Origin of the sequence: Campylobacter sp. BCW_6466 (genome assembly GCF_001762835.1) — a bacterium.
Lineage (GTDB): Bacteria > Campylobacterota > Campylobacteria > Campylobacterales > Campylobacteraceae > Campylobacter_D > Campylobacter_D jejuni.
Map to the genome: position 1 here is coordinate 1 of NZ_MJXO01000031.1, position 57671 is coordinate 57671.

Annotated in this window: 57 protein-coding genes and 2 pseudogenes (1 of these 59 running past the window's edge); 18 read left to right on the top strand and 41 right to left on the bottom strand. The window is 29.5% G+C overall.

Annotated features, from left to right (window positions below):
* Positions 1 to 123: 123 nt before the first annotated feature.
* Genes AJ887_RS02930 through secA form a run of 3 tightly spaced genes read right to left on the bottom strand, consistent with a single transcriptional unit; the run spans position 124 to position 4722 of the window.
* Positions 124 to 909 (bottom strand): amino acid ABC transporter permease, encoded by a 786-nt coding sequence (locus AJ887_RS02930; protein ID WP_044794404.1) that lies wholly within the window; start codon positions 907 to 909, stop codon positions 124 to 126.
* A 22-nt stretch (positions 910 to 931) separates the two neighbouring features.
* A complete protein-coding gene (locus AJ887_RS02935) occupies positions 932 to 2137 on the bottom strand; it encodes an ABC transporter permease (RefSeq protein WP_070284783.1) in 1206 nt (401 codons plus the stop codon).
* Positions 2134 to 4722: a preprotein translocase subunit SecA gene (secA, locus tag AJ887_RS02940; RefSeq protein WP_070284785.1), complete on the bottom strand. Its 2589-nt coding sequence runs from the start codon at positions 4720 to 4722 to the stop codon at positions 2134 to 2136. Before secA ends, AJ887_RS02935 begins: the two co-directional genes overlap by 4 nt.
* A gap of 100 nt (positions 4723 to 4822) precedes the next feature.
* Between secA and lolA the strand changes: the two genes are divergently transcribed.
* Complete coding sequence (lolA, locus tag AJ887_RS02945) at positions 4823 to 5332, top strand: LolA-like outer membrane lipoprotein chaperone (protein WP_002871477.1); 510 nt, start codon at positions 4823 to 4825, stop codon at positions 5330 to 5332.
* Here lolA and AJ887_RS02950 read toward each other — a convergent pair.
* Positions 5329 to 6063, bottom strand: coding sequence for a hypothetical protein (locus AJ887_RS02950; protein WP_070284787.1), 735 nt, complete (start codon positions 6061 to 6063; stop codon positions 5329 to 5331). The genes lolA and AJ887_RS02950 overlap by 4 nt on opposite strands.
* Positions 6064 to 6072: 9 nt before the next feature.
* Entirely contained in the window at positions 6073 to 7416 is a 1344-nt protein-coding gene (gene pif1, locus AJ887_RS02955; protein ID WP_070284788.1) for an ATP-dependent DNA helicase Pif1, read from the bottom strand.
* 48 nt (positions 7417 to 7464) lie between these two features.
* Between pif1 and AJ887_RS02960 the strand changes: the two genes are divergently transcribed.
* A complete protein-coding gene (locus AJ887_RS02960) occupies positions 7465 to 8811 on the top strand; it encodes an SH3 domain-containing C40 family peptidase (RefSeq protein ID WP_070284789.1) in 1347 nt (448 codons plus the stop codon).
* Between the two features lie 11 nt (positions 8812 to 8822).
* Here AJ887_RS02960 and AJ887_RS02965 read toward each other — a convergent pair whose 3' ends face one another.
* From AJ887_RS02965 to rpmH, 14 genes are all read right to left on the bottom strand, one after another.
* On the bottom strand, positions 8823 to 9695 hold the full coding sequence (locus AJ887_RS02965; protein WP_002871473.1) for an N-carbamoylputrescine amidohydrolase: 873 nt from the start codon (positions 9693 to 9695) through the stop codon (positions 8823 to 8825).
* On the bottom strand, positions 9692 to 10579 hold the full coding sequence (locus tag AJ887_RS02970) for a cation diffusion facilitator family transporter (protein ID WP_070284791.1): 888 nt from the start codon (positions 10577 to 10579) through the stop codon (positions 9692 to 9694). Before AJ887_RS02970 ends, AJ887_RS02965 begins: the two co-directional genes overlap by 4 nt.
* A complete protein-coding gene (locus AJ887_RS02975; RefSeq protein WP_070247953.1) occupies positions 10576 to 11553 on the bottom strand; it encodes an agmatine deiminase family protein in 978 nt (325 codons plus the stop codon). The genes AJ887_RS02970 and AJ887_RS02975 overlap by 4 nt, the downstream gene beginning before the upstream one ends.
* A 98-nt stretch (positions 11554 to 11651) precedes the next feature.
* Complete coding sequence (locus tag AJ887_RS02980; protein ID WP_002871471.1) at positions 11652 to 12086, bottom strand: META domain-containing protein; 435 nt, start codon at positions 12084 to 12086, stop codon at positions 11652 to 11654.
* Positions 12087 to 12095: 9 nt separating this feature from the next.
* The gene (locus AJ887_RS02985) at positions 12096 to 13688 is read right to left on the bottom strand and encodes a methyl-accepting chemotaxis protein (RefSeq protein WP_070284793.1); all 1593 of its coding nucleotides are present in this window, start codon (positions 13686 to 13688) and stop codon (positions 12096 to 12098) included.
* A 98-nt stretch (positions 13689 to 13786) separates the two neighbouring features.
* Positions 13787 to 15319 carry a bifunctional phosphoribosylaminoimidazolecarboxamide formyltransferase/IMP cyclohydrolase gene (purH, locus tag AJ887_RS02990; protein ID WP_070284795.1) on the bottom strand — a complete coding sequence of 511 codons (1533 nt, stop codon included), beginning with the start codon at positions 15317 to 15319 and terminating at the stop codon, positions 13787 to 13789.
* A 2-nt stretch (positions 15320 to 15321) separates the two neighbouring features.
* Positions 15322 to 16092: a DnaJ domain-containing protein gene (locus AJ887_RS02995; protein WP_044779493.1), complete on the bottom strand. Its 771-nt coding sequence runs from the start codon at positions 16090 to 16092 to the stop codon at positions 15322 to 15324.
* Entirely contained in the window at positions 16089 to 18275 is a 2187-nt protein-coding gene (gene purL / locus AJ887_RS03000) for a phosphoribosylformylglycinamidine synthase subunit PurL (protein ID WP_070274723.1), read from the bottom strand. The genes AJ887_RS02995 and purL overlap by 4 nt, the downstream gene beginning before the upstream one ends.
* A 10-nt stretch (positions 18276 to 18285) precedes the next feature.
* A complete protein-coding gene (gene mnmE / locus AJ887_RS03005; protein WP_044779495.1) occupies positions 18286 to 19614 on the bottom strand; it encodes a tRNA uridine-5-carboxymethylaminomethyl(34) synthesis GTPase MnmE in 1329 nt (442 codons plus the stop codon).
* Positions 19607 to 20425: a Jag N-terminal domain-containing protein gene (locus AJ887_RS03010; RefSeq protein ID WP_070284797.1), complete on the bottom strand. Its 819-nt coding sequence runs from the start codon at positions 20423 to 20425 to the stop codon at positions 19607 to 19609. Before AJ887_RS03010 ends, mnmE begins: the two co-directional genes overlap by 8 nt.
* 3 nt (positions 20426 to 20428) lie before the next feature.
* Positions 20429 to 22015, bottom strand: coding sequence for a membrane protein insertase YidC (gene yidC, locus AJ887_RS03015; protein WP_070247938.1), 1587 nt, complete (start codon positions 22013 to 22015; stop codon positions 20429 to 20431).
* On the bottom strand, positions 22012 to 22353 hold the full coding sequence (gene yidD, locus AJ887_RS03020) for a membrane protein insertion efficiency factor YidD (protein ID WP_002861708.1): 342 nt from the start codon (positions 22351 to 22353) through the stop codon (positions 22012 to 22014). Before yidD ends, yidC begins: the two co-directional genes overlap by 4 nt.
* Entirely contained in the window at positions 22350 to 22676 is a 327-nt protein-coding gene (rnpA, locus tag AJ887_RS03025) for a ribonuclease P protein component (RefSeq protein ID WP_002881666.1), read from the bottom strand. The genes yidD and rnpA overlap by 4 nt, the downstream gene beginning before the upstream one ends.
* Positions 22673 to 22807 (bottom strand): 50S ribosomal protein L34, encoded by a 135-nt coding sequence (rpmH, locus tag AJ887_RS03030; protein ID WP_002776864.1) that lies wholly within the window; start codon positions 22805 to 22807, stop codon positions 22673 to 22675. The genes rnpA and rpmH overlap by 4 nt, the downstream gene beginning before the upstream one ends.
* 130 nt (positions 22808 to 22937) lie before the next feature.
* Here rpmH and AJ887_RS03035 point away from each other — a divergent pair, with 130 nt between their 5' ends.
* The 3 genes from AJ887_RS03035 to AJ887_RS03045 are packed head-to-tail and all read left to right on the top strand — an operon-like array spanning position 22938 to position 25209.
* Positions 22938 to 23417 carry a GNAT family N-acetyltransferase gene (locus tag AJ887_RS03035; protein WP_002881667.1) on the top strand — a complete coding sequence of 160 codons (480 nt, stop codon included), beginning with the start codon at positions 22938 to 22940 and terminating at the stop codon, positions 23415 to 23417.
* Complete coding sequence (locus AJ887_RS10170; RefSeq protein WP_002881669.1) at positions 23414 to 24022, top strand: uracil-DNA glycosylase family protein; 609 nt, start codon at positions 23414 to 23416, stop codon at positions 24020 to 24022. The genes AJ887_RS03035 and AJ887_RS10170 overlap by 4 nt, the downstream gene beginning before the upstream one ends.
* Positions 24019 to 25209 (top strand): hypothetical protein, encoded by a 1191-nt coding sequence (locus AJ887_RS03045; protein WP_002881670.1) that lies wholly within the window; start codon positions 24019 to 24021, stop codon positions 25207 to 25209. Before AJ887_RS10170 ends, AJ887_RS03045 begins: the two co-directional genes overlap by 4 nt.
* Here the strand turns inward: AJ887_RS03045 and AJ887_RS03050 are convergent.
* On the bottom strand, positions 25201 to 25575 hold the full coding sequence (locus AJ887_RS03050; RefSeq protein ID WP_002871461.1) for a YbgC/FadM family acyl-CoA thioesterase: 375 nt from the start codon (positions 25573 to 25575) through the stop codon (positions 25201 to 25203). The genes AJ887_RS03045 and AJ887_RS03050 overlap by 9 nt on opposite strands.
* A 343-nt stretch (positions 25576 to 25918) precedes the next feature.
* Here AJ887_RS03050 and AJ887_RS10360 point away from each other — a divergent pair.
* From AJ887_RS10360 to AJ887_RS03070, 4 genes and pseudogenes are all read left to right on the top strand, one after another.
* Positions 25919 to 26449: pseudogene (locus AJ887_RS10360) on the top strand (hypothetical protein); the annotation flags it as partial.
* Between the two features lie 10 nt (positions 26450 to 26459).
* Positions 26460 to 26959: pseudogene (locus AJ887_RS03060) on the top strand (ShlB/FhaC/HecB family hemolysin secretion/activation protein); the annotation flags it as partial.
* Positions 26960 to 27032: 73 nt separating this feature from the next.
* On the top strand, positions 27033 to 27923 hold the full coding sequence (gene cmoB, locus AJ887_RS03065) for a tRNA 5-methoxyuridine(34)/uridine 5-oxyacetic acid(34) synthase CmoB (protein WP_074497658.1): 891 nt from the start codon (positions 27033 to 27035) through the stop codon (positions 27921 to 27923).
* A gap of 71 nt (positions 27924 to 27994) precedes the next feature.
* The gene (locus tag AJ887_RS03070) at positions 27995 to 28573 is read left to right on the top strand and encodes a hypothetical protein (protein WP_002861715.1); all 579 of its coding nucleotides are present in this window, start codon (positions 27995 to 27997) and stop codon (positions 28571 to 28573) included.
* On the opposite strand, the gene AJ887_RS03075 is transcribed toward AJ887_RS03070, so the two are convergent.
* Positions 28574 to 28747, bottom strand: coding sequence for a hypothetical protein (locus AJ887_RS03075; RefSeq protein WP_002861716.1), 174 nt, complete (start codon positions 28745 to 28747; stop codon positions 28574 to 28576).
* Between the two features lie 8 nt (positions 28748 to 28755).
* On the bottom strand, positions 28756 to 29283 hold the full coding sequence (locus AJ887_RS03080; protein WP_002861717.1) for a thermonuclease family protein: 528 nt from the start codon (positions 29281 to 29283) through the stop codon (positions 28756 to 28758).
* A gap of 67 nt (positions 29284 to 29350) precedes the next feature.
* On the opposite strand from AJ887_RS03080, the gene AJ887_RS03085 reads away from it, so the two are divergent.
* On the top strand, positions 29351 to 30619 hold the full coding sequence (locus tag AJ887_RS03085) for a M20/M25/M40 family metallo-hydrolase (RefSeq protein ID WP_070210832.1): 1269 nt from the start codon (positions 29351 to 29353) through the stop codon (positions 30617 to 30619).
* Here AJ887_RS03085 and AJ887_RS03090 read toward each other — a convergent pair.
* Both AJ887_RS03090 and AJ887_RS03095 read right to left on the bottom strand, forming a co-directional pair.
* The gene (locus AJ887_RS03090; protein WP_070284799.1) at positions 30602 to 31849 is read right to left on the bottom strand and encodes an MFS transporter; all 1248 of its coding nucleotides are present in this window, start codon (positions 31847 to 31849) and stop codon (positions 30602 to 30604) included. The two genes, AJ887_RS03085 and AJ887_RS03090, sit on opposite strands and share 18 nt — an antisense overlap.
* 40 nt (positions 31850 to 31889) lie before the next feature.
* Positions 31890 to 32729: a cysteine ABC transporter substrate-binding protein gene (locus AJ887_RS03095; RefSeq protein WP_044779506.1), complete on the bottom strand. Its 840-nt coding sequence runs from the start codon at positions 32727 to 32729 to the stop codon at positions 31890 to 31892.
* A 220-nt stretch (positions 32730 to 32949) separates the two neighbouring features.
* Between AJ887_RS03095 and jlpA the strand changes: the two genes are divergently transcribed.
* Together jlpA and AJ887_RS03105 are read left to right on the top strand one after the other, a co-directional pair.
* Complete coding sequence (gene jlpA / locus AJ887_RS03100) at positions 32950 to 34068, top strand: lipoprotein adhesin JlpA (protein WP_070284800.1); 1119 nt, start codon at positions 32950 to 32952, stop codon at positions 34066 to 34068.
* Positions 34069 to 34158: 90 nt separating this feature from the next.
* Positions 34159 to 34899, top strand: a complete 741-nt coding sequence (locus AJ887_RS03105) for a YaaA family protein (protein WP_004305720.1) — start codon at positions 34159 to 34161, stop codon at positions 34897 to 34899.
* A gap of 3 nt (positions 34900 to 34902) precedes the next feature.
* Here the strand turns inward: AJ887_RS03105 and AJ887_RS03110 are convergent, their stop codons facing one another.
* Together AJ887_RS03110 and AJ887_RS03115 are read right to left on the bottom strand one after the other, a co-directional pair.
* A complete protein-coding gene (locus tag AJ887_RS03110; protein ID WP_044779510.1) occupies positions 34903 to 36054 on the bottom strand; it encodes a M20 aminoacylase family protein in 1152 nt (383 codons plus the stop codon).
* A gap of 1 nt (position 36055) precedes the next feature.
* Positions 36056 to 37276, bottom strand: a complete 1221-nt coding sequence (locus tag AJ887_RS03115) for a CynX/NimT family MFS transporter (RefSeq protein ID WP_070284801.1) — start codon at positions 37274 to 37276, stop codon at positions 36056 to 36058.
* A 233-nt stretch (positions 37277 to 37509) separates the two neighbouring features.
* On the opposite strand from AJ887_RS03115, the gene AJ887_RS03125 reads away from it, so the two are divergent.
* Entirely contained in the window at positions 37510 to 37716 is a 207-nt protein-coding gene (locus AJ887_RS03125) for a membrane protein (protein ID WP_002853356.1), read from the top strand.
* A 2-nt stretch (positions 37717 to 37718) separates the two neighbouring features.
* Here the strand turns inward: AJ887_RS03125 and AJ887_RS03130 are convergent, their stop codons facing one another.
* The 6 genes from AJ887_RS03130 to hemB are packed head-to-tail and all read right to left on the bottom strand — an operon-like array spanning position 37719 to position 43474.
* Complete coding sequence (locus tag AJ887_RS03130; protein ID WP_079860402.1) at positions 37719 to 38480, bottom strand: DUF5416 family protein; 762 nt, start codon at positions 38478 to 38480, stop codon at positions 37719 to 37721.
* A complete protein-coding gene (locus tag AJ887_RS03135; protein ID WP_070277492.1) occupies positions 38477 to 39742 on the bottom strand; it encodes a (Fe-S)-binding protein in 1266 nt (421 codons plus the stop codon). The genes AJ887_RS03130 and AJ887_RS03135 overlap by 4 nt, the downstream gene beginning before the upstream one ends.
* A gap of 1 nt (position 39743) precedes the next feature.
* Positions 39744 to 41099, bottom strand: a complete 1356-nt coding sequence (gene hemN / locus AJ887_RS03140) for an oxygen-independent coproporphyrinogen III oxidase (RefSeq protein ID WP_052857683.1) — start codon at positions 41097 to 41099, stop codon at positions 39744 to 39746.
* The gene (locus AJ887_RS03145) at positions 41086 to 41577 is read right to left on the bottom strand and encodes a DUF2603 domain-containing protein (RefSeq protein WP_070277493.1); all 492 of its coding nucleotides are present in this window, start codon (positions 41575 to 41577) and stop codon (positions 41086 to 41088) included. Before AJ887_RS03145 ends, hemN begins: the two co-directional genes overlap by 14 nt.
* The gene (gene argF / locus AJ887_RS03150; RefSeq protein ID WP_070284803.1) at positions 41574 to 42494 is read right to left on the bottom strand and encodes an ornithine carbamoyltransferase; all 921 of its coding nucleotides are present in this window, start codon (positions 42492 to 42494) and stop codon (positions 41574 to 41576) included. Before argF ends, AJ887_RS03145 begins: the two co-directional genes overlap by 4 nt.
* Positions 42491 to 43474, bottom strand: coding sequence for a porphobilinogen synthase (gene hemB, locus AJ887_RS03155; RefSeq protein ID WP_070284805.1), 984 nt, complete (start codon positions 43472 to 43474; stop codon positions 42491 to 42493). Before hemB ends, argF begins: the two co-directional genes overlap by 4 nt.
* A gap of 57 nt (positions 43475 to 43531) precedes the next feature.
* On the opposite strand from hemB, the gene ribA reads away from it, so the two are divergent.
* The gene (ribA, locus tag AJ887_RS03160) at positions 43532 to 44092 is read left to right on the top strand and encodes a GTP cyclohydrolase II (RefSeq protein ID WP_044780255.1); all 561 of its coding nucleotides are present in this window, start codon (positions 43532 to 43534) and stop codon (positions 44090 to 44092) included.
* A complete protein-coding gene (gene rsmG / locus AJ887_RS03165; RefSeq protein WP_044780254.1) occupies positions 44093 to 44659 on the top strand; it encodes a 16S rRNA (guanine(527)-N(7))-methyltransferase RsmG in 567 nt (188 codons plus the stop codon).
* Positions 44660 to 44674: 15 nt separating this feature from the next.
* Here rsmG and AJ887_RS03170 read toward each other — a convergent pair whose 3' ends face one another.
* Together AJ887_RS03170 and AJ887_RS03175 are read right to left on the bottom strand one after the other, a co-directional pair.
* Positions 44675 to 45247, bottom strand: coding sequence for a hypothetical protein (locus tag AJ887_RS03170; RefSeq protein WP_070277496.1), 573 nt, complete (start codon positions 45245 to 45247; stop codon positions 44675 to 44677).
* A 92-nt stretch (positions 45248 to 45339) separates the two neighbouring features.
* The gene (locus AJ887_RS03175; protein WP_044780252.1) at positions 45340 to 46437 is read right to left on the bottom strand and encodes a YeiH family protein; all 1098 of its coding nucleotides are present in this window, start codon (positions 46435 to 46437) and stop codon (positions 45340 to 45342) included.
* A gap of 112 nt (positions 46438 to 46549) precedes the next feature.
* On the opposite strand from AJ887_RS03175, the gene AJ887_RS03180 reads away from it, so the two are divergent.
* Both AJ887_RS03180 and rpoD read left to right on the top strand, forming a co-directional pair.
* Positions 46550 to 47431, top strand: coding sequence for a LysR family transcriptional regulator (locus AJ887_RS03180; protein ID WP_070284807.1), 882 nt, complete (start codon positions 46550 to 46552; stop codon positions 47429 to 47431).
* A 79-nt stretch (positions 47432 to 47510) separates the two neighbouring features.
* Positions 47511 to 49379: an RNA polymerase sigma factor RpoD gene (rpoD, locus tag AJ887_RS03185; RefSeq protein ID WP_004305698.1), complete on the top strand. Its 1869-nt coding sequence runs from the start codon at positions 47511 to 47513 to the stop codon at positions 49377 to 49379.
* A 14-nt stretch (positions 49380 to 49393) separates the two neighbouring features.
* On the opposite strand, the gene AJ887_RS03190 is transcribed toward rpoD, so the two are convergent.
* Both AJ887_RS03190 and AJ887_RS03195 read right to left on the bottom strand, forming a co-directional pair.
* Complete coding sequence (locus AJ887_RS03190; RefSeq protein ID WP_070240127.1) at positions 49394 to 49906, bottom strand: SixA phosphatase family protein; 513 nt, start codon at positions 49904 to 49906, stop codon at positions 49394 to 49396.
* Positions 49903 to 50421 carry a rhomboid family intramembrane serine protease gene (locus AJ887_RS03195; protein ID WP_052949359.1) on the bottom strand — a complete coding sequence of 173 codons (519 nt, stop codon included), beginning with the start codon at positions 50419 to 50421 and terminating at the stop codon, positions 49903 to 49905. Before AJ887_RS03195 ends, AJ887_RS03190 begins: the two co-directional genes overlap by 4 nt.
* Before the next feature lie 98 nt (positions 50422 to 50519).
* Between AJ887_RS03195 and AJ887_RS03200 the strand changes: the two genes are divergently transcribed.
* The gene (locus tag AJ887_RS03200) at positions 50520 to 50936 is read left to right on the top strand and encodes a PepSY-like domain-containing protein (protein WP_004305692.1); all 417 of its coding nucleotides are present in this window, start codon (positions 50520 to 50522) and stop codon (positions 50934 to 50936) included.
* 7 nt (positions 50937 to 50943) lie between these two features.
* On the opposite strand, the gene AJ887_RS03205 is transcribed toward AJ887_RS03200, so the two are convergent.
* The 5 genes in view from AJ887_RS03205 to AJ887_RS03225 are tightly spaced (at most 45 nt apart) and all read right to left on the bottom strand, a layout consistent with a single transcriptional unit that may run on beyond the window.
* Positions 50944 to 52554 carry an AAA family ATPase gene (locus tag AJ887_RS03205; protein WP_070240129.1) on the bottom strand — a complete coding sequence of 537 codons (1611 nt, stop codon included), beginning with the start codon at positions 52552 to 52554 and terminating at the stop codon, positions 50944 to 50946.
* A 3-nt stretch (positions 52555 to 52557) separates the two neighbouring features.
* Positions 52558 to 53808: a tRNA (N(6)-L-threonylcarbamoyladenosine(37)-C(2))-methylthiotransferase MtaB gene (gene mtaB, locus AJ887_RS03210; RefSeq protein ID WP_070240131.1), complete on the bottom strand. Its 1251-nt coding sequence runs from the start codon at positions 53806 to 53808 to the stop codon at positions 52558 to 52560.
* Positions 53805 to 55376: a mechanosensitive ion channel family protein gene (locus tag AJ887_RS03215; protein WP_070284809.1), complete on the bottom strand. Its 1572-nt coding sequence runs from the start codon at positions 55374 to 55376 to the stop codon at positions 53805 to 53807. The genes mtaB and AJ887_RS03215 overlap by 4 nt, the downstream gene beginning before the upstream one ends.
* Positions 55373 to 56428, bottom strand: coding sequence for a 3-dehydroquinate synthase (gene aroB, locus AJ887_RS03220; protein WP_044779206.1), 1056 nt, complete (start codon positions 56426 to 56428; stop codon positions 55373 to 55375). The genes AJ887_RS03215 and aroB overlap by 4 nt, the downstream gene beginning before the upstream one ends.
* Positions 56429 to 56473: 45 nt before the next feature.
* Positions 56474 to 57671 carry the 3' portion of a COG3400 family protein gene (locus AJ887_RS03225; RefSeq protein WP_002880603.1) on the bottom strand. 203 nt of this gene lie beyond the right edge of the window, so the window shows 1198 of its 1401 coding nt (coding positions 204–1401); the start codon falls outside the window, past its right edge — the gene reads right to left on this strand; its stop codon occupies positions 56474 to 56476.

The following is a 57671-nucleotide window of genomic DNA, read 5'->3' on the forward strand; positions in this document are numbered from 1 at the left end:
GGATTCGAACCAACGGCCCCCTCCTTAAAAGGGAGATGCTCTACCGGCTGAGCTAACGAGACATTTTCTGAAATAAAAATGTGATTATGCCAAAATTAGCTCTATTTGTCAAGCTTTTTTAAATCATTTTTGGCATTTTCTCTCCAAATAACGAGAAAATATACTTATAGGTAAAGTCAAAACAAGATATGTAATAGCCAAAATTACATAAGCTTCAAGAGTAGCAAAAGTATAAGAATTTATCTCTTGTGCACTTTGGGTTAATTCATTTACAGCAATAACGCTTAATAATGAACTATCTTTAATTAAATTTGCAAATTGTCCACTCAGCGGTGCTAAAATATTTTTTAAAGCTTGGGGAAAAATTACATACGCAAAAACCTGCATCTCTTTTAACCCTAAAGCCCTAGCGCTCTCAAGCTGAGATATAGAAATACTTAAAATTCCAGCTCTAAATATTTCAGCTAAGTAAGCAGCAGAAAAACATGATAAAATAATAACTCCAGCCACATATCGATTATCAAGTCCTAAATTATTTGCAACGATATAATATATCAATAATACCTGCACTAGTAAAGGGGTTCCTCTGATAAGCTCTATGTAAAATATAGATAAAAATCTTAAAAAAACAATTGAACTTAAAGAAAAAGCACAAAAAACTCCACCCAAAATTATACTCAGTAATAAAGAAAAAAAACTGATTATTAAGGTATTTAAAAAACCTTGAAGAAATTTTTCTTTATAGGTCGCAATTGCACTAAAATCAAAATGATAAGCACTTATACTAAAACTACAATAACAAAACAATATTAAAAATAAAATCAAAAGAATTAAATTAGTGATTATTTTTGACTTTGATAGAGGTTTTAAAGGTTTAAAATTCTTATTTTTTTGGATAAACAAAGACAATAAAAATCTCCAAAATTACAATTTATTCATTTCTTAAAGTATCTAAAATGTTAATTTGAGTTGCTTTTTTTGCAGGATAAAAAGACGATAAAGCTATGATTATTAAAGCACCTATAATGGTTAAAGAAAAATCCATTAAAGACAAATCAAGTGGTAATTTACTGGTTCCATAAACATCAGCAGGTAAAGTTACAATATCAAAATTTCCTAAAAGCCATAAAGCAAAAAATGCAAGCATCACACCCACTATCATACCACCGCCGCCAATAAGCATGCCTAAGGCAAAAAAACTCTTTTTTACCTCATTTTTGCTTGCACCTAGGGCAAGTAAAAGTGCTATTTCACTGCGACGATTCATTACTATCATCAATAAAGAACTTACTATATTTAAACTTGCAACCAAAATAATAAGCATCAACACTATAAAAAGCGCTCTTTTCTCAAGCTCTAAGGCTGAAAAGAAATTTTTATTTTGTTCCCACCAGCCTACTACAGCATAATCGTCTTTTAAATAAGATTTAATTTTTTCAACATCCTTAAAAGCATTATCACTATATACATGAACTCCATCATAATTTGGATTTTTAGGCATTCCAAGTACTTTTTTCAATACATCAACATCTGTGTACATATAAGCTTTATCATAAAATGCAAGCCCTGAAGTAAAACGCGCTTTAACATCAAAACGTTTAGTTTGTGGTACTAAAGAAAATCCACTAGGATTAAGATTTGAAAAAATAAGTGAAAGTTTGTCATTTTTATGCAAACCAAATTCATCAATAAGTGCTGATCCTACAAGTATATCAAAACCACTTAAATTCTCATCCTTTAAAGCTTTAGCAACCACTTCGTTTATTTTTTTTTCATCATTAAAATTAACGCCAAAAAGCACACCACCTTCAAAACGATTATCTCCCTTTATAACAACTTGAGTACTTATATAAGGGCTAAATAACAAATTTGGAAATGTTTTTCTTAACTCATCTATAAATTCATCATTTACAGGAGCGTAAAATTTAGGCAAAATAGTAATAGGATAATTCATCAGAAAAAAGCGTTTTTCAAATTCTTTATCAAAACCATTCATAATTGCCATAGCTACAAGCAAAACACAAAGTCCTACGCAAACTCCTAAAAAGGCCAAAAGCATAGAAAGATTGATAAAGGGTTGTTCTTTATCAAATCTTAAATATTTAAAAAGTAAATATTTTAAAACGCTTTTATTCAAGCTAAAATTCCTTGCTTAGGACCACTTTTTCCATGGCATTCTTTAAATTTTTTTCCACTTCCGCAAGGACAAGGAGCATTGCGTGGAACTTTTTTAAACTCAGCTTCGCCAAGATTATCTTCGCTTGCACCCATTTCTACTGAGCTTTGAAGTAGCTTTTCATTTTCTTCATTGGCTTTATTTTCTAAATTTTGTACCTCTTCTTGATTAAATTGCACACTAAAAAGTAGTTTAATACTATCAAATTTAATACGATTAACTAGCTCCAAGAAAAGATTATAACTTTCTTTCTTATATTCCACAAGAGGATCTTTTTGATTGTATCCGCGAAGTCCTATTCCTGTTTTTAAAATATCCATTTGATACAAATGCTCTCTCCAAGCATTATCCAAAACTTGCAAATATAAAATACGCTCTATATTACGCAATTCTTTAATCTCAAGTCTTGACATCTTTTCATTATAAGAATTTTCAAGAATTTGACTTAGCTTGTCTTGCATTTCAATGACGCTTAAATTTTCAAAATCTTTTTCACTAATCTGAGTTGAACACTCATATAAAATTTTTGCTTTCAAATTTTCAAAATTTACATTAGAACCGCTTTCATCAAGCATATAATCATTCATTACATTTGTGCTATATTCAGCGATATTTTGAGAAATTTTAGCTCTAATATCATAGTTTTCATCTAAAAGCTCATTACGATAACGATAAATAGTTTTTCTTTGTTCATTTGCTACATCATCATATTCTAACAAATGCTTTCTGCTTTCAAAATGTAAGCTTTCTACTTTTTTTTGCGCATTTTCAACCGCTCTTGTAACGATTCTTGACTCTATGCTTTCGCCCTCTTCTATACCTAAGCGATCCATAATGCTTTTAATACGATCCCCACCAAAAATTCTTAAAAGATTATCTTCTAAACTTAGATAAAAACGACTTATTCCAGGATCGCCCTGCCTTCCTGCACGACCACGAAGTTGATTATCAATACGGCGGCTTTCATGTCTTTCTGTACCTATAATATAAAGCCCACCCAAAGCCCTAATCTCATCATCGATTTTTATATCCACACCACGACCTGCCATATTTGTAGCGATAGTTACAGCACCTTTTTTACCTGCATCTTGGATAATCAAAGCTTCTTGTTCGTGATTTTTAGCATTTAAAACATGATGAGGGATTTTCTCTTTTACAAGCATATTGTGAAAAACTTCACTGCGCTCTATACTTGCGGTTCCTACGAGCACAGGCTGACCTTTAGCATTGGCTTTTTTAATCTCTTCAATTACGGCTTTAAATTTTTCATTTTGAGTTTTATAGATAAGATCATCTTTATCTTGTCTTTTAATAGGAATATTTGTCGGTATAGAAATAACATCTAAACTATAAATTTGAGAAAATTCAGTCGCTTCTGTTTGTGCAGTTCCTGTCATACCTGCAAGTTTATTGTACATTCTAAAATAATTTTGAAAAGTAATATCTGCTAGAGTTTGGCTTTCTTCTTGAATTTTTACATTTTCTTTGGCTTCTAAAGCTTGATGCAATCCTTCGCTAAAACGACGTCCTTCACTTAAACGCCCTGTAAATTCATCAACGATGATAACTTCATTATTTCTTAAAACATAATGCACATCTTTTTCAAAAAGATTATGTGCCTTTAAAGCTTGATCAAGCTGATGTGCTAAGATAGCATTATCAAGACTGTATAAATTTTCTACACCAAAAAGTTTTTCAGCCTTAGCAATACCTGCTTCGGTAATCAAAATACTACGATTTTTCTCATCTACCACAAAATCACCCTCAGGTTTTGCAGGAGGTAAAACTGCTTCGCCTTTTTGCATTTGCTTGGCTACTTCATTGGCTTTAATATAACCATCTAAAGTGCGATTTGTAGGGCCGCTGATGATAAGCGGAGTTCTTGCCTCATCAATTAAAATACTATCTACTTCATCTACAATAACAAAATTATGCCCTCTTTGAACTTTTTCAACTTTTGAAAATTTCATATTATCACGCAAATAATCAAAACCAAACTCATTATTGGTTCCATAAGTAATATCGCAATCATAAGCTTGCTTGTGCTCTATGTCACTATTTTGAGAAGAAAGAATCACGCCTACGCTAAAACCTAAAAAATTATAAATCGCACTCATTTGCTCAGCATCTCTTTTGGCTAGATAATCATTCACTGTAACGACATGTACGCCTTTGCCACTCATGGCATTTAAAACAACAGGCAAGGTCGCTACAAGGGTTTTACCTTCTCCTGTTTTCATTTCTGCGATTTTTCCATCGTGTAAAACCATACCACCGATTAACTGCACATCAAAATGACGCATATTTAAAGTTCTCTTACCTGTCTCTCTGACTATAGCAAAAACATCATTTAAGATATCATTTTCGTTTTTTTCTCCGCTTAAAATTTGCTCTTTAAATTTTGCAAATTCGGCTTTTAATTCATCATCGCTTAAATTTTGATATTTGCCTTCTAAAGCATTGATTTGTGCTACACGCTTGAAGTATTTTTTAACTTCACGATCATTTTTTGTTCCAAAAACGGCTTTTAAGGTATTTAAAAACATTTTTAAACCTTTATAAATTTTTCAAACTATCATTATAACGATTATTTAATTAAAATTAGCTAGAATGATATAAAAAATATAATTTTTTTAAGGAAAATAAATGAAAAAAACATTCTTGATATTTTTTATTTTTATAGGACAACTTTTTGCCCTTGATCTTAATTTTAATACCTTTTCAAGCGATTTTATCCAAATAGTAAAATCCAAAAACTCTACACTTTCTTATTCTGGACATTTTATACTGAGTAAAGATCAAGCATATTGGAGTTATGATACTCCTAGTAAAAAAGAGATTTATATTAACAAAAATCAAGTAACCATAATAGAGCACGATCTAGAGCAAGTCATTTTCTCTCATCTTGATAACATTCCAAATCTTAATGAAATTTTCAAAAAAGCAAGTCTTATAGATAAAGATAAACTTGTAGCAAAATATGATAATATAAATTATACAATTAAACTCAATCAAGAGCAAATTCAAAGCATATCCTATAAAGATGAATTTGAAAATGATGTTATAATCAATCTAAACAATCAAATTAAAAATCCAAAAATTAATTCCGATGTTTTTAAGGCAAAAATTCCGCAAAATTATGACATAGTTCGCTAATTTTGCGTTGTATTTTCATCAAGCTTTATATCATAACCTGTTTGTGGCAAATAATAAGGCTCGCTTGTATTATTTTCTTTAAATATTTGCGGAGGATTGGCGATTAAATCTCTTTTAATTTTTTCTTCTATATCTGGAGTCATTTTAGGTGTATTTAAATTATCTATATTGATTTCTCCATTGTCATTTTTATTTTCTTCATCTGAATCTTTGAAAAGCTGTTCAACTTGTTTGACTTCTAAATTTGGAACACTAGGAGTTGAGATCTTTTCAACACTAGGAACTTGAGTTTTAGGAGCTTCTAAGTTTTCAAGTGCTTTTTTTACCTCGCTGCCCATACCCTTCTCTTTAGCCTCAGTGCTTTCTAAAAAGCGTTTAAACTCCTCTAAATCAAATTTTTCCACTCCGCTTAAAGATATGATATATATATCATCTAATTTAATCTTATATTTCTTATCTAAAAATTTTTCTAAAGTCTTTTTAAAATTATTTTTTCCAATTTCTGTAAAAATATCTTCGTAAAAAAATCCTGAAATTACTGTATTTACAGCATCAATTAACTTATTTTCATTTTCTTTTAAATTATTCCCATCAAATTCCAAAGAAATTTCAACTTTTTTAAGAACATTTGTCCCACTTTTAGAATACAAATCTGTTCTTATGTTATCTATTTCAAGATTTTGAGCATTTAAACTCAAAACCAAAAAAACACTTAAAAATATTTTTTTCATTTAATGCCTTTAAATGATTTGTTCTTGTATTTCAAGATCTAAAAAATTATGTTTTTTATAAAATTCGATCACATTAGAATCTATTTTTAAAATATTAGCAAAATAAAATCCAAAATTTATCTTTTTTGTAGAATAAATTTTTAAAGTATTTGGGTTTGTAGCGCGAGAAAGAGCGACATAAAGCTGTCCATTTTCAAAAATATGATCAATATCACACACTAATTTTTCAATGCTCATACCTTGTGATTTGTGTATAGTAATAGCATAAGCTAATTTAATAGGAAACTGTGTAACACTTGCGAGAATATTAACAACAAAATCTTTACCTGATTGCTCAAGTTCTTCCATGAAAAAAGTATAAGGTTCAAGTAAAATTTTCATCCCATTATTTTTAATAATGCTAATATAAATTTTCTCCTCTTCATAAAGAATATCTTCTATAATGCCTTGCTCTCCATTATAATAATTCTTATCCCAATTATTTACACAAAAAATAATACGAGCGCCTATTTTAATATTTAATTCTTCCAATATATTTAAGCTTCTAATCCAAGAATCAAGCTCTTCATCTTTTATTCTCTTATCTTCTTTTTTAACCTGAGCTTTAAAGCATACAAGCGGGGTCTCAAGTTTGCTTAATTTTTCTTGATTAATATTGTTTACTTTTTTATTGATACCACAAAGTAAAGTATAATCATCTTCTAAATTTTCTAATTCTTTATAATCAATTCGCAAAGATTCAAAAAAGCTTAAAATTTTTTCATCTAAAAAACCTTGTCTAATCAAAGATAAATGGTTATAAAATTCCATATTTTGCGTTCTTTTAGGTTGAGAAAGTTTAACATTCTTAAAATTTAAATCTTGCCAAAAAAATGAAGAAAAAGCATAATAAGAATGGTTAAATAAAGTTTCCTTTTTTTCTTTAACTACGGGAGGCAATTGAAAAAAATCTCCTACAACTAAAATTTTTCCATTAAATTGAGAATTTTTAAGTCTAAAACCTATCATTTCAAAAACACTTGCACTAACCATGGAAATTTCATCGATAATAATAAGCTCAATCGTTTTTAAAAGTTCTTTAAGTTTTGTTAATTTTTCTTTTTGTTTTTGATTGCGATCCAATGCACTTAATTTCATCATATCATCACAATACCCTAAACAAAAAAAGCTGTGTAAAGTAACACTGCCTATATTAAACGCCGATAGAGCACTAGAACCAAGAGCTATGGCTAATTTTTTTTGTTTTCTATAAGATTTGATAAGCTCATTTGTCAAAAAGCTTTTACCAACTCCAGCACCACCACTTAAAAAAACATTATCATAAGCTAAAATTTTTTCTAGTTTATCAAGCATTATATTTCCTTGGCTTTAATTATAACTATTTTTTCTAAAAGGTTGATTATGAAATCTTGTTTATATTTTACTTTTATAGTGCTATTTTTAACAGCTTGTTCAACAAAAAATTTAACTTCACTTCATCATGAAAATTTAGAACAAAAAAATGAAAATCAACATTATGCAAAACTTGAATACGAACAAAATGTAAGCATTTTGCCACAATTTGCTTACGATATTAATTTTGATGCAAAACGATATAAAAAATATTTCTTTAACCCTTGGCATGATTCGTTTAAAAATTACAAAGGACAAAATATTTTTTGGTCCTTTCCTTTATATTTAAATTCAAAAAATACTTATTATTTTTTCAATAAACAAATTATTCCACTTTCATGGTTTAAAAACGCTATAAATAATGCAAATATCCAAGAATTCGGTAAACTTAATCAAAAAGCTTTAATTATCCAAAATACAATCATTAAAAATCTTCCAACCCAAAGAGCTATCTTAAAAAATCCTTTTTTTGAAAATGAAGGAATTCCTTTTGACTATGCAAGCGATGGCATTTTAAATGCTGGAACCCCTGTCTTAATTTCACATTTTAGTAAAGATAAGCGTTATGCTTTTGTTTTAGGTGAAGCTGGATTTGGATTTGTTGAAAGTAAAAATTTGGAATTTTTCTCAAACGATAGAGCGAAAATCTATGAAAATCTCAACTTTATCACACCACTAAAAGAAAAATTTCCTATCTATAGCGAGGATGGTAAATTTTTCTTTGAAAGTAGAATTGGTGCTATTTATCCTTGCTACAAAGAAGATAAAAACTATTTTTATGGAAAAATAGGTTCTAAAAAATATAAAATTTCTAAAAAAGATGTATCTAAATTTCCTTTACAATTCAATGATAAAAATTTAAAAAATCAACTTTCACAAGTTTTAAATTTGCCTTATGGCTGGGGCGGTTATAATTTTGAAAGAGATTGTTCTTTACTAACTCGTGATATCTTTTCAGCTTTTGGACTTTATCTACCAAGAAATTCAGCTGCACAAAAAAATTCTTTTAATCATTTTGATATAAGCACTCTTAGCAATTCTCAAAAAAAAGATTTTTTAAACCGCTTTGGGAAAGCTTATCTTAGTTTACTTTATTTACCTGGACATATTATGCTTTATGCAGGACAAATTACAGATAATAATATTGCCATACATAATATATGGGGCTTAAGAAAAGATGCAACCCAAAGACTTCTCATAAGTTCTAGCGTCATCACTTCTTTAGAAATAGGAAAAAATGAAATTTTAGAAGATAATTTGCTTTTATCAAGACTTAAAGAAATAAGTTTTATAAATTTAAACGAACAAGAAAAAGAGCAAATAAAAAGCTATCTTGAAAATATACAAAACAAATAAGATTTATTGATTTAATCAATAAATCTTTTAGTTAAATCTGCAAAATATTCTATGCGTCTATCTCGCAAAAAAGGCCACCAACGACGCACATTTTCACTTCTTTTTTTATCTATTTCTATGATTTTTACACATTCGTTTTGAGAATCTAAAAGACAAAGTTCTTCACCTTGAGGGCCAAAAACAAAAGAATTTCCCCAAAATCTAATGCCCTCTTCTACCCCACTTACATCTTTTTCAAAACCTACTCTATTGATAGCTACTACATATAAACCATTAGCTATAGCATGTCCTTTTTGAACACCAAGCCAAGCATTGAGCTGCCTTTGTTTTTCTTCATCTTCATCCTTATCAAACCAACCAATTGCCGTGGGATAAATAAGAATCTCAGCTCCTTTTAAAGCCATAATTCTTGCTGCTTCAGGATACCATTGATCCCAACAAATAAGCACTCCAAGCTTACCTAAACTTGTATTTATAGGTTCAAAACCCAAATCTCCAGGAGTAAAATAAAATTTTTCATAAAAACAAGGATCATCAGGTATGTGCATTTTGCGATATTTGCCTGCTATAGAACCATCTTTTTCAAAAACCACTGCAGTATTATGATAAAGTCCAGCACTTCGTTTTTCAAATAGTGAAGTAATAAGCACTATTTGATTTTTTCTAGCTATATTTGCCCAAAATTTCACATCTTTTTCATAATCATTAGCATAGTCAAAAAAATCCACATTTTCACTTTGACAAAAATACTCACTTTGATGAAGTTCTCCCAAACAAATAAGCTCAGCTCCTTGTTTAGAGGCTTCTTCTATAAATTCGCAAGTTTTTTTTATAGTTTGTTCTTTGTTTGAGTGAAATTTTTGTTGTATTAAAGCGATTTTCATTGTCTTTGCCTTTCTTGTTCTGCATCATCATAAGGATCTAAATGAATTTGTATATCCCATTTTTCATTTTCAAACATCTTACGCACACCTTCTTCTATTTCATCTGAAATTTTATGCGCATTTAAAAGCGAAATTATAGGGCAAAAAACCAAATGCACGCTTAAATAATTACAACTTGGAGTTTTACGCGTCTTTAATTCATGATAGGAAATTATTTCAGGATTATTAGAAATCAAAGTACAAATTTTATCCACTTGTTCCTTGGGCAAAGCCTCATCCATTAAAAAAGCCAAAGCTTTTTTAATGATTTTAAAAGCAGAAAATGCCGTATAAAGACTGATCACTATCCCAAAAATAGCATCAATAATATGTAAATTTGTAAAATAAATCAAAACCAAAGCTCCCAAAGTGCAAACATTGGTTAGACAATCTGTTTTGTAATGCAAAGCATCACTTTCTATAATCAAACTTTTGGTTTTTTTAGCTACATAATTTAAAAAAAGCACAAGAAAAAAAGTCATAATTAAAGCAAAAATCATCACATAGATACTTGAATTTAAATCTTTAATTTCTTCTTTATAATAAATCTTTAAAATACTCTCATAAAAAATAAAAATCCCCACGCCAACTATAAAAACACCTTCTAACAAACCCATTAAAGCTTCAATTTTAGAAAAACCAAAATTATAATTTTCATTCGCCTTTTGTGAGCTTTTTTTAAGAGCTAAAAAATTAAAAGCAGAAATAACAAAATCCATCAAAGAATCAATCGCGCTTGAAAGCACTGCAACAGAACCACTTGTTAAGCCTACTATAAATTTAACCAGGGCTAAAACAATAGCACATAAACTTGCTACAAGAGTTGCTTTTTTTTGCAAACTCATCTTAAACCTTTGAAACGATTTTGACAAGAACAATGCAAAGAACCGTTTTGTCGTAAAAACACTCTTGCATCTACTCCTATAATTTTATGATTGGGTAAAGCTTTAGAAAGTCTTTTAGCTATGATTTCATCATTTTTATCCTTATAAAAAGGCACAATTAAAGCATTATTTATAAAAACAAAATTCGCATAAGTCGCCCCCAATCTTCTTCCTTTATAGTATAAAGGCTTAGGTATAGGAAGTTCTACTAAATCAAAGCCTGTTTTTTTAAGCTCTTCTTTCATTTTTTGCAAAGGCAAATAATGCTCATCCTCTTCATCTTCACAAATACAATGTGCTATGGTATTTTTATCTATAAATCTTGCTAAGGTATCGATATGATGATCTGTATCATCACCTTTTATGAAACCATTTTCTAACCAAATAATTTGCTTTAAACCAAAAAATTCTTTTAATTTTGTATCAATTTGAGTTTTGTTTAGATGAGAATTTCTATTTTCATTTAAAAGACAATGAGAGCTTGTAAGCATCACGCCCTCTCCATTAAAGTCAATGCTTCCTCCTTCTAAAACAAAATCCACCTTTTTAAGCCCCTCTTTAAATTTTTCTTTAAAAAGCTTAGAATTTACAGCATTATCAAGCTCACTTTGAAATTTATTTCCCCAAGCATTAAAAGTAAAATCAAGAGCCTTTAAACGACTATTTTCTACTATATCTATAGCTCCAAAATCACGTATCCAAGTATCATTTGTATCACATTTAAAAAACTCTACATTTTTTATATCTTTAAAATTTTCAAAATCACTCTGTTTAGGAGCTATAAGTAAAACTTTTTGAAATTCACTTACCACTTTTACAAATTCTTTATAACTTTGCAAAATTTCCTCTAAATATGGACTCCAATCGCTTTTTTCATGAGGTAAAGAAAGTATGAGGTATTCTTGCTCACTCCATTCAGGAATTGATTTTATCATTTAACTACCTTTTTTGATAATAAAATTATAATTGTATCATTTTTTAGACTTTTGTCAAATTTAAGAAGATTGCCTCGATATTTCGAGGCTTTAGGGTATTATTTAAAAAAGATTTTCATTTCATCATTGCTTAAAACAAGTTTTCCATTTTCATTTGAAATTTTAAAAGTTCCTTTGAAATTTGAAAGGAAAGAATTTTCAAAATCCATTACATCCATTGGGTGACAAAGCATTTGAGTTGAAGCTACGCGATCACCTTCGATTTGTAAAGTATCCGCCTTAGTTTGGTAAGAACCAAAAAAACGATTGCATCCTGAATAACCATAAAATTTATTATTTTCAAAACTGATATTTGGACTTTCCTCTGCGTTTTTTGGATCAAAAGTTTTACCATTAACTATAATTTTTTCTATTTTGAAAAGCTGATTTTGCACAAGTTCATTATTACCTTTAGAAGTAGATGAAGTAACAGAAGTACTAGCACAACCTGCAAAAAAAGTTGCAGCTAAAGCAATTTGAAGCGTTTTTTTCATTTTATTCCTTTAAATTTGAAATTGGTTAAGTTCGCTTTCGAGATTATGACACACTATTTTTAACTCATCTGCAACTTGAAGCAGAATTTTAGAAATTTCTTCATTCTTTTCACTTACTTCGACATTTTTTTGCATACGAGAAAGTAAATTTTGTATATTCTCTTGGGAAATTTTTATTTTTTCAGTACATTGAGTTACCAAAGCCCTAGCATCTTCGTTGCATAATTTAACCTCATTAGCATCATCAACCAATAAAGTGGTGTCATCATTTAAAGCTTGTATACTTTGAGCATTTTTCTTTAATTCTGCGCTAACCTCATTAATACTTTGCAAAAGCTCTTTTGTAATTTGAGCTACATTTCCTAAAAATTCCTCACTGTTCTGAGCCAATTGCCTAACATCCTCAGCAATTACAGAAAAACCTCGTCCAAATGCACCAGCCCTAGCTGCTTCTATGCCAGCATTTAGAGATAGTAAATTTGTTTTATCTGCGATCTCATCCATCATTTGAGTTGCTTTTTGTATATTACCTGCTTGATTAACCATGTTTTCAACTTTTTTAGCCAATTCATTTTCATTTTGAGATACTGTTGATACTTTATTAGCAACATTAAACAAAGATTTAAGCATTTGCTCTAATAATAAAAAGGATTTTTCATTGGCACTATTTGCCTTATTTGACAAACTAGCAAGTTCCCCAAGTTCATTACCAACATTTGCACCAAGCTTAAAACTTTGATCTATTTGTTTATGACTTTGTGAACTAATTTCACTTAAAGAAATAGCATTTGAATTTAAAAGATTGCTTTGTTTTTCTACATTTTTTGAATTATGACTTGCACCGCTAACTGCCTTGTGAGTTTTTTCGATAAATTGATTGATATATCTACAAGCTAAAGCAATTTCATCTTGACCTTTAACTGAAATACGAGCTTTTAAATTACCACTTCCTTGAGCTAATTCTTTAGCATGATTTAAAAGCTCTAAAACAGGCTTTCCAACAACAACTTTAAGCATTAAGAGAACCACACAAAGGGTAAAAATCAAAGCAATAGTAAATATTATAATATAAGATTGACTGGTTTTACTTATATCTTTTTGAACACCTTCTAAAGAATGCGATATATCCATAACCCCTATCACACTCCCTATATTAGCATTTGCATGACAAGCAACACAACTTTCATCTGCAATCAAAGGGCGTATCAATCTTAAATGCACAACACCATTTACATTTTCTTCTAAAGCTTGAATTTTAGGATTTGAAAATTGTTCTATAATACGCTTATCATTTGAAATTTGAGGGGCTTTCATCTCAAAAAGATCTATAGTATCTTTTGAAGGATAAATTTTAATATCACTAATACCCTCTATACTTTTTGCATCTTCAATAGCTTCTTTAATTTTTTCAGGATCTCCTAAATTCATAGCCATTCTCATTGTTTGAAAAACAGAAGTACTTACGGTATCTAAATTTGCCCTGCTCATTTTATTGGCAGTATTTTTAAAATCCAAATTTAAAATCACTTGCATAACAATAAAACTTATAAGCAACACCACAAAAATTGCAGCAGAAACCTTAAATCCTATAGTTTTAAACATCACAATTTCCTAAAAATAAAATTTTTCAGAAATATTTTACACATAATTTATTTAATTTTTATTGAATTATGTGTAAAAAACATAACATTCCATTAAACTTAATGTAAGAAATGTCTTACGCCTGTGAAATAAAGCGCCATACCATACTCATTGGCTGCTTTTACCACTTCATCATCTCTTATACTTCCGCCTGGTTCTACTATAGCTTTAACCCCTACTTTACTTGCTTCATCCATGCTATCTCTAAAAGGAAAAAAGGCTTCACTTGCTAAAACGCAACCTTGCAAATCAAGCCCCATTTCTTTAGCTTTAGTGATCGCTGCCTTTGCTGCATCGATTCTACTTGTCATACCCATACCTATAGCCACCATAGCACCATTTTTTACATAAACAACATTGTTTGATTTGGTAAATGCTGCTATTTTCATAGCGATTTCAAGATCTTTTAATTCTTCCTTGCTTGCCTCTCTTTGACTCATAAGCTTTGCATTTTTAAGCTCATCTTCGCCCACTTCATCGCTGTTTTGATATACAAAACCCCCATCAATACGTTTAAAATCATATTTATCAAAACTACGGATTAAAAACGGACTTTCTTGAGTGAAAATTTTAATGCGTTTTTTACCTTCAAACACAGCTAAAGCTTTTTCATCTACATTGGCTGCTATAATTACTTCTACATAAATTTCATTGATTTTATTTGCTAAAGCCTCATCAAGAGTTCCATTGATTGCAACCACTCCTCCATAAGCACTGACGCTATCGCATTTTAAAGCATGTATATAGCTTTGTACCAAATTTTCTTTTATAGCAAAACCACAAGGATTTCCATGTTTTACTATAGCAATAGCTGGAGCTTTATCAAAACTACTAGCTAAATTTAAAGCTGCATTAATATCGGTTAGATTATTAAAACTTGCTTCGCCTTTAAGGGCTTTGAAATTTGCACTAAAAAAGGCATCAAACTCGTATAAAGCCCCTTTTTGATGTGGATTTTCTCCATATTTTGTATCAAATACTTTTTGTCCTACTATAAATTTACTCGCTCCAAAACCTCCGTTAAAGCGTTCATTCATATAATTTGCAATATAAGCATCATAATTTGCCGTATGCTCGTAAGCTTTTATCATCAATTTCAAACGAAAATTCTCATCATTTTGACCTTTTTTTAAAGTCTCAATCACTTTTTCATAATCAAGCGGATCACAAAGCACCATCACATCTTTATAGTTCTTTGCCGCACTTCTTATCATCGCAGGCCCACCTATGTCGATATTTTCTATAATTTCATCAAAATCATCACTCATAATAGTGGTTTTTTTAAAAGGATATAAATTTACACAAACTAGATCAATGCCTAAAATTTCATTTTCTTTTGCTTGTTTGATATGATTTTCATCGCTTCTTTTATGCAAAATCCCACCATGAATCTTAGGGTGTAAAGTCTTCACACGCCCTTCAAAAAGCTCAGGACTTTTTGTAAAATCACTCACTTCTATAACTTTTATTCCATTTTCTTTTAAAAGCTTAAAAGTCCCGCCTGTTGAAAGAATCTCAAAGCCTAAATTTCCAAGCTCTTTGCCAAATTCTACTATGCCTTCTTTATCACTCACACTAAGTAATGCTCTCATTTTTACCTTTCTAAATGTTTTTTAACTTTTTCGTAAGCTTCATTGATTTTTTGAAATTTCTCTATACCGATCTTAAGTTCTTCTTCGCTGACATTGTTTGCGTTTAAAATGTCAGGATGATATTTTTTTGCTAAATTGCGGTATTGTTTTTTTACTGCATTTAAATCCGCATTATTTGGAAGTTCTAAAATAGCAAAAGCTTCATCAAGACTTAATTCTTTTTTAGCACTTTTTAAATTTGAAAGACTTGCTATAAAAGCGTCTAGTTCGCTTTTTGCTATATCAAAGGCTTTAGCGATTTGCTCTAAAATTTCACGCTTTTTAGCATTAAAATCTGCATCGATTAAAGCCATAAAAACAAGCACACGCAAGACATTAAAACGCTCATTTTTAGGTAAAGGTACTTCTTTTAAAAAATCTTTTGCCACATAAAAAGCATCGCTTAAATTTTCTTTATGTTCATTAAAACTTGCTTTTAAAAAAGCTCTTTCTTTTTCATCTTTAGCATTTGCATCTAAAAGATCTTTGATCATTTCAGCTTCATTTTCACTTACTCTGCCATCGCTTTTTGCAATTTTTGCCAAAAGTGCGATAACATAGTAATTCATACGCCTTTTAAACTCATCCATTCTTTCTTCCATAACTCCACGAGCAAAACCCTTAGCAAAGCCTTTGGCTCCTCTTGTGGCTGAGTTTAAAAAATCCTGTTTTCCCCAAGTTTTATAATACCAGTAAAACACCAAAACAACGAGTATAATTAAAACTAAAGTCATTGGATTTGCTCTTTAAAACTTTCAAAATAAAACTTATCAAGTTCAGCCTTGCTTAACTCAATGCTATCAAGTTTAAAATATTTTTGGCTTGTACTCACACCTAATTTATAAGCTTTTACTCCAAATTCTTTGGCTAAATTTAAAAAAGCTTCTTCATTTTCTTTGCTAAGCCCTACTATAGCACGACTTGCACTCTCATCAAAAATCATTTTTTCATCATCAAAACCACTTGTTAAATTTGCACCCACACTAGAAATAGCAAACATTTTTGCCAAAGTCATAGCAATACCCCCTATTCCTACGCTATTGGCACACTCAAGTAAAGAATTTTGATTGGCTTTATAAAGCAAATTCCAAAGTGCAAGTTCAGCTTTATAATCAAGCTCTTTAAGGCTTCCTGATACTTTTTTATCTTGGATTTTCATTACCATAGATCCACCAAATTCTCCTAAACTTTTACCCAAAAGATAAACGCTTAAATTTTCTTTTTCAAAACTAGCTTTTAAGGTTTTATTTGCATCTTCTAAAACCCCTACGCTTACTATAGTAGGACTTGGATAAATACTTACACCATTGGTTTCATTATAAAGCGAAACATTGCCGCTTACTACTGGGGTATTTAACTCTTTACAAGCTTCTTTAATACCTTCGCAACCTTGTGCGAATTGCCACATCACTTCAGGATTTTGCGGATTTCCATAATTTAAACAATCGCTTATTGCCAAAGGCTTAGCTCCTGTGCAAGCAACCTTTCTTCCTGCAGAAGCTACTGCTAAAGCTGCTCCTATTTTAGGATTTACATAATTTAAGCGTGAGTTACATTCTACAGCCATAGCCACACTTACACCATTTTCTTTGATACGAATAACACTAGCACCTAATCTTCCATCAGCTTTTATGGTATTGGTTTGCACGCTTGAATCAAATTGATCATAAATAAAAGCTTTATTATTAATATTTTCATTTTGAAGCATTTGTATAAAAAGCTCTTGAATACTTGATTTTAGCTCAAATTTATAGTCTTTAATTTCACTTAAATATTTTGGCTCACTTATAGGACGACTTAAAATCGGCGCTTTTTCACTTAAAGGCTCGATAGGAATAAGCCCTACAAGCTCATCATGCCAAAAAAGCTCCATTTTTCCTGTATTGGTAACTTCACCCATAACCACAGCATCTAAATCCCATTTTTTGAAAATTTCTATAACCTTATCTTCATAGCCTTTTTTTGCACAAATAAGCATTCTTTCTTGAGACTCGCTAAGCATTAACTCATAAGGAGTCATACCGCTTTCACGCATAGGAGTTTTATCTAGGTAAAGTTTCATGCCACTGCCACTTCTTCCTGCCATTTCAAAAGAACTTGAAGTAAGCCCTGCAGCACCCATATCTTGAATACCCACAATATAATCGGTTTTAAAAAGCTCTAAACAAGCCTCCATAAGAAGTTTTTCACTGAAAGGATCGCCAATTTGCACTGTAGGACGCAAAGATTTGCTTTCTTCATTGAAACTATCACTTGCCATAACCGCTCCACCAAGTCCATCACGCCCTGTTTTTGAACCCACATAAATCACAGGATTTCCTACACCTTCAGCCTTAGCATAAAAGATATCTTCACTTTTGCAAACCCCTAAAGCAAAGGCATTAACTAAGATATTTCCATTAAAACACTCATCAAAAGCACATTCTCCACCTATAGTTGGCACACCCATGCAATTTCCATAATGAGAAATTCCATTTACTACACCTTTAACAAGGTATTTTTGATGTTTACCGCATTTTTCATCATAAATATCGCCAAATTTTAAAGAATTTAGCCCCGCAACCACTCTTGCGCCCATAGTAAAAACATCACGTAAAATTCCCCCTACTCCTGTAGCCGCACCCGCAAAAGGTTCTATAAAGCTAGGATGATTGTGACTTTCTACTTTAAAAACTGCTGCCATACCTTGCCCGATATCAATAACCCCTGCGTTTTCTCCTGGGCCTTGAATCACCCAAGGTGCTTTAGTTGGAAAACCATTAAGATATTTTTTGCTGGATTTATAAGAGCAATGCTCACTCCACATCGCAGAAATAACCCCAAGTTCTAACAGATTTGGTTCTCGTCCTAAAATTTCTAAAATTTGTGCATATTCTTCATCGCTGATTTTATGTGCTTTTATGGTTCCTTTATCCATTTTTATCCTTTCATTTTCCTAAACAAAAATTACCAAACATTTCGTCTAAAATTTCATCTCTTTGAAAATCTTTGGTAAATCTTGCAAGTTCATTAATAGCTAAATTAAGTTCAAAAGCAAAAAGTTCTAAAGAACTTTCCTCTAAAAGTCCTTTAGCTCTAAAAATCGCTTCGCTTGAAATTTTACAAGCATTAATAAGATCTAAAGAACTTACCATAATACCTTCGCTATCAAAAGAATTAAGATAATTTTGCAATTCTTCTTTTAACAAAGTGATGTCTTTTTGAGCACTAAGCTTGATAAAATTTTTATTTTGAGTATTTTTGAAAACATTTTCTAAATCACTTTTATTTAAAATCCAAAAGATTTTTTTATCAGTATTTGCTAATAAGTCAAAAATTTTCTCATCTTCTTTATCTCGCACTCTTGAAGCATCAAAGACTGCCAAAATAATATCTGCATCTTCTAAACTTTTTTTACTTAAAGCTACGCCGATTTGTTCTATAGTATCTTTACTTTCTCTAATACCCGCTGTATCTATAATGCGTAATAAATGCGTTCCTAATTTAAAGCTCTCTTCTATAGTATCACGAGTGGTGCCTGCTATATCTGAAACAATAGCTCTTTCATAAGAAAGCAAGGCATTTAAAAGCGAAGATTTGCCTACATTTGGCTTACCTACAATAGCGATTTTAAAACCTTCTATAAGTCCTTTTTTACTTTGGGAAAGTGTATAAATTTCTTTTAAAATTTTAGAATTTTCTTCACACATAGTAGAAATTTGTTCTAATAAATCAGAAGGTAAATCATCATCAGCATAATCAATGCTAGTTTCTACAAAAGCCAAGGTTTTAACCAAATCTGTGCGAATTTTTTCTAAAAGTTCTCCTAAGTTTCCTTGCATGTTGCGTGCTATAATTTTAGCTGCAAGTGCAGATTTTGAAAGTATGAGATCTTGTATATTTAAAGCTTTTAAAGGAGTCATTTTACCATTTAAACACGCTCTTTTGCTAAATTCCCCTGCTAAAGCAAGTCTTGCTCCTAAACTCACAAGTTCTTCGAGTAAAGCTTCACTCACACTAAATCCTCCATGAGTTTGAAACTCTACTATATCTTCCCCTGTAAAACTATAAGGGGCTTTAAAATATATCATTATAGCTTCATCGATAATTTCATTATTTTGATTAAAAAGTTTTGTAAAAGTAGCATGGCGGGGGGTGAGTTTGGTTTTGTGGCTAAGCTTTAAGGCAAATTCTAAAGCCCTTTCACCGCTTAATCTTACAATAGAAATCGAACCCACACCATGAGCTGTGGCAATAGCCGCTATAGTATCACTCATCTTTTTTGAAAAAGTCGTTTATTACAACAAATCTTTGATCATTATTTTGCTTAATTCCTACATACTTATCTGGAAATTCAGCTCTTAACTGCTCTAAAGCGATTTTTATCAAAACCCCATCTAAAGGTTTGGTTTGTCCGCGTCCATGAATTTTAATTTTTTCAATCACGCTTTGTAAATAAAGCTGCATACCTTGAATTTGATTTTCTAAAAATTGAGCGATCTCAAGGCGCACTAAAAGATTATATTTTAAATTGATCCAATTGTGCAAAAGATAAGAAATAGCCTTATAACGATGTGCTTCTTTGCCTATCATCAAAGCAGCATCTTCCCCATCCAATCGAATCAAAACACAATCTTCATCATACATTCTAAGTTCACTAAGCTCTATTTTAAACTGGGAGCTTTCTAAAAGTTTTACAAGCTGAATACGAATCTCATCTAAAATATCCTGAGTATTACGCACTCCTTTGCTTTCTCGATGAAAACTATCAAAAATTTCATCACTTTTTACTGTGTATTTTTCTTTTTGATTTTTATTTTTTTCATTTTTTATTTCAATCTTGTTTTCTTGTTTTGGCTCATGTGTTTCTGGTTTGTGATTTTTTGAACTTGTAAATTCTTTTTTAGGATTTTTTTTCAAAATCCTTTTTTTTGCTTTAGCCTCTATAATTGCCTTTTTTCTTCCAAATCCAAAAAAACCTTTTCTTGGATGCTGAATAATCTCATATTCTAAGTCCATCACAGAACATTCTAAACTTCTTGAAGCTTCTGTTAAGGCACTTTGAAGATCAATGGCTTCGATTTTCATTTTTCATGCTCCACTTGTTTTTTTGTGATGTTCTTTAGCAAATATTTTATTGATAACCCATTGTTGAACCAAAGAACAAAGGTTATTTGCAAACCAATAAAGCGTAAGTCCTGCTGGGAAAGTGATAAAGAAAAAAGTAAAAATCACTGGTAAAAATTTCATAATCTTAGCTTGCATAGGATCTTGTATAGTCATAGGTGTGATAAGTTGTTGTAAAAACATCGTTGCACCCATTAAAATAGGCAAAATAAAATAAGGATCCATTACCGATAAATCATGTATCCAAAACGCCCAAGGAGCTGCTTTTAGCTCAATAGCATTAAGCAAAACGCGATAAATAGCAAAGAAAATAGGAATTTGTAAAAGTATAGGCAAACAACCACTCATAGGATTTGCACCATGTTTTTTATAAAGCTCCATCATGTGCATATTCATTTTTTGTGGATCGCCTTTATAACGCTCTCTAATATCTTTCATTTTAGGAGCAAGATCTTTAAGTTTATTCATAGAAATCATAGATTTATAAGTTAGTGGGAATAAAATAATACGCACAATTAAAGTCATCGCAACGATAGCCCAACCCCAATTTCCTATATACTGATGTAAGAAATTCAAAAACTCAAACATAGGCTTAGCAATAAAAGTAAACCAACCATATTCAACAACTGCTTCAAGGCGTGGATCTATACTTCTTAAAATCACATGTTCTTTAGAACCTATATAACCCCCTGCTTTAAATTCATTATCACTATAAGCAAAAACTATAGGGTTTTTATTAGCATCCTTGCTGATTGCCACATTTAAAGGTTTATCAAAATTATAAAAGAAAGTTGCATAGTATCTATCAAAAGCCGAAGTCATTACGACATTATTAGCACTTTCATCCTTCTCTACATCTCCATCTTTATAAGTTTCGATGGTTTCTTTATTATCCATTACCAAAGCACCATGAACCGTATAACTATCTACGGCAATATTTGGACGATATCCTGGACTTATAAAATAATTTGCATTTTTGCTGAGTTTAACTTCTATCTCATAATTTCCTTTTGGATAAAAAGTAATATCTTTTTCGATTTTCAATCCGGAAAGATTTTGAGTGAGTTTTAAAACTTGACTTCCATTTTCATCAACAAAAAGATTGCTAGAGTTAGCAATATAAGGAAATTTAAAAGCCTCTGAGTTAATACTTGGATCACTAAAACGCATTTCTAAAGGATAAGGACTATTTTCCTTGCTAACAAGATTTATAAATTCCCCTTTCTCATTTTGGTATTTTTTATCTTTTAAATAAAAAGCAGAAATTCTACCAAAAGAGTCAATTTGTGCTTCAAAATGTTTGCTTTGAACCTTAGATATCACACTATCTTGCGAAACTAAAGCCGCACTTGGAGTATTTGTGGTGGTATTTTGTATATTAGGAGTGTTATTTATGCTTGTGTTTTGTTGATTTTGTTGTGTAATGTTTTGTTCTATTTTTAAAGGTTGCTTTGGAATGAAAAAATAATCATAAACAACAAAAAATAAAAAAGAAATCACAACAGCCAAAAGTATACGCTTTTGCTGAAAAATATTATTTGAATTATTCACTGATTTGTCCTTTTAAAGATGATTTTTATAAGATAAAAACTTTTATTTTTATAAGGTATGTATAAAAAACAAAGTTGTTTTTTTGCTAAAAATATAGGCTTAAAACATAAATTCATAGGATAAAAATTTTTAGAAACTCTAGGATAATCAAATCCCCCTTTAAAAAAAGGGTTACATCTTAAAATTCTAAAAAAAGTAGAAAAAAAAGCTAGAAAAAAATTCTTTTTTTGAAACTGCCAAAGTGCATACTCAGAACAATTAGGATAATACCTACAAGCAGCGGGTTTTAAAGGGCTTAAGAATTTCTGATAAAAACGGAGTATTTTTAGGCATATCATTTGAAACATTCTAGTTTTTTCAATCCCCATTTTAGATTTTTTTCTAACCTAGAAAAAGAAAGTTCAGTGATTTCATTTTTAGCTACAAAAATATATTTGCCATCTTGAAGATATCTTTCAAACTTAGCAAACAAAGCCCTTAAAATTCGTTTTGAACGATTTCTAACCACTGCTTTTCCAACTTTTTTACTAGCAACAACTGCTATTTTTTTTTCATAACTATTCAGATAAAAAATGATCACACCTTCGCAATGCCATTTTTTACCTACTTTATATACAGATGAAAATTCCTTGTTTGTGCTAAATTTATCAAAATTTTTCACACAGCAAGTCTTTTTCTACCTTTAGCGCGTCTTGCATTGATCACCTTGCGACCATTTTTAGTTTTCATACGAACACGGAAACCATGAGTGCGTTTTCTTGGAGTGCCATGCGGCTGATAAGTTCTTTTCATTTGATTTTTCCTTAAAAAATTATAAAATAAACTTGTATTTTATCTTAATCTTACTTATAAATTGCTTTTGATTAAGAGTAATTTTTAAATTCTTTTGATAAATTTTGAAATTATTTTTAAAAGGTTAAAAATGTCAGAATTTAAAATTATTGATTTAAGACAAGAAGATTTAGATATTTTACAAGAAATGATCATAGAATTTGCAAAATACGAAGATATGTTAGATTTTCTTCAATGCACGAAAGAAAAACTAAAACATTCTTTACTAAAAAATAAATTTGCTCGTGCTTTTTTGTTAAAAGAAAATGAAAAAACTATAGGCTATATGATTTATTTTTATACTTTTTCATCTTTTTGGGGTAGCGGTGGAATTTATCTTGAAGATATTTATATACGAGAAGATTTTCGTAAAAAAGGTTATGGAAAAGCTGTTTTTAAATTTTTAGGAGAAATTTGCAAAAAAGAAAATTTAAAAAGACTCGACTGGGTTTGCTTAAATGATAATATTTTAGGTATTAATTTTTATGAAAGTTTAAACGCTAAACATCTTAAACAATGGAGAAATTATCGTCTAAGTGGAGAAAATTTAGAAAAATTGTGTGATTTATGATAAGAAGTCTTTATTATTTAAAAGCTATGGGATTTAACTTTGTTGATACACATACAAACCACTTTGAACAAGTACAAAATTTTCAAGAATTAAAACAACTTGTTTCATCTTGCACCTTATGCCAATTTTCCAAAACAAGAAAATTTAGTCTTATGGAGCCTAAGATAAAAAATGCCAAATTGCTAATTCTTGATGTTTTTGGGCAAAAGAGTGAAAATGAAAGCGGAATTTTACTTAATTCAAAAAAAGGTAAAAAATTAAAACACTATATTTATCAAATTTTAGGGCTTTGCGATGAAGATTTTTATTTTTCTTATTTATTTAAATGTTTTTGTAATGGAAAATTTGATGATTTTTCGCTACAATCTTGCTTACCATTTTTCTGGAACGAACTAAAACTGATTCAACCTGCTTTTTTGCTTTGTCTAGGAGAATACACATTTAAAAGCTTGGGATTTAAAGATTATCACATTTTAAAAGGTGAAGTTTTTGCTTATAAAAATTTTTTCATAATGCCAAGTTATGATTTAGATTTTATAGAAAAAAATCCAAGTTATGAAAAAAATTTCATACAAGATTTAAAAAAAATTAAAGGATTTTTATGAAAAAAATATTTTTAATATTTTTCTTATCTTGCTTTTTGCTTAATGCAAAAGAGCAAAAATTAGTCGATGTAAAACCTGTTGAAAATTTTTATCCTAAATTAAGCGTTCAAGAATGCAACACAAATTGTCTTTTTGATCTTTTAGAATCAAGATTGTATCTCAGTTTTTTAAGTGAATTTGCAGACCAAAACGATCAATTTTTATCTAATGTTTATGCAAAATTATTAAATTCCATTACTGATTTTGAAAAAAATGTTCAAAAAATTACTTCTGTTAAACTTGCGATAATTATCCCAGAAAAAACCATAAAAAGCTACTCAAATACTATAATAAATTCAAGCATAGCCTATCTTTTAAGACAAAGAGCTGAAATCAAAGTAAAAGTTTTTTTAACTGGCACAGAAGATAGTGATAAAATTCGAGCCGCGCTTGATGCAGCACAAGCTCAAGGATATCAGTATGCCATAGCTGGATTTACTCTAAAAGGTGCCAATGAGTTGAAAAATTACTCAGGAAATATGAAAATTTTTATACCGACCATCCATAAAAACAACATACAATTTTCAAATCAAAATATTATTTTTGGAAGTATTGACTATGATGCTCAAATTGCCACACTTTTAAGCAAATCAAATGCTAATATCGCAATATTTAGCGATGGCTCTGCCTTATCAAGCAATCTAAATTCAAGAATTCTTGCTCAAAATAATAATGCTAGAATATATACCATAGAAGGCGAGAAGCTTGATTTTAGCAGACTTTTAAGATCACAAGGCGGAGTTAATAATGCCTCAATATTTTTTAACACTCCATTGATCAAAACAGCTCTAGCAAGTTCTCAACTAAGAATTTATAACATTCATCCTTATGTGCTTTTATCCACTCAAATCAACTATAATCCAACATTTTTAAGTTTAACACAACAAGGAGATAGAGAAAATTTCATCATTGCTAATTCTATCAATAACCACGATGATAACTTAATCTATCTTAATGAAATTTTTAATCAAAGTATAGATTATAACTGGATTGCTTATGCCACTAGTATAGGAGTTGATTACTTTTATACCGAATTCTTAAATAAAAAAAGTGAAAGTTTATTTGATGAGAAAATCAAAAATTCTCAAGTTGATTACAAAGTGCGTCTTATGCAAGGCAAACAAGCAAGCTTTGAAGAATTAAAATAATTCTTCAAAGAGCTTTTTTAACTGCATATCCATTCTAGCTGGTTTTTCGTTTTTAATAAAAGCTAAAGTTAATTCCATTTTAAAAAGCAAAATTTCATCTTTATAAATTTCTTGTGAAATTTCCACAGAAGCATTTTTGACTTCTAAAATTTTTGTTTTAATCTCTATTATATCTCCAAGTTTTGCAGGTTTTAAGAAATTGCAATTTGCTTTTGCAAGCAAAAAATGTCCCTTAGACGCATCAAAAATATCTACTTTTTTATTGAAAAAAATTTCACTTCTTGCTCTCTCACAAAATTTTAAATAATTACTATGATACACCACTCCACCCGCATCAGTATCTTCATAATACACACGCATTTTCATCGCTTTACCTTAAAAAATATTTTACATTTAAAAAACATTAGATTATACAACGGAAATTCTTTGATATCGCTTTTTAGCTTATATTAAAAAATTCCGTCCAATATTAATTTAATAAAGCTTTTTAATAATATTAAATATATTATAAAAAATAAAATTAAAAAATAACTTTTTTATTATTAATATTATTTAAATATTTTATTTATAATTAATATACTTAAGAATATTATAATTACGCTTCCTTTTAATAATATTTACAGATATTGTTAAATAGTTAAAATATAATAATCAATATTTAAGGATATCTATGCCAGCCATTAAGCTTTTTAACTTCACGGGGAGGGGTATAGAGAAATTTTGTTTTAAACTTTCTATTGTTACCTTCTTAAGCATCAATGCTTTTAGTCACTCAAGCAAATACTACAGACAATCGAAATTTCAATATTCCAGAGCATTATTTTAATGATAACAAACTTTATGATAAAACCAATTCTACTTATAAAAACCCCAAGGTATAAATTATTATTCTAAGAGTTCTAAACATGATATTAACAATATTACTTTAATTTATAACAATACTAAAGTAAATATTATAAATATAAACGATTTAAATTTTAAACATTATTTACTTACTTCTGATATGAGAGAAGATAAAGTTCTTTCTTTTAATAGTGTCAATACAGCTAATCATAGTAATAAAAACAGTTAGAGCACTTCCTTTTTTAATCATAGCAAAAACCGATTATGCTAATGCAAGTTATAATAAACTTATATTAGAACAAGGAGAACTTAGTTCAGTTTTTTATCTTAAACCTAAAGATACTCATATAAAAATCTTAGCAGTTCTAAAAGCAATCAACGCATGAATTTCTTAATGAGGTATAGAAACAAGCAAAGTAGATGGAGTAGAATTTGAAAATTTTGCTAAACTTAATGTCAATCTTAACAATGCTTATTTCTTTAATGATACCTTTACTCATCTTTTTAGCTTAAATTATCAACAAGTTATTAATGAATCTATTTATACTAGATAATAGTAAAACTATATCTTTAGTAGGTCCTTATGGAGTAAGGGTTTATAATAATGAAGATAGAGATAATGCTGTAGTGGCTAGCTTTGGACTTAGAATGGCTACTCCTTTGAAAGATTTTTATATCACTCCTTTTTATGATATAGGTTATTCTTGGTGTGAGAATGTTTCTAAACTATATAGAGCAAGTGAAACAAACTATATGAATGCCTGTGATTTGCAACTGCTTTATAATAAAACAGGAAATTTTTATGTTAAGCTTGATTTAGCTAAAGCTTTATAAAAATGATGATTATAGTTCTAAAGCTTATGTGAGTTTTGGGAAGTATTTTGAGTTTTTAAAAATTTATTTTTGATCAAATATTTAATACATATGAGATTTATATTGCCATAAAAGCTTTTAATGTTATAATTTAGCATTAAAAGCAAATATCAAGGATAAAAATGCAAGAAAATTTACTCGAAAAACAATTTCTAAATCACCCTTTATACGCTAAAATTCAAGAACTTAAAGCTCTCAATCTTGCTTGTAATTTTTCTTTAGATGATAGTGTAAATTTATCTACAAATTCTCAAGCCAAAGATGAAATCCTAGCTATAACAAAAGAACTTAAACCATGGAGAAAAGGTCCTTTTAAAATAGACGATCTTTTCATCGATACAGAATGGCAAAGTTTTATTAAATTTAATATTTTAAAGCCTTTTATGAACGAAATTTCTCAAAAATGCGTTGCTGATATAGGCTGTAATAATGGTTATTATATGTTTAAAATGCTTGAATTTAATCCTGCAAAACTCATAGGTTTTGATCCTTCTATCAAATACCGTTTGCAATTTGAACTCATTAACGCTTTAGCTAAAACTCCTATAGAATACGAACTTTTAGGCGTAGAAGATCTTCCAAGCTATGGCTTGAAATTTGATGTGATTTTCTGTCTTGGGGTGATTTATCATAGAAGTGATCCTATAAAAATGCTAAAAGATTTAAAAGCAGGACTTAATAAAAATGGAGTTGTTTTTTTAGATACCATGTATATAGAAGATGAGAGAGAAATCGCTCTTGTGCCTAATAAAACTTATTCTAAAATTCCAAATATTTATTTTATACCAAGCATTAGTGCATTAAAAAACTGGTGTGAAAGAGCAGGATTTAAAGAATTTGAAGTTTTGGCTACAAAAAAAACCGATGAAAACGAACAAAGAAAAACAGAATGGATAGACTCTTTTTCGCTGGAAAATTTCTTAGATCCAAAGGATAAAAATCTTACCATTGAAGGCTATGAAGCACCCAAAAGAGTTTATGTGCGTATTGGGATATAAATTCTTTTTGCTTTTTGTCGATCTAGGCTTTAGATATTTTGAAGTAGATAAGTAGAATTTAAAGGTTAGATATGGCAAAAAAAGATAATTTTGAAGAATATGCACAACTTGAAGAATACGCATCTGCAGAAGATATATCTCGTGTTAGAGCAGAATTACTCACTTGTCCTGAATTAAACACTTCGCTTGCTGGAACCATTATAGAAATTGATAAAAACTATGCCAAATCAATTTTAATAACCACAAGCGAAATGGTAGCAGATGATCAAGGATTGATTTTTGATGCCTTTATTTTCGCTGCGGCAAACTATGTAGCACAAGCCTCTATCAATAAAGAATTTTCAGTGATTATTGGATCAAAATGTTTTTTTTATGCTCCGCTTAAATTAGGCGATGTTTTAGAACTTGAAGCTCATGCACTTTTTGACGAAACCTCCAAAAAAAGAGATGTAAAAGTGGTCGGGCATGTTAAAGAAATTAAAATGTTTGAAGGAACGATACAAGTTGTTAGCACTGATGAGCATATATTTAAACTCAAGCGTCCGCCACTTAATACTGTTAAACCTACAGAAAATCAAGAACAAGGTGCCAAAATCAACAATCCAGAAGCCGTAGCAGCTGCATTAATGACCTCTGTGGGTGGAAAATAATCAAGGAGTCATTTTAATATCCACCCAATTCTTTGGGCAATCCTTATGATAAGTTCCACTTCCATCATAATATTCTTTGCAATCATCATAAAAACGATTTGAAATTCCTCTTTCATTTACAAAACATCCAGAAATTCCTAAAACTAATAGTATCATTAAAATATATTTTTTCATGTTTTTCCTTAGAATTTATTGTGTTTTCTCCATTTATAAGGCTCTATAGGATTACCCTCTTTCCAAAGACCTAAATGATTTTTCTTAGCATTTTCTTGTTCTTTAATATAAGCGTTACTATAGTAAGTATCAGCCCAAGCATAGCCTTTGCTTACTAAAAATCGATTAATATCAACATTATTAAGCTTTACAATAGCAACAATTCTACCATAAGTATCTTTATTTTTATAAATAATTTCAACTTGTTTACCGCTTAAAATTCTACTTAAAGCTTCTTTTGATTGCTTTCCAAAACTTTGTTTAAGTTCTGGTGCATCTATACCAAAAAATCTTATTCTAGCGAGTTTGTTTTCATGATTAACTTCTATAGTATCTCCATCAATAATTCTAACTACTTTTCCTTCAAAACTAGAATTTTGGGCAATATAATTCTGGATAAAAACAACTACAAGAGTAAAAATTAATACAGAAAAAAGTTTTTTTGGATCACTTAGTAATTTTCTTAAATTAAATAATTTTTTATAATTTATTCTCATTTTTTAATCATTTTGCCTTTAAATTTTAAAAAATATGCCATAATTTTATCAAAACAAAGGAGATAAAATGCAAAATGTTATAGAAAATTTTAAACAATTATGTAAAATTCCTCATTGCAGTTATGAAACAGAACAAATGAAAGAATTTTTAAGCTCTTATGCTAAAGATAAAGGCTTTAAAGTGAGTGTAGATAAAGCAGGAAATATCCGTGCCATAAAAGGCAAACCAAAAATTTGCTTACAAAGCCATTATGATATGGTCTGTATGGGCGATGCACCAAACTTAGAAGTTTATGAAGAAAATGGCTTTTTAAGAGCCAAAAATTCAAGTCTTGGCGCGGATAATGGTATAGGTATAGCCATCATGATGAGTGCTATGGCTGAATTTGAAAATTTAGAGTGTCTTTTTACAAACGATGAAGAAGTAGGACTCATGGGAGTGAATTCACTCGAGCACACTTTAGAATCTAAAATGCTTTTAAATTTAGATCATGAAAGCGATGATGAGATCATGATAGGCTGTGCAGGTGGAGTAGATATAGAAGCTAGCTTGCCTTTTAATACCCTTAGAAAAAAGGGTAAAATTTATGAGCTTTGCGCGCAAAATTTTAAAGGTGGACACTCAGGCATAAATATCGTACGCAACGAAAAAAGCTCCATCAAAGAAATGGCTAAATTCATACAAGAAAATAAAGGAGAAATCATTTCTTTTGAAGGTGGAGAAAGAATCAATTCTATACCTAAACACGCTAAAGCTTTAGTGCATTTTAAAAATGAAGTAAAGAGCAATAACTGGATAAAATGCGATTTTAAAGAAGAAGGCGAATTTGAAATTTGCGATCAAAGTAACAAACTTTTAAGCCTTATAAATTCTTTTACTCATGGAGTTAGAGCTTATGATGAAAATCTAGGTATAGTTCAAACAAGCATTAACCTAGCTACTTTAAGAATGCAAGATAAACAAATCAAATTCGCACTTTTTGCAAGATCTAATATACTTGATGGACTTAAGCAAGTAGAATTTGAAACTTTAGAATTTTTCAAGGCTTTTGATTTTAAAGTAAGAAGTTTTAATTTCTATCCACCTTGGGAAGGCAAACCAAACGCACTTAGCGACATGGTTTTTAAAGCGCTTAAAAAAGTATCGCCTAATGCCAAAGTTTCAGCTATCCATGCAGGGCTTGAGTGTGGCATTATAGAGAAAAAACAAGAGCTTTTATGCGCTTCTATAGGTCCAAATATCCATAATCCTCATTCAACTGATGAGCATTGCGAAATCGCTTCAGTTGAAAAAATATCTAAGGTTGTTTTTGAAGTTTTAAAAGACAATGCTTAATTCTTTAATCTTGCTTCTTGCAAAAACGCGTTTTAACAAAAACACGCAAAATAAGGAGCAAGATCCGACTATAGCAAGATAAATACCTAAATACTCTTTATAAAAAGCATTAACTACAAAAGGGGTTAAAAAACCTAAAATCGCATAAGAAATATTATAAGCAAAACTAAGCCCACTAAATTTAAGTTCGCTTTTAAAAATTTGTGTCATAAAAACAGGTGCGAAAGTGATAATACCTTGTGTAAAACAAGCCAGTAAAAAATAAAATAAAAATTTCTCATCATAAAAACTAAAAAGCATACCAAAGATAATAAAAGCTATACTAAAAATAGAACAAATCCTATAGCTTCCCCATTTGCTTGCTAAAAAACCTTGAAATAAAGCTCCAAAAATCACCGCTAAAATAGCAAAATTTTGTACCCATAAAGCAGAAGTTTTACTCATAGCTAAAAGACTTTCAAAATACTTAGGCAAAATCATTAAAGTTGCCACACCGCTTGTTAAAACCATGGTCATTAAAAAACAAACAAGCATGCTCATTTTATGAGTTTTTAAAGCTTCAAACAATGGAAAACTTAAAATTTTCTTTTCATTTTGAACTTTTACAAATTCTGGAGTTTCACTGAGTTTATTTCTTAAAAACAAAGCTAAAATTCCAAAAAATCCTCCTATGATAAAAGGAATTCTCCAAGCATAGCTTTGAACTTCTTCTGGGGTAAAATAAGATCTTATGCCTAAAGTGGCAATATTTCCTAGCAATAAACCTATGGTTAAAGTCGCTGAAATAAAACCAAGAGCTAAAGGAATTTGACGCCCTTTGACAAATTCGCTCACATAAATCCAAGCTCCGCTCACCTCAGTTCCAACGGCTAAACCTTGCAAAATACGAATAGTAAATAAAATCAAAGTAGCAAATATACCTATACTTTCATAACTTGGCAAAAAAGCTAAAGCAAAACTAGGCAAAACCATCAAAAGCATAGAAATATAAAAAATATTCTTTCTTCCATATCTATCAGCAAAATGTGCCATCACAATAGAACCAAAAGGACGCGCTAAATAAGCAGCACCAAAGGCTATATAAGCATTTATCTGTATCCAAAAAGCATCATTTTGCGGAAAGAATACCTTAGCAAAAATATCCAAAAAAAAGGCAAAAAGCACAAAATCATAAAATTCCAAAATTCCACCCAAAGAAGCATAAATAATATTTTTGTATTTTTTTTGCATATTTTATCCTAAATCAATATAAAGGGCAAAAAGCCCTTTGTTAAATTTTTCCACCTTCAATCACTACATCATCAGCCTTAACATCATCTCCAAAATGAGCTTTTAAAGTTTCATCATAAGCCTTGTGAAAAAACTGCTCTTGGCCTAGTTTAATGATCAAGTTATCGATAAATTCTTTAAGTTCTTTATCACCTTTTTTAACTGCTGGTGCGATAACATCTTTGTTGCCTAACTCTTTGATAGCCATTTTAAAATCAGGATGATCTTTCACCCAAGCAAAAAGCAAGGTATTATCATGACTTAAAGCATCGCCTCTTTTATCCATCAAAGCGGCAAAAGTTTCGGTATTTTGATCGTATTTTAAAGTTTTAATATTAGGATAATTTTGCGTAAAATACGCATCCGCTGTTGTGCCTTTGTTTAAAAGTAAAGTTTTATCTTTTAAATCTTCTACGCTAGTTATATTACTATCCTTTGGCACAGCTACGCCTAAAGCTACCTTCATATAAGGCAAGCAAAAATCAACCTGTTCAGATCTTTCTGGAGTTTGAGTAAAATTAGCCAAAATAATATCTACTTTATTTGATTTTAAAAACTCAACCCTATTTGCAGCTTCAACAAGAACAAATTGCACCTTATTTTCATCGCCAAAAAGTTCTTTTGCTATGCGTTTAGCTAAAGCTATATCATAGCCTTGATTGTTTCCTTTTTCATCCACATAACCAAAAGGTGGTTTATCGCCAAATACCCCAATCCTAATAACTCCATTTTGCTTGATCTTATCAAGAGAATTTAAAGTTTTAGAGTCAGAATTTCCTCCACAAGCAGCCAATACTACTGCAACAAAGGCCGTTAAAACACTTAGAAGTATTTTTTTCATACATTTCCTTTCTTTAAAAATAAGCTTAAAGCTATTGCAAAAATATATAATAATTGCAAAGTTAATTATACTTAAAATTATAAATAATGCATTTGAAACAAACTAAAAAGATTTTCCTATGTGTAAAAATGTAATTAATCTCACACTCTCTTTTAGCATTGTTTAAATTTTAAGTAAAAAAAGATATAATCTTTGTTTTAAAATTTTTAAGGAGAAAACTATGAAAAAAGGTATTTTTCTCTCTATTGGAATAGCTGTTTTGTTTTCAGCTTGCGGAAATTCCATAGATGAAAAAACAGTTAAAAAATATGAAAATCAACTAAATCAAACAGTTAAACAAGAAATTGCAAACCTTTCTCAGGATTCTGGAATAAAGATTGAATTTTCTGATTTTAAATGCAATGCAGATGGTGATTTTATAGCGTGTTTAAGTTCAAATTTCAAAACTCTTGCAAAAGATAACAACGATGAGTATCAAGAACTATTTCAAGCAAAAAATATCAAAATTCGCTCAAATGAAATTTACAAAGGCGAAGCAAATACATCAATTAACATTAAAGAATATTACAACGATCTTTTTAAAAACCAAAAAAGCATACAATCAAATTTGGTTTTTGAAGATTTTAAACTTGGAGAAAAAGTTGTTAGTGACATCAATGCAAGCTTATTTCAACAAGATCCAAAAATCAGCTCTTTTATCAATAAATTAAGCTCGGATTCTTATACTTTATCATTTGATAACTCCATAAACAAACAAGAAAACAATTATCTAGATAATCTTAATATAAAATTTTATAACGCAAAATTAAATTTCAATACAAATCTAAATATAAATCTAAAAGAAGATCTACTTAATTACCTTGATTCTAAGGGTGTAAAATTTAACACTCAAACTTTAGCTATGGATGAACAAGCTATCAATGAACTTCTTAATATAGCAAACTACGAACAAGCTTCAGATTTTAGCAATACAATCCAAAAATACATCATCTTAAATAATTTTAAAATTGATTCAACTCTTAAAACCGAAGGCGTATTTAGTAGCTATATAGCAACTGCTAAGGAAAATTTACAAACCTTAAAAGCTCAAAGTCAAAATGAAGAACAAGCATTAATCTTTGATAAAGCTTTAGCTATTTTAAACAATATCACTCAAAATGATGATTATAAACTCAATCTTGATTTAAAATTTAAAAACATCCCTGTTAGTGACTATAGCACACAAGGAATCGACAGCATAGAAAAACTAAGCATCAACAATCAAGACGCCACAGAAGCGTTAAAAATTATACTTCCATTTATCATGTTTTCTATGTTAATGGGCGGAGCGTCGTTTTAAATTTTAAAATGATAAAAACTTCAAAAACATTAAAAGCAAGATTAAATTCTTTGCTCTTAATGTTTCATAACATTAACAAAAAAGGCTAAAATGAAAATTTTATTCTCCCCTAGTGAAAGCAAAAATGAAAATTGCGTAAAAAATCCTATCAATGAAAACTCATTTATATTTAAAGAATTATTTCCTTATAGAATAAAAGCTTTAAAGCATTATGAAGAATTTATCAAAAACGCAAGTTTACAGAATTTACAAGAACTTTTTGGCATTAAAAATGAAAATGAAATTGATAAATTTAAACACAATTTAAAACAAGCTCCCACTCAAGAAGCTATATTGCTTTATACTGGGGTAAGTTATGAATATCTTAATTTTAAAGCTTTAGATAAAAAAAGTCAAGCTTATATTTTAGAAAATACTCTTATATTTTCTAATCTTTTTGGCGTTGTAAGAGCTAATGATACCCTACCCTTTTATAAATTCAAGCAAGGGGCTAAAATAGGAAATTTTGCCATAGAGAAATTTTATAAAGAACATTTTAGTAAAGCCTTAGATGAATACTTAGAAAATAAAGAAATACTTGACCTTAGAGCAGGATTTTATGATAAATTCTACACCCCAAAAAAGAAATTTTATACCTATAAATTTGTAAAAAATGGTAAAGTCATCAGTCATTTTGCTAAAGCTTATAGGGGAATTTTACTCTCCATAAGTGCAAAAAACCAAGTAAAAAACAATAAAGAGCTTTTGGCAAACCTTCCTTCAAACCTAAAACTCAAAGAAATTCAAATCAAAGGTTTAAAGGAAGAAATTGTGCTTGAAATTCTAGATTAGTTTTTATTTTAAGTATTTTAAAGCTAGCTTCGCATAATAACTTGCAGCCCTAGCTAAAAGCTTATCATTAAAAACATAACTAGAATTATGTAAATAAATGTCGTTTTCATTTTCTAAAAAAGCATAGGCACATTTTTTCATTTCGCAAAAAAATCCAAAATCCTCACTTGCCATTAAAGGACGATGATTAAATTCACAATTTTTTTCGCCAAATAATTCTTTTGCAACCTCACTAGCAAAATCCACAGCTTCATCGTTGTTCATAGTCACTGGTGCAACAACATTTTTATTGATTTTAATCTCTATATCATTAGCCTGTGCAATACCTTTACAAATTTTATAAATTTTTTCTTCAGTTAGTTTTCTAGTTTCATTATCTAATGCTCTAACACTCATTTTAATCGTTGCAATATCTGGAATGATATTAAAAGCATGCCCTGCATTAAAAGCTCCTATGCTTATAACTGCTGAATTTTGAGGATCAACATTGCGAGATACTATACTTTGCAAAGCCACCACAAGTAAAGAAGCAGCATAAATAGGATCTTTTGCCTTTTCTGGAGCACTTCCATGACCACCTCTTCCAATAACTTCAATGCTATAACTATCCGAAGAAGCCATCATCGCACCTTTTTTAAGATAAAATTTCTTATCGCTACCAAAAGGCATATTGTGCCATCCAAAAACATAATCACTATCAAATTTTTCAAACAATCCATCTTCTATCATTGCCTTAGCACCACCCAAACCCTCTTCAGCAGGTTGAAAATAAAGATTTAGAGTGCCATTAAAATTCTGATTTGCTAAATACTTTGCAGCAAGCAATAAAGAAGTAGTATGTCCATCATGACCGCAAGCATGCATTACATTTTCTTTTTTGCTTTTATAAGGCAAATTTGTGCATTCTTGTAAAGGCAAAGCATCCATATCTGCACGAAGTCCTATTTTTTTATCGTTATTTCCCTTTTTTAAAACCCCCACAACACCTGTTTTTCCTATTTCTTCATAAACCTCATAACCAAATTCTTTTAATTTTTGCGCCACTAATTTTGCAGTACATAATTCATCAAAACCAAGCTCAGGATTTTCATGAATTTGATGACGAATTTTTTCAAATTCGCCTTGTAAGTCTAGTATTTCTGGAATTAAATTCATTCTATTTTTCTCCTTGTATAAAATTTTCTCTTCTAGGTAAAACAAATTGTGCTAAGATCGCTGAAATAAAAATCAAAGCAAAAATATAAACAAAACCCAAAGTAAAACTATGGGTTTTATCAACACTCCAAGATACTACCCATAGGTTAAATGATAGTATAACAAAGGTAATACTCCAAAAAGCACTCATAATATAAGCAGTTTGATTTGGATTAGAATTTTTTAATTCTGAAGGTAGATTAAAGAAAAATGGAAACCACATAGAATAAAAAATGCCTGATAACACAGCAAAAATCTGCATCAATACTAAATTTTGTAAAAACAACATACAAAATCCGCATATAAAAATACACGCTCCTCCAGACAATAGCATTATTTTAAAAGAAATATTTTTTCTTTTAAAAAATAATCCAAGATAAGGACCAAAAATAATAGCAAAATTAACCAAGGCTGGAATTTCTTTTTTAGCAAAATCAGCTAATTCTTTACTAAAACCCGCATATTGCGCATAAAAAGTTGGTAAAAAAGTAAAAAGAGAATTTAAAAATAAAATAGGCCCTATGTAAAAAATAATCATACCCCAAGTAACACGAGATTTTAGAGCATAAATAAGATCTTTTGCATTATTCTTTTTTTCTTCTTTTTTATTCTCATCTTTACCTACAAAAAGCCACAAAATCAATAAAATCAAATTAATCCAAGCATAAAATGATAAAGAATCTCTCCAATTTCCAAAATAATTTGAGATACTTTCAGCTAAAACAAGTCCTAGGGTAATGCCTACTAAATTTGAAGTTATATTAAAACTAATTACAAAATGTAAAGCTTTTTTTTCAAACCATTGTTGTGCAATAGGCACTAAGCAAACTAAAGCACAAGCTGAACCAAGCCCTGTTAAAAATCTTATAATCAAAATACCGCTATAACTATCTACAAAACTTAAAAATATACCCGAACTCATTAAAATACAGCCTAAAAAATATCCCTTTTTTAATCCGAATTTATAAACCAAAAAAGCAGTAAATGAAGCACCAAAAATTTTCGCAACTACTATCATACTAGTGATTAAAGTAGCTTGCTGAGTATTTAGGGCAAGATCATTTGAAATCAAGGGCATTAAAGACCCTGTTGCTGCCCAAGAGATACTAAAAACAGCATAAACACTAAAAATGATAAATTCAACCCCAATGCGTCTAAAATGAAATAAAAGTGATTTTTCCATATTAAAATCCTTTTTAGATATTTATTAAAATATAACATAAAAAAATAAGATATTTATTATCTTTAATTATTTCTTTAATTTAATTATTTTTTTATATATTTTTTTTGTTACTTTTTGAAAATTTATATATAAGTTTAAAGATAAAAAACTAAAATACAAAATAAAAAACCCGTAAAAGTTTTTTGAAGTATTTAAATGATATATTTCAAAATCTAGTTTTAAAAAGGAAAAATATGGAATTTTTAGCATTTATTTTTTTGATTATTATATTTTTATTTGTAGTCTTTATCATCGTTACTCGCTATGAAAAAAAGATAAAATTACTCAACCAAAACATACAAAACATGAAAGAAGATATAGCCGATCTTAAAGAAACAACTCAAAAAAATCGCTCTTTAATTGAAAAAAATCGCTCTAATATAGAAAATATAATAAAATAAAACTAAGAAAGATTTGCGATAAGCTTATAGTGCTTTTTCTGATTTATCATTAAAGTAAAAATTTTTTCACTTGAATTTTCACTTTTATTTTTATAAATCATACTTTTTAAAAACGGAAAAAGCATCGTACTAGAAGTTTTACCTTGTAAAATAATATGCATAGAGCCTTTTAAAATTCCATACTTATAACTCATACCGCTTGGAAATATATCAAGATTAAAGCTTAAACTATCTTCATTACTATCATAATTTAAAATTTCAATTTTAACAAAGCTAATTTCTTGATCTTCTTGAGATAAATTTTTAAAAATTTCAAGTTTTTCATGTTTTTTGATAGTAACAACTTCTTGCTTACTTTCTTTAAAATCAGAAAGAAAATTTTCATTTTTAAAAATTCTTGAAAAAAATTTTAAATTTTTAAATTGCATACTTGTTTGTTTTGTGTTTTCATGTATTATTTTTTCGGATTTTAAGATGTTGCGTTCTATACTATCTTCTTGGTTTTGATTATCTTTGTTTGATTTCATGTCAAAATCTTCAACGATAATCATATCTTCACTATCACAAATATTAAAATGTTTTATAATTTCTTCAAAAGTAAAACTGTCATCACTAAATTCCAAAAGATCTACATTTGAAGTGATAAAATCAACACCATCTCGTTCTTCAATCTTATCTTTAATCACAAAAGCATCAACACAAAAGCACGATCTTTGAATTTCATATTCAGAACTTTTGCCTTTAAATACTATCTTCATCATCACAAAGCTTTTGCTATAAGCTCTAAAGGACTAGCAAAAACAACCTTGCTTGAATTTTGTTCTAATGCATTTGAAATTTGCATTCTACAAGCTGAACACTCGGCACTTACCACACTAGCCTTACTTTCATCGATCATTTGTGCTTTTTTAAGCCCTACACTTAAGGCTTTATCATAATAATCCGTTTGCATACTCACCCCGCCAAAACCGCAACAAGTATTAGAATTACTCATTTCCACAAAATGATAATTTGTTTTTAAAAGTTCTCTTGGCTCTTTAAAAACCCCTTGCATTTTTCTTGCATGGCAAGGATCGTGATAAGTAATGCTATAATTAAATTTATTTTTTGTTTTTAAAATTTCTTCCAAAGAAGTAAATTTATAAAAATACTCGCTAGCCATATATATCTTAGATGACACACATTTTGCGCGTTTTGCCCAGTCTAAATCATTTTGCATTATAAAAAAATGTTCATAATCTATCTTTAACATAGCCGAACAAGTGGCCTCAGGAACTATAATAGCATCTAATTTTTCTAATTTTTTTTCAAAATACTCAATATTTTTTTTAGCCAAAACTTCAACACTTTTAAAATCACCCGTAAAAAATTGCGGTGCTCCACAACACACTTGTTCTTTCATTAAATCCACATTGATTTTTAATTCCTTAGCGATTTTAAGCACTGCATTAGCCGTATCTATGTAAAAATAATTCGCCAAACAACCTACAAAAAAACCTATGGTTTTTTCTCCATCACTATTGATAAATTTTGGATTAGAATTTAAGAAACTTTTTTTATTAAAACTTGTAAGTAATCTTCCCTTTTTAACAAAAGGCATGGAAAATCTTGCCTTCATACCTGTATTTTCATTCTCATTTTGAATTTTAAACGCACAACTTTGAAACACATAGCCAAGCTTAGCTACCAAATCTAAAATTTTGCGTCTTCTTAAAAAGAAAAAAATAAGTTTTTTATACCAAGCTATACCAAATTTTTTAGCTATATCATAACGAACTTCTTCTATGGCATTATCTACTCTTAATTTACTTGGACATACTTCAACACAATTGGTGCATAAAAAACAAGATTCAAAAACTTTCTTAGCTTCTTTATCAAGTTCTAGACTTCCCTCTTTATAAGCAGCTAAAAGATCTAAAAATCCTCTTGGACTAGTAATTTCATCGCGATTTTCTTCATGTATAGTACAAACAGGTATACATTTGCCACATTTAACACAAGCATCACTTATTTGACTAAATTTCATCTTACACCGTTTTTGAGAATACTTTTTTATCTTCACTAATGTTTTTCATATAAGCATCAAAACACATGGCAATATTTCTTATAAGCAAAACGCCTGTTTCATTGACTTTGATAAAATTTTCATCAAAATTAATAAAATCTTTGTATTCTTCTAAAGCTTTTAAATCCTCTTTAAAATACTCCTGAAAATCAATGCAAAATTCTTTTTCTATTGACTTGATATCAAGCTTAAAATTTGCCATTAACTCCATAATCACTGCTTTTCTAAGCTCATCATCATCGCTTAAAGCTACGCCTCTTTCAAAAGGCAAAACTCCTCTATCTAATGCAGCTTCATAACTTGACATATCTTTAAAATTTTGCGCATAGTGTCTTTGTCCTTCGCCTATACTTGTAAGCCCAACACCGACTAAATCAGCACCACCTTTAGTAGTATAACCTTGGAAATTTCTATGTAAAGTTCCATTTTCTAAAGCTTTAAAAAGCTCATCATTTTCTTTTGCAAAATGATCCATTCCTATCATTTTATAGCCATTTTTGCTTAAAAATTTCTCACAAAATTCTAAAATTTCAAGCTTAACATCAGGACTTGGCAAGGTATTTTCATCAAATTTTCTCATATTTTTCTTAAGCCAAGGCACATGAGCGTAATTAAAGATCGCCAAACGATCAGGATTTAAAAGTATAACTTTTTCTAAAGTTTGTGTAAAGCTTTGTAAATTTTGATAAGGCAAACCATAAATTAAATCCATATTTACAGACTTTATTCCTTTGCCTCTTACAAGATTTAAAGCATTTTGTGTTAATTCAAAAGGCTGAATACGATGAATTTCTTTTTGAACTTTTTCATCAAAATCCTGTACTCCAAAGCTGATACGATTAAAACCATTTTGCGTTAAAACTGAGGCTTGTTCCTCATTTAAAAAACGCGGATCGATCTCACAGCTAATCTCTGCATCTTTGGAAAAATTTCTAAAAATAGATCTGATTTTTAAAATCAAATTTTGAAGTTGTTTAGCACTAAAAAAAGTTGGAGTTCCGCCCCCAAAGTGCATTTGCACCACTTCACGCTTGGTATCCAAAATGGTACTTAAAATATCAAGCTCTTTAAAAATATAAGTTAAATACCTTTCTTTACTCTCTTCTTTGGCTGTATAAATAACATTGCAACCACAAAAATAACAGGCACTCCTACAAAATGGTAAATGAAAATAAAGCGATAAAGATCTATCTTGCTTTTTTAAAATTTCTATATATTCTTCATATTTGAAATTTGTATTAAACTCTACTGCTGTAGGATAAGAAGTGTAGCGTGGTCCTGCTTTAGAGTATTTTACAAAAGCTTTATAATCTCTCATTTTGATTTACCCTTTCTATCATCACTTGCATATCTACAAATAAATTTGGATGCTCTTGTTTGATTTTAGAAATTAATTTTTCAAGATCAATACTAACTTCCATAGTACCATTTTGCGCCTTTTGCTTGATCTCATCCATAGCAACCGTCCAAACATCGTTAAAATCTACAGGAATTTGTTGATAAATCGCCTTTTCTAAACGCAATTCAAAATTCTCTTTTTGACTTTGTTTTAAACTTTCAAGTATATTCTTAAGACTTTGTAAAGAAAGCAAAGTGTGAATTTCATCGTTTTCATCAATCACAAACCAAGGCTCAGGAGAATCAAAACTCCCATTTTCAAGAACTAAACATTTTTCGTTTTTATTCTCGCTTTGCTTCATTTTAAAAATCGTTCTATCTTTTTTCTTTATTCCTAGATTTTGACTAAATTCATCAATGCGTTTTAAGCAAGTGCTATACTTTTCTAGCTCTTTCATTCTCTTCCTCTCTGATTATCCAAAAAACAAAGCAAGGCTTTTACCACATAAAGGCGATTTCTTGCTTCTTCAAAAATCACATCTGCATGTTTTTCAAAAATTTCTTCACTCACTTCATAACCCCTATAAGCAGGCAAACAATGAAGCAATATCGCATCTTTATTGGCAATGCTCATAGCCTTTTCATCGATCATAAATCCTTCAAATTCTTTAATCTTGCGTTCTTTTTCATTCTCTTCACCCATGGAAACCCAAGTATCGGTGATGACTACATCTTTATCCTTTAAGGCTTCAAATTTATCATGGCTTAAGGAAATTTTAGCTCCTGAAATCAAAGCCTGTTTCATAGCAAATTCCCAAATTTCAGGGCTAATTTTATAGTTTTTTGGTATAGCTATACTAAATTCAAAGCCCAAAATCGCAGCCGCAATAAGCCAAGAATTGCACATATTGTTACTATCTCCGATAAAAGCAATTTTTGCTATACCATTTTGCATTTTATTCCATTCTTTGATAGTAAGCAAATCTCCTAAAACCTGAGTAGGGTGATAAAGCTCGCTTAAAGCATTGATCACAGGAGCTTTAGAATATCTTGCAAATTCGAGTAAAGTTTCATGCTTATTGACTCTCATCATTACAAAATCAACCATCGCTCCTATCACCCTAGCTGTATCCTTTACAGGTTCGCCACGACTAAGTTGTAAATCATTGCTGCTTAAAAACAAAGCCTTTCCACCAAGCTCTGATATAGCAAGTTCAAAGGCAATTCTTGTTCTTGTAGAGTTTTTCTCAAAAATCATTGCTAAAGTTTTATCTTGTAAAAGTTTTTTAGGCTCTTTTTTAAGCTCACTAGCGTGATTTACAAGGCTTAAAATTTCTTCCTTAGAAAAATCTCTTAAAGTTAAAAAATGTTTCATTTTTCTCCTTTTAATATTTTAGCTAATTCTTTGGCATGATAAGTGATGATAAGCTTTGCCCCTGCTCTTTTAAAAGCTATCATAGTTTCATATAAGATTTTTTCATAATCAATCACTCCCGCATTTTTAGCTGCCTTTAGCATAGCATATTCTCCGCTTACATTATAAACACACAAAGGCAAGTTAGAATGAAGAGATATTTCCTTAACCACATCAAGATAAGCAAGAGCAGGTTTTACCATCAAAATATCAGCTCCTTGCGTTTCATCTTCCAAACTTTCTTCTAAAGCTTCTTTACCATTAGCAAAATCCATTTGATAGCTTTTTCTATCTCCATAACTTGGAGCTGACTCTGCTACATCTCGAAATGGCCCATAATAACTTGATGCAAATTTAGTAGAATACGCCATTATAGGCAAATTTTCAAAACCTTCTTTATCTAAAGCTTCACGCAAAGTAGTGATAATACCATCCATCATCCCACTAGGTGCTATCATATCTACCCCTGCTCTTGCGTGAACTAAGGCTTGTTTGGCTGAAATTTCTAAAGTGGCATCATTATCTACACTTTTTGTTTTTGGATCGATAATCCCACAATGCCCGTGATCTGTGTATTCACAAAAACAAAGATCGCTAATTACAAAAAGATCTGGAAAATTTTTCTTAATCTCTCTTATGCTTCTTGCAACAAGCCCTTCATCATCTAAAGCATCGCTTCCGCAACTATCTTTTTTCTCATTTTCTAAAACGCCAAAAAGTATAATGGCTTTAATGCCTAAATTAACTACATTTTGACACTCTTTTAAAATTTCATCTAAACTCATTTGAAACACATTGGGCATAGAAGAAATTTCTTTTTTTATCCCTGTTCCATTAACCACAAAAAGCGGATAAATCAAATCATTCACACTTAAAGAATTTTCCCTTACCATAGATCTTAAGTTTTCATTAAGCCTTAATCTTCTAAATCTTTTAAACATTTTTTTGTCCTTTTTTTGCTAAAATCTTAACATAAATTTGATTATAGAGAGTAGTAAATGAAAATAAAAATTTCAGAAATTGCGAATTTACCTAGCAAATGGGGAAATTTCCAAATACAAAGTTTTAAAGAAAATGATAAAGAACATTTATGTATATTTAAAAATACTCCAAAAGACACACTCAATCTAAGAATTCATTCAGAGTGCTTAACAGGAGATGCTTTAGGAAGTTTAAAATGTGATTGTGGAGAACAGCTTGAATTTTCGTTAAAATATATAGAAAAAAACGGCGGAATGGTGATTTATCTTAGACAAGAAGGAAGAGGTATAGGACTTTTTAACAAGGTTAATGCTTATGCTTTACAAGATAAAGGTTTTGATACGATTAAAGCAAATCATCAGCTTGGCTTTAAAGCCGATGAGAGAACTTATGAAATTGTAGAATTTATACTCAAATACTATGAAATTTCTAAGGTTAATTTACTCACAAATAATCCCGAGAAACTAGAGTCCATTAAGGAAAAAATCATCACACGCATACCGATTTTAATAGAACCTAACCGTTTTAATGTAGAATATTTAAACATAAAACAAACTCAAATGGGACATCTTAAATAAATGATTTTTAAAGATTATGATTTTTTACAACACTACGATTTAAAAAACTTTAAAGAAAAGGTAAAAATTTATAAAGAATTATTATCTAAATTTAACCGCATTCACAATCTTACTCATTTAAAAAATATAGATGAAAATATCTTTGATAGTATTAAAATTTTAGATTTTTATGATTTTTCTAAAGCAAAAAATATTGCCGATATAGGAAGTGGTGCAGGATTTCCAGCTGTATTTTTAGCCTTTTTACTGCAAAGCAATTTTCATCTTTTCGAACCCAATCCCAAAAAAGCTGCCTTTTTGCGGACACTAAAAATAGAATGCGAACTTTCAAATTTACATATTTACAAAGAAAAAGTTCAAGAGTGTAAAAATACCTTTAAAGCCGATATCATCACTTCAAGAGCCTTAATGGATGTCAAGCCTTTGCTTGAAATTTGCAAAAATCTAAAAGATGACAATACGGTTTTTATTTTATGGAAAGGCAGTGAAATTTATCAAGAACTTGAAAATATAAAAAATTATGAAATTTTTGAAAATAATTTAAGAAAATATTGTATTTTAAAGTAGCCCTAAGGCTACTTTTTATTCTGCTAAATCAGCATTAAAACTGATATCAACCAAAGGCCAAGAGATTCCACCATGTCCTGGAGCAGCATCACTTAATGCTTTTAATGCTTTAGAACCATTTTTAAAAGTATGCAAATCAAGCTGCCCTTTAGCTTCAAATTTATTATCTTTGATAGTATAAGTTAAAGGTACAATAGTACTTTTTTTATCCATGGTAATTTTTGCTGAAATAACGCCTTTGTTTTCACCTACAATCACATCTTGGAAAACAACTTTAATATCTGCATTTCCCAATAAAGCAGGAAAAAACACTTTTGTGATATTATTGGTTATAACATCATTGCCTTCACCCATAAAAGCATTACTTGGCTTTATAGTAGCTTTAGCTCCTTTAAGATAACTTGCAAAATCCTTTGCATTTTTAGAAAATTTATATTCTACATTCTTAAATTCACCTTCTACTCCTACCATATCCTTAGTCTTATACCCTTCAAAAGATATTTTTAAACTATCTTCTTTAAAAGATACGGCACTTAAAGCAGATGCTAATAAACAAGAACTTAAAATACTTAAAACAATTTTTTTCATTTTAACTCCTTCAAAATGAGATTTTATTAAACAAAAACAATTATATTATCACTTGATTAATAAAAATAAATTTTTTCAAAAAATAATTGTTATTACCAAAGTATATCTTTAAAAGTCAAAGTTAAAAAATATCCTCCAAAAATCAAAACAAGCCCTAAAACAAAAGCCAAACCAAATACTCTAGAGCCACTCTTTAAAAATTTTTTAAAGTCAATTTGCAAACCTAAAGCTGCCATAGCAAAAACAATACATAAAGTACAAAGTGTTTTACCTAAAGAAATAATATCACTCGTAGCAATACCTAAAATACTTTCTTTAGTTGCTAGATATGTATTTAAAACTATCATACCTAAAAATGCGAATGCAAAATAAGGAATAGTAATACTTTTTGCAGTTTTTCCACTGCTTGAATGCTGATTTTTAGCAAAAAAATAAGTCACTATAAGCAAAAAAGGCACAAGTAAAATCACTCTCATCATTTTTATAATCACTGCAACATTAGAAGCACCTTGCTCAAATCCTGCCATATCTTTTGCCATTTCAGCGGCACCTGCAACATTTGCCACTTCATGCAAAGTAGCCCCCATAAAAACCCCCATAGCATTTTGATCAAAAAAAGGAAAAAGATTTAAAGAAAAAGCTATAGGATACAAAAACATAAACACAAGTCCAAAAATCACCACCGTACCTACAGCTAAAATTCCTTTAAAAGGATCACTTTTTAAACTTGACTCCAACGCTAAAACCGCTGCCGCACCGCAAATCGCACTTCCGGCTCCAACAAGCATAGAAGTTTCTTTATCGAGTTTAAAAATTTTCATTCCTACAAATAAAGCAATAATAAAAACAAAAAATATCACTATAGCAGAAAGTAAAAACCCTTTCAACCCTACACTTAAAAGCTCAGTTAAAGTAATATTAAAACCATATAAAACAATACCGAGTCTTAAAAGCTTTTTTGCACTAAAATGCACTCCAGCTTGAAAATGGTGTTGGTATTTAAAAAACCAAGGAGAAAGCAACACTCCTATGATGATAGCAAAAGCAGTCGCTGCCAAATGAGTAGTATCTTTGATACTTTGAACACTAGAAAAATACATAGCAAAAATCACTATACAAGCAGTAAAAAGCAAACCCTTAAAATTTGAACGCACTATAGCCATGCTATGTGCTAAAAAACTTGTTTTCATTTATTTTCCTTTTTCTAAATTTTGTGTTATTATATTTTTTTTATTAAAATTATAAAAATATATTATTTTAATTTTTATAATAATTTTTTTTTATTAAATAAAGGAATCACTCATGAAAATCAAAGATATGGAAATATTTTTAGATCTTTTAAACACTCAAAGTCCAACTCATACAGCCAACAATTTTTCCATAACTCAACCTAATGTTTCAATAGTAATTAAAAATTTAGAAAATAAATTTGATGGCATTTTATTTGAAAGACTTGGAAAAAAACTCTTACCTACACCAAAAGCTTTAGAACTAGGAGAAAATTGGTTAAAAATTATACAAGCCTACTACCAAAGCTTAGAAAAATTAAACGACGAAAGTATGCTCTTAGGGGAAATAAAAATAGCCTCAACTCAAAGCATTTCTGAACATTTTTTAGCTCCTATTTTATTTGATTTTAAAGCAGAATTTAAAAACATAGAAATTCGCTCTCAAACACAGAATTCAAAAGAATGTTTAAATTTGCTAAAAAACGGAAATATAGAATTTGCAATTATTGAAGCAGAACTTGATCCAGCTTTAGTGGAGTATGAAAATTTAGAAATAAATTTTTGGCAAAATGATGAACTTATAGTAGCCACAAGTGATAAAAAATTCAATGAAAAAGAATTTTATATCGATGAACTTTTAGAACAAAAGTGGATTTTAAGAGAAGTAGGCTCAGGCTTAAGGGATAAATTTTTAAACGAAATTGGTGCAAGCTCAAAAAAACTTAATATTTTTCTTGAGCTTGATAGAATGGCTGCGATTAAAGAACTTGTTTTACAAAAAAAAGCAATCTCTATTTTTTCCAAAAAAAGCATAGAAAAAGAATTAAAAAATTCAACACTTTATGAAATCAAGTTAAAAAATATCAACCTAAAGCGTAAATTTTATACCTTAAAAAGAAAAAATTATAATTTTAACAGAGCTTTAGAAAAATTTGAAAAAATATTTAAATCATAAGCATAATAACCGATTTATATAGAAAGTTAAGCAATTTTTAGATAAAATCCAAAGCTTATATAAATTTCAAGGATAATCAATGAACGCCAAAACTCAAGAAGCTGAATTAGAAGAATTATTTCAAGAAAATGCAAAAGATTATATCACATATGAAAAATTGGTAAAATATCTTACAAAACAACCAAGTGCATCAACCGCTAAAAAAGTGCAAGCATTAGTGAAAAAACACAAAGTGCAACTTTTTTCAGCAGCTGAAATTGCACAAATGAAAAACATAGAAGATGCAAAAAGACTTCAAGAAGAAAAACAAAAACTCCAAGATACAAGCCTTGAGAACGAATTTGATTTAGCCAATGAAAACGATTTATTAGAATGGAGCAGATCAGATTCTCCTGTTCGTATGTATTTAAGAGAAATGGGACAAATTGCTTTATTAAACAAAGATGAAGAAATTGAAATTTCTAAAAAAATAGAACTTGGTGAAGATATTATCATTGATGCTTTTTGTTCTGTACCTTATTTGATAGATTTTATTTTAGATTATAAAGAACCTTTAATAAACAGAGAAAGAAGAGTAAAAGAATTATTTAAAAGCTTTGACGATGAAGAAAAAAATGATGATAAACTTGATGAACTTGATATAGACGAAGATGAAGAAAACGAAACAGAATTAGAAACAGATGAAGAAAATACTAAAAAAAACAGCAAAAAAGAAGATGAAAGAACTTTAAAAGTTATAGAAAAATTTAAAGCTCTAGAAAAAGCTAAAAAAGATTGGCTAAAAACATCCAAAGACAAGGAAAGTGGAGATGAGCTTTTAGATAAATTAAGCATTGCATTCAAAAAAAATATTTTAAAAGAAAAATTAATGGATCTAGGCCCTACTTCAAAACTTATTAGTGAAATCGTAAAATCAATGGAAACTGCACTAAAAAGTGATGAAGAATTTGACAAAGAACTTAAGCGTTTAGAATACCGCTTACCTATGTTTTCTGATGAACTTAAAAAACGCCATGCAGATATTTTAAAAGATATTACAAAATTGAGCAAAGAAGAAATCACAGAGCGAGCTTTAGAAACAACCATGGTAAGCACTTATATGGAAATTAAAAAACTATTTCAAACTAAAGAAGCCAGTGAAAAAAGCTTTGATCTTGAAAAATCACGTTTAAAAGAAATTTTAGAGCAAATTAAACGTGGTAAAAAAATCTCTGATGAAGCAAAAGGAAGAATGGCAAAATCAAACTTGCGTCTTGTTGTAAGCATAGCTAAACGCTACACAAATCGTGGTCTACCTTTCTTAGATCTTATTCAAGAAGGGAATATAGGCTTGATGAAAGCTGTGGATAAGTTTGAATACAAAAGGGGTTATAAATTTTCCACTTATGCAACCTGGTGGATCAGGCAAGCTATTTCAAGGGCTATAGCTGATCAAGCAAGAACCATAAGAATTCCAATCCACATGATAGAAACCATCAATCAAATTAACAAAATTATCCGCGAACATCTACAAAAAGATGGAAAAGAACCTGATGTCAGCGTTATAGCTAAAGAAGTAGGTTTAAGCGTAGATAAGGTTAAACAAGTTATTAAAATTACAAAAGAACCAATTTCTCTTGAAGCTCCAATAGGAAATGAAGATGATGGTAAATTTGGAGATTTTGTTGAAGATAGAAATTCACTTTCTCCAATGGATCATATCTTAAAGGATGATTTAAAAGAACAAATTGATGAAGTTTTAGATCAATTAAACGATAGGGAAAAAGCGGTAATTCGAATGCGCTTTGGCTTAATGGATGATGAAAGCGATAGAACCTTAGAAGAAATTGGGAAAGAGCTTAATGTCACTCGAGAAAGAGTGAGACAAATAGAAAGCTCAGCTATAAAAAAACTCAAACACCCTAAAGTAGGAAGAAAACTAAAAAATTATATAGAAGGTTGGAAGTAAGAGTCAATCTCTTACTAAAAACCTAAATCTTTTTCTTCTTTTAACTTGCGTACATGTTCAAAAAAAACTAATTTTCCGCTATGTTTTTTTAAATTTTTAAATTCCTTAATATCAAATTCTAAACACAAGATAGAAGAAGTTGGAAAAGAAGCTAAACATAGCGAGCTTAATAACTCTCCAAGCTCCATTAAACCAGGATTATGGCCCACTAAAAACACTTCATTAAACTCATCATCAATATCTTGCAAAATTTTTAGCAATTTCTCAACATTGCAAAGATACAATCTTTCATCAAAACAAATTTTATTTTTATCAAAATTATAAAATTTGGCTATTTTTTTCGCTGTTTTAGCGGTTCTAACAGCAGGACTTGATAACACTAAATCAGGATGAATTTCATGCAAGGCAAGATTCTTAAAAAGTTTTTTTAAATCTTCCTTTCCACTCTTAGTAAGCTTTCTTTCAAAATCATCGATATCTCCTCTCTTACTTGCTTTTGCATGTCTTATAATATAAATTTTTTTCATTTTACCTCTTTTATTTTAGCTAAAATATAACCACATATAAACCCGAAAATATGACCATACCAAGCAACATTTACCCCCATAAGTAATGGCGCAAAACTCATAAGTAAAATTGCCACTATAAGTCCTTTTGTGCTATTTTTATCAAGAACAGCATAAAAACCCATTAAAACACAAATTGCACCACTAGCACCTATGACATTTATATTTTCTCCAAAATATTTAAAATCAAAATACACATAAAAAACACTTAAAAGTGAACATAACAACCCGCCAATAAAATAAATAAAAATAAAACGCAAAGCACCCAAATAAGTTTCTAATATACGCCCAAATTGAAATAAAACTATCATATTTAATATAAGATGAGTTAAATTTCCATGTAAAAACATTGAACTTAAAAGTTGCCAATAAGCTCCATTAAAAAATAAAATATTCAAACCAAGGATATTGCAATAATCATAAGAAATCAAAAAATAACATAAAACATTTAAAAAAATTAAAAAAATTGTAAGCAAAGTATTAAACCTTTATTTTTTATAATATTGTCTTAAAATTCACATAAAATTCACATAAAATTCTTTACAATTTTACTAAAAAATAATTAGGAAAAATATTGAAAATTAAATTTTTAAGTATTATTACTATTTTAAGTTTATCTTTAAACGCTGATATAATAATTTCTGCTGATAATTTGCCAAGTGTTTCTAAAGAATTTTTACAACATAATTTCAAAGCACCTATAGGGATCGTGCAAAAAGACAAAAATTCCTATGAAGTCTATCTTAGCGATGGGACAGAACTTGAATTTGACATAGATGGAGCTTGGAAAGAAATTGAAAATAAAGCCTTTCCTTTTGAACTAGATTTTTTACCTCAAAATTTAGCTAATATCATTAAAAACGAATTTCCAAATACAAAAGCTAGAGAAATCGAAAGAAAAATCAACCATTACAAGATTAAATTTGATAACGATGTAAAAATTCTTATAGATTTTAATGGAACTATCTTGCACAAAGAAATTGATGATTAAAATATAATCAAATCTGCATTATATTTTTAACATCATCATGTTCTATCTTTTCTTTTTCAAGCAAAAGCTCTGATAATTTTAAAATTTTATCCTTCATAGAATTTAAAAATTCATCCATTTCTTTTTTTTGTTCATTTAAATTTAACTCTTCTAACATATCAAAACTCAACATATAATCAAGCAATTCTTTAATCTTTAAAAAATCATCTTGCGAGTTGGTATAACTTTCATTGTAAATTAATTTCATAGCTCTAGAACCAGCCAAATAAACTTTTATACGATTGATAAGCTCTGATTTTGATCTTATATTATGCTCATATTCTTTAAAACGATCTTCAATGAGAGTTATTTTATCAAATCCTATGTCAAAATAATATGCACTCAAAGCTTTTGCAGCTTGATAAGTGGCTTGAATTTTTTTCTCTTCATCATTAAAACTTAAAATCTTTTTCTTGCCTAAAAGAACTTTATTTAATACAGCATAAAAATCACTTTCCTCAACTAAAGCACTATTTCTTCTTAAAGCATTAATTGCCGCTTCATTGACCAAAGTTTCAAGTCCTGCTCCACTAAAACCTACGCTTGCTTTGGCGATTTTATTTAAATTGATATTATTATTTTTATCCTTCATATAAATTTCTAAAATTTTAAGTCTATCCTTAAAATCAGGTAAAGATAAAAAAATTCTCCTATCAAAACGCCCTGAACGCAATAAAGCAGAATCCATAAGTTCGATTTTATTTGTTGCAGCTATAACTATAACCCCGCTATTGTCCTCAAAACCATCCATTTGGGTTAAAAGTTGATTTAAAGTACTATCTCTTTCAACATTTGACATTTCTCCCCTTGCTTTACCTACAGCATCTATTTCATCGATAAAAACTATACTAGGAGCCATCATTTTAGCTTTTGAAAAAAGCTCTCTAACTCTTTTTGCACCCATACCTACATAAATTTCAACAAAACTTGAACCACTTTGATAAAAAAATGGCACCCCTGCTTCTCCTGCAACTGCTTTTGCTATCAATGTTTTTCCTACACCTGGTGGGCCTACCATTAAAACACCTTTTGGCATTTTTACACCAAATTCTTTATATTTTTTAGGATTTTGTAAAAAATCTACAAGTTCTCTTAGCTCCATTTTAACTTCATCAACACCTGCTACATCATTAAAAGTAATATTTGAAATCACAGGTTTTATATGAGAACTTTCTAAATTTATATTTGAATTTTGAGCTTGAGTGTGATTCTTATTTGATATAGGATATTTAGCCAATTCTTTTTTACGGGCAAAATAACCAAGACTTATAAAAAGTGCGATAATAAAAACAAGTAAAATAAAAAACACCCAAAGTGTGTTATCTTTTTTAACCTCTATAGGAACTTTTGCTAAAAGTGTTTTTATATCTATGCCATCTTTTATAATTACGTAATTTTCACCTTCTGCCTTAAGCCAAATTTCGTCTTTATCAATCACAGCTTTTTGGATTAAATTTTGACTTAACAGACTTTGATAAAGATTTTCATCTATATATTTAGGTTCATTTTTAAAATATAAAATTCCCAAAAGCATACATAAAACCATAAAAGATGCTAAAATTATCTTTTTATTTTTCATTATCTAGCCTTTTAAAATTGCAAAGTTAGACTTTTCTTGCACTTCATATTCAGATATAACAATCCATTCTTTAGCTATATCTTTATCACTTTTAATTTTGATCTTGTTAAAAAACTGATCATAACCCTCAAAAAAACCATCTTTTTGATTTTCTATCAAGACTTCAAGTGAAACTTGATTTTTTTTCCTAAATTCATAATTATTTTTTTCTACTATGGATTTTAAAGTGTTTAGCCTTTCTTTAGCTAAAGTTCCATTTATCACATCCTTCATGGTAGCAGAATGCGTGTTGTTTCTAGGACTAAAAATAAAAGCATGAATATGAGTAAGTGGAAATTCTTTAAATTTTTTCAAAGCTTCTTGCCATAGCTCTTCACTCTCACCTGGATGAGCTACTATAAAATCTGTCCCCAAAGCATATCCTTTACTTGCTATAGTATTAAAAAGCTTTAAATCATTATCCGTATGCGATCTTCTTCGCATTATACGAAGCATTTTTTCACTTGTATGCTGCAATGCAATATGTAAATGCCTTTCAAGCCAAGTTTCATCTAAAATTTCTAAAAAACTCTCATCAATTTGTGCGGGTTCTAAACTACCTAACCTTATGCGTTTTATACCTGAAATTTGTCCCATTTTTTGCAAAAGCTTGCCTAAACTTGTGCCATTTTTAAGCCCATATGAACCTATATTAGTCCCTGTTAAAACAATTTCACTATAGCCATTAGCCCCCAAAATTTCAACCTGTTTCAAAAGAGCTTTTTCATCTACACTTCTTGATCTTCCCCTCACGCTAGGAATAATACAATAAGAACAAGCAAAATCACAACCTTCTTGAATTTTCACAAAAGCTTTGGTATGATTTTCATACTCGCAAACTATATCTTTATCAATAAAATTTAAATTTCCAAGTTCATAAAAACTTGTCTTTGCTCCTAAAAATTCATTGATTTTATCTTTATTTGACGCTCCAAGCACTCCAAAAACTTGCTTTTTATCTAAAAGCTCCTTACCCTTGCTTACAGCACCACAACCTGTAAGTATAACTTTAATGCCTTTTTTTTGCATGGTATTTACATAAGACTTTATCCCGCTATCAGCTCCATTTGTAACCGTGCAAGAATTTACAACGATAATTTGTGCTTTATTCTCATCATTTATAATCTCATAATCTTTTACATAACTTTTTAAAAGCTCTGTATCATAAATATTTGTGCGACACCCAAAGGTTTTAAAAAAAACTTTTTCTTTCAATCTTTATTCCTTGCATGAAAATGCATATTTTCATGATGATGTTCAAAATGATTTTGATTTAAATTTCCTAAATATAAATTTTGCGATGGATAAGCAATTTTTATATCTTTATGCTTATTAAATTCTTTTATAATCTCTTTACTAATCGTACTTCTTAATACCAAAGCCGCATAAGCATTGGTCATATACCATGCAGAAATTCGCATTCCCCAATGTTCAAAAAACATAAAAAACCTTGGCTCCACTTTAGGATTTTTAATACTATATTCATGTTGTAAACGAGCTATATTTTTTCTAGCAAGCTCAGTATAACCTTTGGCATGGCGTGTAACAATATTTTCCACAATTTCTTGCGCTTTATCAAGATTACTATCAAAAGTAACACTTATATCAATGCCATCAAGCACGGTTTTCATACCATGATGAGTATAATTAGCAAGCAAATTTGTAAAAACATAGTTATTAGGAATAAATATAATACGCCCACTACGACGATTTTTGCTATAAGTTTCAAGCGTAAGCTCTTCATAAAGAGTAATGCGTAAAAAAGAAATATCTATAATATCTCCAATATAGGTAGTATCATTTTGAAAAACTTTTACACGATCCCCTACTCTAAAACTTCCACCAAAAATAATCACACACCATCCAAGCATAGACATAAACATATCTTTCATAGCAATAGCTAAGCCTGCAGAAGCAAAACCAAGTATAGTTACAAGATAAGTAATATTTTCTATATAAGCAAAGAGCAAAATAAGAAAAATAATATTTATATTAATAAAATTAATAATCTTCGTAGCGGTATAATATCTTTCACTATCTTTAATATATTTTTTAGCAATAAATTTCAACATAAAAGCTATAGCTATAACAACAACAATAGCAACAAGTATATTTACAGCCCTTAAACTTTGAACTTTAATCTCAGCACTTACTCGAGAAAGCTCTTCATCAATTTTTTTCTCATAAACAGAATAAGAAACACTAGCAAAATTTAAAGCTTGCTCAAATTCTTCTAATTTTTTATCCGAAGCCTTTAAAGCTTCTATATTCTCAACACTTGGTTTAAGCTCAACTAATTCCTTAAGTTCTGAGTTTTTTTCTCTAATTTTATCTACTAAATTTTTAAAATCATTAAATTTAAATATATACTCTTCCTTTTCTCCTTTTAATTTCTTAATATGAGAAAAAGCTCCTATAATAGCCAAAGGATTAGTAAGTTTAGATAAAGTTTCTATATTATCAGGAGCACTAAGACTTTGTGCAAAATTTAAATCTTTATATTCTTTAAGCAAGCTCAATTGCTCTTCTAAATTTGCTATCTTGCGTTTAAGTTCTTCTTGTTGGTGAATATCGGAAGTCTTTTTTAAATTAAGATTTAAAATGATTAATTCATCATTTATATCTTGATATTTTATAAAATTTTCATAACGTATATTCCAAATACTAGCACTGATTACAGTATTTAAAGTATTAATTTTCTCATTTATATTATTAATAATAGTCCGATTTACATCTCCAAAAGCAAAAACAACAAAAAAGGTTAAAATAATAATTTTTTTCATTGAAATTCTCTTAAAGTTGCAATTATATCTTCTTTAGAAATATCGCTTTTTATCAAACCCTTACCCAAAGGACTAGCAAGAACAAAATTGATTTTTTTATTAGAGCTTTTTTTATCCATGAAAAAAGCTTCATAAAATTCATCTACATTATTGATTTTATATGATATTGGCAAACTGAATTTAAGTAAAATATCTTTTATTCTTTGACTTTGCATTTTATCCAAAAACCCTAAATTTAAAGCTAATTGATTTGCCATAACCATACCTATAGCTACTGCTTCTCCGTGTAAATAAAACTTATAATCTGTAAAATTTTCTATAACATGAGCAAAAGTATGTCCATAATTTAAAAGCATTCTAAGCCCTGATTCTTTTTCATCTTGTTCAACAACCCTTGATTTAAGTTCTATGCTTCTTGCTATAATTTGAGTAAAAATTTCATTCTCACAAGTAGCATTTAAGAAACTTTTTTCATCAATTTTTTCTATAAAATCAAGTATACCATCATCAAACATTGCTGCCATTTTAATAAATTCAGCCATGCCTGCAGCAAGTTCTCTAGAGCTCAAAGTCTTTAAAAAAGAACTCTCGCAATATACAGCTTTAGGTTGATAAAAAGTGCCAATAAGATTTTTACCAAAATTATTATTAACGCCTGTTTTTCCACCTACTGCTGCATCAACGCAAGCTAAAAGTGTAGTAGGAATATTTATAAAATCAACACCTCTTTGATAAATACTAGCAGCAAATCCGCCCATATCACTAATCACGCCACCACCAAAACTTATAAGCACGCTTTTTCTATCCAATTTAGAATTAAACATTTGGTTTAAAATTTCTTCTATGGTGCTTAAATTTTTATATTCTTCACCATCTTTTACAGTAGCAATAAAAATTTCTTTTGCCTTAATTTTAGAAAGTAATGTTTTCAAATGAAGACCTGAAATCTTAGGATTTGAAAGTATAAAAACCTTACTATCAAATTTTAATTCTTCAAGTTCATCAATATAAACCTTATAAGCATTTTCTTTTAACTTAACTTCTACTTGCATTGAACTACTCTTTTTGCGTTTATTCTATCACATTTAATTAATTATTTATTCTACTGGTATGAAAAGTTGGTAATTTTGTCTCATTTTATAATAATGTCTATTTAAATTTGTACTTAAATTTCTGCCAAAATCTCTATTTAGTAATTCTTTTTGAAAACTCACAAATTGTAACAAATCTTCGCGATATTGCAAATTTAAAAGAGGGTTTTCATCATTTTTATTAATAATTTGTATATTTTTATCATAAAGCTTAGATAAACTTCTAAAATACTCCTCCATATCTGTAGTATTTTGAGAATTTGGATTATAATAATATAAAATAACTCCAAAATCAAGCTGTTTGCTTAAATCAGTAATGACATTTGCATTGTTTTCAAGTTCGCTCTCATCGGCACTTAAAATAATCGCTTCTTTAAGCTCATCAAAAGAAGCTTCACCCACTTTCATAATAGGAATTTTTAAATCAAAAAAAGCTTGTTTTTCTTTCTCAAAATTTTTTATATCGGTTACAACTAATCCTATATCATTATTTTGCAACCATGTGGAAATTTGTTTAAAATCCGTGTTGAAATAATCAAAAAACACACCTTCTTTATCCTCAGAAAGTTTTTTTAATTTTTCATACATTACCCCTAATTTAGGATTGATAACATGTATAAAAAATCTTTTTGCATTGCTTTTTTGAGCTAATTTTAAAGTAGTATCAAGCACTCTTTCTTGCATATTTTGATTCATATTTTTCATATCAATTAAAGCAAAAACATTACTTCCAAAAGGCATAGGAAATTGCCCTGCTTTGCCTCTTATATTATGAAAAATACTTTGTAAAACAACAGGATCTCCAACGATCAAAATGCTATCATTTGGCTCTAAAACAAAAGATGGTTTTACAAAATAAATCTTAGAATTTCTATAAATAAGGACTATGCGCCACCTTTTTTGTTGTATTGAACTTATGTGCCTATAAGCAAAAATAGATCCTGCTGGAATTTTTACTTCCATAATCTCTCCAACCCCAAGTCCTATATACTGAGCTGTTAAAGCAATATCTGGTAAAAAATCCATAAATCTACGGCTTAAAGTCATTCTAGCATCAGCTAAATTTGCATGAGTATCATTAACACTTAACCCCCAAAAATCCATTATTTCTATTTCTAAATTTGGATTTAAAGAGCGCAAAGCCTCATAACTTTTTTTAGTTTCAAATTCATCTTGCATATAAATAAAAGCCTGTTTAAAATCT

Coding starts and splice junctions, on each gene's coding strand:
- AJ887_RS03180 (WP_070284807.1), top strand. CDS start 46,550: ATGAAAATCAAAGATATGGAAATATTTTTAGATCTTTTAAACACTCAA.
- AJ887_RS03050 (WP_002871461.1), bottom strand. CDS start 25,575: ATGAAAATGCGTGTGTATTATGAAGATACTGATGCGGGTGGAGTGGTG.
- rsmG (WP_044780254.1), top strand. CDS start 44,093: ATGATTTTTAAAGATTATGATTTTTTACAACACTACGATTTAAAAAAC.
- AJ887_RS02980 (WP_002871471.1), bottom strand. CDS start 12,086: ATGAAAAAAACGCTTCAAATTGCTTTAGCTGCAACTTTTTTTGCAGGT.
- argF (WP_070284803.1), bottom strand. CDS start 42,494: ATGAAACATTTTTTAACTTTAAGAGATTTTTCTAAGGAAGAAATTTTA.
- AJ887_RS03080 (WP_002861717.1), bottom strand. CDS start 29,283: ATGAGAATAAATTATAAAAAATTATTTAATTTAAGAAAATTACTAAGT.
- AJ887_RS03090 (WP_070284799.1), bottom strand. CDS start 31,849: ATGCAAAAAAAATACAAAAATATTATTTATGCTTCTTTGGGTGGAATT.
- AJ887_RS03095 (WP_044779506.1), bottom strand. CDS start 32,729: ATGAAAAAAATACTTCTAAGTGTTTTAACGGCCTTTGTTGCAGTAGTA.
- aroB (WP_044779206.1), bottom strand. CDS start 56,428: ATGCAAGTAGAAGTTAAGTTAAAAGAAAATGCTTATAAGGTTTATATT.
- AJ887_RS03110 (WP_044779510.1), bottom strand. CDS start 36,054: ATGAATTTAATTCCAGAAATACTAGACTTACAAGGCGAATTTGAAAAA.
- AJ887_RS03075 (WP_002861716.1), bottom strand. CDS start 28,747: ATGAAAAAATATATTTTAATGATACTATTAGTTTTAGGAATTTCTGGA.
- rpoD (WP_004305698.1), top strand. CDS start 47,511: ATGAACGCCAAAACTCAAGAAGCTGAATTAGAAGAATTATTTCAAGAA.
- yidD (WP_002861708.1), bottom strand. CDS start 22,353: ATGATATGCCTAAAAATACTCCGTTTTTATCAGAAATTCTTAAGCCCT.
- secA (WP_070284785.1), bottom strand. CDS start 4,722: ATGTTTTTAAATACCTTAAAAGCCGTTTTTGGAACAAAAAATGATCGT.
- AJ887_RS02950 (WP_070284787.1), bottom strand. CDS start 6,063: ATGAAAAAAATATTTTTAAGTGTTTTTTTGGTTTTGAGTTTAAATGCT.
- AJ887_RS02975 (WP_070247953.1), bottom strand. CDS start 11,553: ATGATAAAATCAATTCCTGAATGGAGTGAGCAAGAATACCTCATACTT.
- jlpA (WP_070284800.1), top strand. CDS start 32,950: ATGAAAAAAGGTATTTTTCTCTCTATTGGAATAGCTGTTTTGTTTTCA.
- AJ887_RS02970 (WP_070284791.1), bottom strand. CDS start 10,579: ATGAGTTTGCAAAAAAAAGCAACTCTTGTAGCAAGTTTATGTGCTATT.
- AJ887_RS03105 (WP_004305720.1), top strand. CDS start 34,159: ATGAAAATTTTATTCTCCCCTAGTGAAAGCAAAAATGAAAATTGCGTA.
- AJ887_RS03035 (WP_002881667.1), top strand. CDS start 22,938: ATGTCAGAATTTAAAATTATTGATTTAAGACAAGAAGATTTAGATATT.
- lolA (WP_002871477.1), top strand. CDS start 4,823: ATGAAAAAAACATTCTTGATATTTTTTATTTTTATAGGACAACTTTTT.
- purL (WP_070274723.1), bottom strand. CDS start 18,275: ATGGATAAAGGAACCATAAAAGCACATAAAATCAGCGATGAAGAATAT.
- AJ887_RS03205 (WP_070240129.1), bottom strand. CDS start 52,554: ATGAAAAATAAAAAGATAATTTTAGCATCTTTTATGGTTTTATGTATG.
- rpmH (WP_002776864.1), bottom strand. CDS start 22,807: ATGAAAAGAACTTATCAGCCGCATGGCACTCCAAGAAAACGCACTCAT.
- AJ887_RS03145 (WP_070277493.1), bottom strand. CDS start 41,577: ATGAAAGAGCTAGAAAAGTATAGCACTTGCTTAAAACGCATTGATGAA.
- hemB (WP_070284805.1), bottom strand. CDS start 43,474: ATGTTTAAAAGATTTAGAAGATTAAGGCTTAATGAAAACTTAAGATCT.
- mnmE (WP_044779495.1), bottom strand. CDS start 19,614: ATGAGTGATACTATAGCGGCTATTGCCACAGCTCATGGTGTGGGTTCG.
- ribA (WP_044780255.1), top strand. CDS start 43,532: ATGAAAATAAAAATTTCAGAAATTGCGAATTTACCTAGCAAATGGGGA.
- AJ887_RS03010 (WP_070284797.1), bottom strand. CDS start 20,425: ATGAAAATCGAAGCCATTGATCTTCAAAGTGCCTTAACAGAAGCTTCA.
- AJ887_RS03215 (WP_070284809.1), bottom strand. CDS start 55,376: ATGAAAAAAATTATTATTTTAACCTTTTTTGTTGTTTTTGCTTTTGGA.
- AJ887_RS03085 (WP_070210832.1), top strand. CDS start 29,351: ATGCAAAATGTTATAGAAAATTTTAAACAATTATGTAAAATTCCTCAT.
- hemN (WP_052857683.1), bottom strand. CDS start 41,099: ATGAGAGATTATAAAGCTTTTGTAAAATACTCTAAAGCAGGACCACGC.
- AJ887_RS02965 (WP_002871473.1), bottom strand. CDS start 9,695: ATGAAAATCGCTTTAATACAACAAAAATTTCACTCAAACAAAGAACAA.
- AJ887_RS02995 (WP_044779493.1), bottom strand. CDS start 16,092: ATGACTTTAGTTTTAATTATACTCGTTGTTTTGGTGTTTTACTGGTAT.
- AJ887_RS03045 (WP_002881670.1), top strand. CDS start 24,019: ATGAAAAAAATATTTTTAATATTTTTCTTATCTTGCTTTTTGCTTAAT.
- AJ887_RS03125 (WP_002853356.1), top strand. CDS start 37,510: ATGGAATTTTTAGCATTTATTTTTTTGATTATTATATTTTTATTTGTA.
- AJ887_RS10170 (WP_002881669.1), top strand. CDS start 23,414: ATGATAAGAAGTCTTTATTATTTAAAAGCTATGGGATTTAACTTTGTT.
- AJ887_RS03070 (WP_002861715.1), top strand. CDS start 27,995: ATGGCAAAAAAAGATAATTTTGAAGAATATGCACAACTTGAAGAATAC.
- pif1 (WP_070284788.1), bottom strand. CDS start 7,416: ATGCTTGATAAACTAGAAAAAATTTTAGCTTATGATAATGTTTTTTTA.
- AJ887_RS03170 (WP_070277496.1), bottom strand. CDS start 45,247: ATGAAAAAAATTGTTTTAAGTATTTTAAGTTCTTGTTTATTAGCATCT.
- AJ887_RS03135 (WP_070277492.1), bottom strand. CDS start 39,742: ATGAAATTTAGTCAAATAAGTGATGCTTGTGTTAAATGTGGCAAATGT.
- purH (WP_070284795.1), bottom strand. CDS start 15,319: ATGAGAGCATTACTTAGTGTGAGTGATAAAGAAGGCATAGTAGAATTT.
- AJ887_RS02985 (WP_070284793.1), bottom strand. CDS start 13,688: ATGTTTAAAACTATAGGATTTAAGGTTTCTGCTGCAATTTTTGTGGTG.
- AJ887_RS03115 (WP_070284801.1), bottom strand. CDS start 37,276: ATGGAAAAATCACTTTTATTTCATTTTAGACGCATTGGGGTTGAATTT.
- AJ887_RS03175 (WP_044780252.1), bottom strand. CDS start 46,437: ATGAAAACAAGTTTTTTAGCACATAGCATGGCTATAGTGCGTTCAAAT.
- AJ887_RS02960 (WP_070284789.1), top strand. CDS start 7,465: ATGAAATCTTGTTTATATTTTACTTTTATAGTGCTATTTTTAACAGCT.
- AJ887_RS03190 (WP_070240127.1), bottom strand. CDS start 49,906: ATGAAAAAAATTTATATTATAAGACATGCAAAAGCAAGTAAGAGAGGA.